We start from the raw sequence: 56,686 nt of genomic DNA on the forward strand, positions 1-56,686 counted from the left end.
AGGGCTCAGCCGGCCGCGACCACCCCCGGGGAACACGAACGCCGGGCCCGTCACGTGGCGGGCCCGGCGTCGAGGGGGGTGGCGGAGGATACGGGATTCGAACCCGTGAGGGTGTTACCCCAACACGATTTCCAATCGTGCGCCTTAGGCCGCTCGGCCAATCCTCCGCGGGAGAGAGTACAGGCCCGGGTCGTTCCGACCGCCAGGTGGAGGGGCCGCCCCCACCCCATGGGAGCGCCGATGCCGGACCGGTACATTGGGCACCGGACCCCGCGCGGCGTCCATCCTGTGAACTCCCCCAGGGCCGGAAGGCAGCAAGGGTAAGCGGGCTCTGGCGGGTGCGCGGGGTCCCCTTCTCTCTCCCCTCCCCGGCCGTGTGGAGGCGGGCCCACGCCGTCGGACCCCCCGCGTAGCCTCGGCGCCGTGGCGGGGACTTCTTCAGCAGCGGGGCCGGGCCGATGAGTCTGGCGCTCTACCGCAGGTACCGGCCGGGCACGTTCGCCGAGGTCGTCGGGCAGGAGCACGTCACCGAGCCGCTGCGCACGGCGCTGTCGGCCGGCCGCATCAACCACGCCTACCTCTTCTCCGGGCCGCGCGGCTGCGGGAAGACCTCGAGCGCGCGGATCATGGCGCGCTCGCTCAACTGCGAGCAGGGCCCCACACCCGACCCGTGCGGCGTCTGCGAGTCGTGCATCGCCCTGGCGCCGAACGGGCCCGGGTCGCTCGACGTCACCGAGATGGACGCCGCCAGCCACAACGGCGTGGACGACGCGCGGGAGCTGCGCGACCGCGCACACTTCGCGCCGGTCAGCTCGCGCTACCGCGTCTTCATCATCGACGAGGCCCACATGGTGACCACGGCGGCGTTCAACGCGCTGCTCAAGGTCGTCGAGGAGCCGCCCGAGCACCTCATCTTCGTCTTCGCGACCACCGAGCCGGACAAGGTGCTGCCGACCATCCGGTCGCGCACCCACCACTACCCGTTCCGGCTGCTGCCGCCCAGCACGCTGCGCGGCCTGCTCGAGCGGATCTGCGCCGAGGAGGGGGTGTCGGTCGAGCCGGCCGTCTACCCGCTGGTGGTGCGCGCGGGCGGCGGGTCGGCGCGTGACTCGCTCTCGGTGCTCGACCAGCTGCTCGCCGGCGCGGACCACCAGGGCGTCACGTACGCGCGGGCGGTCGGGCTGCTGGGGGTCACCGACGTCGCGATCCTCGACGACGTCGTCGACGCCCTCGGCGCGCAGGACGGCGCGGCGGTGTTCGGCGCGGTCGACCGGCTCGTCGAGGCGGGGCACGACCCCCGACGCTTCGCGGCCGATCTACTGCAGCGGCTGCGGGACCTCATCCTCGTGCAGGCGGTCCCCGACGCGGCCGAGAAGAACCTGGTCGACGTCCCCGCCGACGAGCTCGAGCGCATGGTCGACCAGGCCCAGCGGCTCGGCCCGGCCGCGCTGGCCCGCCACGCGGAGCTCGTGCACACCGCGCTGACCGAGATGCGCGGGGCCACCGCCCCGCGGCTGCTGCTCGAGCTGGTGTGCGCGCGGATGCTGCTGCCGGCCGCGTCGGCGTCCGACGCGGCCCTCGTGCAGCGCCTCGAGGGCGTCGAGCGGCGGTTGCAGGCGGGTGCGACGGCGGGTGCGGGCGGTCCGCTCGCGCCGGGCGCCGGCCCAGCCGTCCCCGAGGAGGGCGGCGAGCCCCGCTTCCGTCGGCCCTCGCAGCGGCGGGAGGACGACGGCGCGCCGGCGCCCGCCACCCGGAGCGGCGACGGCGAGCACGCCCCGCCCGCCGACGCCCCGCCCGCCGACGTCCAGCCCGCCGATGCCCTGGACGCCACCGTCCAGCCGCCCACCGACCGCCCGACCGCCACGGTGGAGGCGCCGCGCGCCCCGGAACGCCGGCCCCGCGAGGACGCGCCCGCGGCCCCGGAACGTCCCGCGCCGCCGCGGCCGGCCCCGGAGCCGGCCGCCCCCGCCGCGGCGGAGGAGCCGGCGCCCGCCGCGGCCGCGCCGGGTGCGATGGACGCGGCCGGGCTGCGCCGGGTGTGGTCGGAGGTCATGAACGCGGTGCGCGAGTCGAGCAAGCCCACGCACGCGCTCCTGCTCAACGCCACCGTGGCCGCCGTCGAGGGCACCACGGTCACCCTGGCCATGCCGACCCCGCCGCTGGCCAAGCAGCTCTCCCAGCCCAACCGCGCGGGCCACGTCACCACCGCGCTGGGCCGGGTGCTGTCGGGGGAGTGGGCGCTGCGGGCCGTCGACGCCGAGGGCCACCAGCCGGGCGGCGCCGGCCCCGCGGGCGACGGGCGCGGGCGGGGCGGCCCGGCTCCGGCGGCCCCGTCCCGGGCGCAGAGCCCGTCCCGGGGCTCGTCCCCGCAGGGGCAGCCGGCCGCCCAGGGAGCCGGTGCGCAGCGCGGGGCGCGGGAGCCGTCGGGGTCGTCCGAGCGGTCGGCGGACCCCGAGCCGGGCGCACCCGCGGGGCGTCCGCAGTTCCAGCGCCCGAGCGCCCGGCAGGCCGGGGGTGCGGAGCGGGCCGCCGGCGGACGTCCGCCGGAACCCCCCGCAGGCCGCGGGGCGCCGCGACCGGCGGCCGCGCCCGCCGACATCCCGCCGCCCCCGGAACCTCCCGACGAGGAGGAGGTCACCGAGGAGGACATGTACGCCGAGGCCCACGCCGACCCGGGCTCCGGCGAGGCCGTCACCCGTCGCGACCCGGACGACATCGTCATGGAGCTGCTCACCCAGCAGCTCGGCGCCCGGCGGGTCGACGGCGGCCGGTGATCACCAGCACCTGGGGCAGGTCCGGGGCGGCGTGATCCTGCGCCACGTGCCCCTCGGCGGACGGCGGGGTCAGCCGAGGACGCGGCCCAGGAAGTCGATGGCCCGCGGGTAGGCGTCGAGCCGGTTGGCGCGCTTCGCGAGGCCGTGGCCCTCGTCGTCGTAGACCACCAGCTCGACCTCGACGCCGTTGTCCCGCACCGCCGCGGCCACCTGCTCGGCCTCGGAGAGCGGGACCCGCGGGTCGTTGCGGCCGTGGATGACGAACAGCGGCGCCCGCACGTCGGAGATGCGGCTCAGCGGCGAGGCCGACTCGAGGAACTCCCGGTCGCGCTCGAGCGAGCCGTACTCCCGCTCCCGGTGGGCCCGCCGGTACGGCGAGGTGTTCTCCAGGAACGTCACCAGCGAGGAGATCCCGACGATGTCGACGCCCGCGGCCCAGCGCTCCGGCTGGAACGCGACCCCGGCGAGCACCATGTAGCCGCCGTACGACCCGCCCCACAGGGCCGAGCGCGCGGGGTCGAGCCCGAGCGCGGGCAGGTGGTCGTGGATCGCGGCGAGGTCGGCGACCGAGTCGAGCCGGCGCTCGACGTCGTCGAGGGAGTACCAGCGCTTCCCGTAGCCGACCGACCCGCGCACGTTCGGCACCAGCACGGTGTGCCCCTGCGCGGTGAGCGCCTGCACGATCGGGGAGAACGAGCGCACCGACTGGCCCTCGGGGCCGCCGTGGACGATGAGCACGGTGGAGCCCGTGGGCGCACGCCCTTCCCCCGTCGCTCCGCTCGCCCCGGAAGGGGCGTAGACGAAGCACGGCACCGTCTCGCCGTCCGGAGTGGGGACCCCGACGCTGGTCGGCGTCACCAGCTCGAGGCCCTCGAGGTCGCCGGCCGACGACGCTGCCGTGCCGGTGCGCCCGGTCGTGGCGTCGACGAGGACGACGTCGGCCGGGGTCGTCGGCGAGGTCCAGGTCAGGGCCAGGCCCTGCGAGTCCGCCGACCAGCGGGGCAGCGTGAGGAAGTCCCCCACCCCGACGCCCGGCGTCACCACGTCGACGCGGTGCTCCCCGGTGGCCGCGTCGTGGATCGCGAGCCGGGAGGCGCCGTCGTCGTCGGTGACGACGAGCAGCAGCCGGCCGTCGGGGGAGAGGCGGCCGGTGACGTCGTGGGCGTCGTCGGTGACGAGCCAGGTCAGCGCGCCGGTGTCCGGGTCGAGGCGGGCGAGCCCGGTGAGGTCCCGGCCGGAGTTCGTGGTGACCACCGCGGCCGACGAGTCGGGGAACCACTGCAGCCCGGCGTAGATCGCCGGCTCCTCGGCGGAGGTGACCTCGCGGGTCTCGGCCCCGGCGAGCAGCAGGACCTGTGAGCTCATCGCCGGGATCCCGGGGCGGGTCATCAGCGCCCGCGAGCCGTCCGGGGCGACCGCGGCGCCCCCGACCATCCCGCCGCCGTCGTAGAGCACCGTCTCCGCGCCCGTCGCGATCTCGCGCAGCACGAGGTCGAAGTCGACGCCGTTGCGCCGGTTGGTGGCGTAGACGATCCGGCCGTCCTCGAGGACCTCGGCGAGGGAGTGGATGTGCTCCGGGTCGCGCACGAGGGGCTCGAGGCCGTCCTCGCCGAGCGGGTCCCCCACCTCGTCGGGACGCAGCAGCGAGAGCTGGGCGCGCTCGTCGCCGCCGGAGTCGTGGGAGACGACGACGGTGCGCGGCGAGACGCCCTTGAGGTAGCGCCCGGAGCAGGCCCCGGGCAGCGCGGTGAGCGTGTGTCGCGTGCCGTCCGGGTGCAGTTCCACGAGCTGCACGGAGCCGGAGGTGTCGTCCCCGGCGAGGACGCGCCCGTCGGGCTCGACGTCGAACGCGCGCCAGGTACGGGCGGAGAGCAGGCGGTGGACGAGGTCGGCGGTGTCGCTCACGGACGCCACTCTGCCCCACGTCCCGGCATGCCAGCGAAGCGTCGTTGCTTTCATCCAGTGGCAGGAAAGGCCCGTCGTCGCCCGGGTCGGACGTCGACGTGCCGAGACGTCCTACCCTGGGGGCGTGCAGCCAGGACAGCCGGACATGCCCGACATGGGCGCCCTCCTCCAGCAGGCCCAGGCCATGCAGGAGCAGCTCATGACCGCCCAGGCCGAGCTCGCGGAGACGGAGGTGACCGGCCAGGCCGGCAACGGCCTCGTCACGGTCACCCAGACCGCCGCCGGCGAGGTCCGCGGCATCACGATCGACCCGAAGGTGGTCGATCCCGAGGACGTCGACACGCTCCAGGACCTCATCCTGGGCGCCCTGGCGGCCGCGGCCGACAACGCCGCGCAGCTGCAGGCCGAGAAGATGGGGCCGCTCGCGGGCGGGCTGGACATGGGGGGCCCGGGAGGCGGGCTCGGTGGCCCGCAGCTGGGGGCCTAGGTAGGGCCGGAGCGACGGGATAGGTGAGCGGTGTTCGAGGGCCCGGTCCAGGACCTGATCGACGAGCTCGGCCGGCTCCCCGGGATCGGCCCGAAGAGCGCCCAGCGCCTGGCCTTCCACCTCCTCGCCGCCGAGGAGGCCGACATCACGCGCCTGCAGGACGCGCTGGCCCGGGTGAAGGCCGGGGTCGTGTTCTGCGAGGTGTGCGGCAACGTCAGCGAGAAGCCCCGCTGCCGCATCTGCTCGGACGCGCGCCGCGACGCCACGCTGGTGTGCGTCGTCGAGGAGCCCAAGGACGTCATGGCGGTGGAGCGGACCCGCGAGTTCCGCGGCCGCTACCACGTGCTGGGCGGCGCGCTCGACCCGATGGGCGGGATCGGGCCCGACCAGCTCCGCGTCCGGGAACTGCTCCGCCGCATCGGCGGCCAGGCGACCGAGGGCGGCGAGCAGGAGCCCGAGATCGCCGAGGTCATCCTCGCGATGGACCCGAACACCGAGGGCGAGGCGACCGCGACCTACCTCGTCCGCCTGCTCCGCGACTTCCCCGGGCTCACCGTCACCAAGCTGGCCAGCGGCCTGCCCATGGGCGGGGACCTCGAGTTCGCCGATGAGCTGACCCTCGGCCGCGCCCTCGCCGGGCGGCGCGGCGCGCTGTGACCTGACGGTCCTGTGCGTGCGTTCCCGTGTCTGGACACGGGAACGCACGCACGAGCGCGTTAGCGCAAAGCCCGGTTCACCGCCGACACCACGGCCTTCAGCGACGCGGTGAGGATCGAGCCGTCGATGCCGATGCCCCACACCTCGCGGTCGGCGCCGGCCCCGTCCCCGACGGCGGCCTCGACGTAGGCCGCGGCGCGGGCGTCGTCGCCGGCGGACATGGCGTGCTCGGCGTAGTCGAGGACGCGGACGTCGTAGCCGACCGAGGCCAGCGCGTCGACGAAGGCGGCGATCGGGCCGTTGCCGACCCCGGTTACGTCGTGCAGCTCGCCCTCGACGCGCAGCGTGGCCTCGAGCTCGGCCTTGCCGTCGTCGTGGGTCGACACCCGCGAGCTGACCAGCTCCAGCGGCGTGCGCCGCATGAGGTACTCCTCGGCGAAGATGTCGTACATCTCCTTCGCCGAGACCTCACCGCCCTCGGTGTCGGTCTGCTCCTGGACCCGCCGCGAGAACTCGATCTGCAGGCGGCGCGGCAGCTCGAGCTGGTGCTCGGTCTTCATCAGGTAGGCGACGCCGCCCTTGCCGGACTGCGAGTTGACCCGGATGACGGCCTCGTAGGTCCGGCCGACGTCCTTCGGGTCGATCGGCAGGTACGGGACCTCCCAGGGGTGCTCCTCCACCGGGTGCCCGGCGTCGGAGGCCTCCTGCCGCATCGCCTCCAGGCCCTTGTTGATCGCGTCCTGGTGGGAGCCGGAGAACGCCGTGAACACCAGGTCGCCGCCCCACGGGTGGCGCTCGCCGACGGGCAGCTGGTTGCAGAACTCGACGGTGCGCCGGACCTCGTCGATGTCGGAGAAGTCGATCTGCGGGTCGATGCCCTGGCTGAACAGGTTCATGCCCAGGGTCACCAGGCAGACGTTGCCGGTCCGCTCGCCGTTGCCGAACAGGCAGCCCTCGACGCGGTCCGCGCCGGCCTGCACGCCCAGCTCCGCGGCGGCCACGCCGGTGCCGCGGTCGTTGTGGGGGTGCAGCGACAGGATGATCGAGTCGCGGCGGGCCAGGTTGCGGTGCATCCACTCGATGGAGTCCGCGTAGACGTTCGGCGTCGCCATCTCGACCGTCGCCGGGAGGTTGACGATCATCGGCTTGTCGGGGGTCGGCTCCCAGACGTCGCCGACGGCGTCGACGATCTCCTTGGCGTAGGAGAGCTCGGTGCCGGTGTAGGACTCCGGCGAGTACTGGAAGCGCCAGTCGGTGCCCGGACGCTTCTCCGCCTCCCTGCGCACCAGCGTCGCGGCGTCGACCGCGATCTTCGTGATCCCGTCGCGGTCGGAGCGGAACACCACCCGGCGCTGCAGGATCGACGTCGAGTTGTAGAGGTGGACGACCGCGGAGTGCGCGCCCTCCAGCGACTCGAACGTCCGCATGATCAGCTCGGGCCGGGCCTGCGTCAGGACCTGGATCCGGACGTCGGCCGGGACCGCGTCCTGCTCGATGATCTCGCGGACGAAGTCGTAGTCGGTCTGTGACGCGGCCGGGAACCCGACCTCGATCTCCTTGTAGCCCATGCGCACCAGCAGGTCGAACATGCGGCGCTTGCGGGCGGGCGACATCGGGTCGATCAGCGCCTGGTTGCCGTCGCGCAGGTCGACCGCGCCCCACAGCGGCGCCGTGGTGATGACCTTGTCGGGCCAGGTCCGGTCGGGTACCGAGACCTTCTCGACCACCTCGGCGAACGGCTTGTACCGGTGCATCGGCATCCGGCTCGGCCGCTGGGTGTTCCAGAACGGCTGGTCGGCCGGGATGTCGCCGTCGGGATGGACGACGGTGTGACGGATGTCGCCGATCGGACCGTCGGGCATCGGCGTGGACATGCTCATGGTTCGTGATCTCCGTGCGGCGGTGCAGGGATCCCGGGGCGTCGCACCCGGGGGCGACCGGCGAGCGCGCATCACCCGCGGCGGGGAGCCGGTCTCGGTCAGACCCCGCCGCGGCTGGGAAGGAGCAGCACGCGGACCATCACCGACCACGGTAGACCCATCCGGCGGGATGCGGGCAAGCGGCGTCCCGACGGCGGGCGCGTCGCCACCCGGGGGCGACACGCGGCCGCCGCTGGTCACGACCCACCTACCACCGGGTAGCCCGACGTGCCATGATCTGCGTCATGTCGCAGGACACGGACACCGGTCAGCAGCGTCGCTCCTCCACCGGCCAGGACATGCGGGCGCTCGCGAGCAAGTCCTTGACGCTCGCCGCCTCGGTGATCCGCATCCTGACGGTCATCTTCGCGGCGATCCTGGTCATCCACGTGGTGCTGACGGTGGCCTCGGCCAACCCGACCAACGGCATCACGACGTTCTTCGCGAGCGCGGCGAACAACCTGACGCTCGGGATCGGCGACCTCTTCCTGCCGGCCAACGAGTCGCTCAAGGTGATCCTCAACTACGGCCTCGCCGCCGTGGTCTGGTTGATCATCGGCGTGATCATCGCCCGCATCCTCAACGCGCTCGCCCCCTGACACGGGGGCCGGACCACATCTCCCGGACCACCCCGGGGCGCTCGGTTAGGGTTGAGGACCGGTTCGGCACGCCGCCGGACCGAGGTCCCGTGGAACCCCGAAGAGCCGGAGGTCGGTCGAGGTGGCGCTCGTCGTCCAGAAGTACGGCGGGTCGTCCGTCCAGTCCGCGGAGCGCATCAAGCGCGTGGCGGAACGGATCCTGCGCACCCGCAAGGACGGCAACGACGTCGTCGTGGTCGCCTCCGCGATGGGGGACACCACCGACGAGCTCACCGACCTCGCGATCCAGGTGCACCCCAGCCCGCCGCCGCGCGAGCTGGACATGCTCCTGACGTCGGGTGAGCGCATCTCCAACGCGCTGCTGGCGATGGCGATCAACGCCCTCGGGGGTCGGGCGCGGTCGTTCACCGGCTCCCAGGCCGGGATGATCACCACGGGCAAGCACGGCGACGCGCGGATCCTCGACGTCACGCCGGGCCGCATCCACGCCGCGCTCTCCGAGGACGGGATCGCGCTCGTCGCCGGCTTCCAGGGCGTGAGCGCGGACTCCCGCGAGATCACGACGCTCGGCCGCGGCGGCTCGGACACCACGGCGGTCGCCATGGCGGCCGCGATGAAGGCCGACATCTGCGAGATCTACACCGACGTCGACGGCGTCTACTCGGCCGACCCGCGCATCGTCGGAGACGCCAAGCTGCTCGAGACCATCACCTACGAGGAGATGCTCGAGATGGCGGCCTGCGGGGCGAAGGTGCTGCACCTGCGCGCGGTGGAGTACGCGCGCCGCGAGGGCGTGCCGCTGCGGGTCCGCTCGTCGTACACCGACCAACCCGGCACGACGATCGTCGGGTCCATCGAGGAGCTCAGCGTGGAACAGGCGGTCCTGACCGGGGTGGCCCACGACCGGTCCGAGGCCAAGGTGACCGTCGTCGGCGTCCCCGACCAGCCGGGGTTCGCGGCGCGCATCTTCCGCGCCGTCGCCGACGTCGACATCAACATCGACATGGTGCTGCAGAACATCTCGCACCTGAAGACCGGCAAGACCGACGTGACGTTCACGCTCCCGGTCAAGGACGGTCCGAAGGCGGTGGAGGCGCTCGCCGCCGTGCAGGCCGAGGTCGGCCACGAGGAGGTCGTCTACGACGAGCACGTCGGCAAGGTGACGCTCGTCGGTGCGGGGATGCGCAGCCACCCCGGGGTGACCGCGACGTTCTGCGAGTCGCTCGCCCAGGCCGGGGTGAACATCGAGATGATGAACACCTCGGAGATCCGCATCTCGGCCCTCATCCGCGACACCCAGCTCGACGACGCCGTGCGTGCGCTGCACGAGGCCTTCGACCTCGGCGGGGACACCGAGGCCGTCGTGCACGCCGGCACCGGTCGGTAAGGAGACCAGGCAGTGACCACCCTCGCCATCGTCGGCGCCACCGGTGCGGTCGGCTCCGTCATGATCGACATCATCAACGCCCGCGAGTCGGTGCCGTGGTCGGAGATCCGGCTCATCGCCTCGCCGCGCTCGGCCGGCCGCCGGCTGACGGTCCGGGGCCGGGAGATCGAGGTCGTCGCGCTGTCCGCCGAGGCCTTCAACGGCGTCGACATCGCGATGTTCGACGTGCCCGACGAGGTCAGCGCCACGTGGGCCCCCGTCGCCGCCGAGCACGGCGCGATCGCGGTCGACAACTCGGGCGCGTTCCGGATGGACCCCGAGGTGCCGCTCGTGGTGCCCGAGGTGAACGCCGAGGCCGCCCACACCCGACCCAAGGGCATCGTCTCCAACCCGAACTGCACGACGCTGTCGATGATGGCCGCGATCGGGGCGCTGCACCGGGCGTTCACCCTCACCGAGCTCGTCGTCGCCTCGTACCAGGCGGCGTCCGGGGCCGGCCAGGAGGGCATCGACCGGCTGCAGGCCGAGATGTCGGCCGTCGCGGGCAAGGGCGTCGGGCACCGGGCGGGCGACGTCCGCGAGGCGCTGGCCGCGGCCGGGCTCGGCACGGACTCGCCGTTCCCCGCCCCGCTGGCGCTCAACGTGGTGCCGTGGGCCGGGTCGTGGCGCGACGGCGGGTGGTCCTCGGAGGAGCTCAAGGTCCGCAACGAGTCCCGCAAGATCCTCGGGATCGACGACCTCAAGGTCTCGGCCACCTGCGTCCGGGTCCCGGTCGTGACCACCCACGCGCTCGCCGTCCACGCGACGTTCGACGCGCCGGTGGACGTCGAGACCGCTCGGCAGGTGTTCGCCGCGCAGCCCTCGATCGTGCTCGTCGACGAGCCGCGCGAGGGCCGCTTCCCGACCCCGGCCGACGTCGTCGGGGAGGACCCCACCTACGTGGGCCGCATCCGGCAGGCGCTGGACTTCCCGAACACGCTCGACTTCTTCGTGTGCGGCGACAACCTGCGCAAGGGCGCGGCGCTCAACACCTACGAGATCGCCGAGGAGCTCGTCCGGAGCCGCTGAGGGCGCCGGTCTCACCCAGGGCCGGTCGGCGACGGACCATCGCTGACACGGCCCCATGATCACCAGGGCGACGAGGTCGTGGACGCGGGCCGTCCAGGAGCTCGTCCGGTCGGTGATCATGAGCCGGGAGCGGCCCTTTTCTTGACTGGTTCCAATCTGGGTGGCAGCGTGATGTCGTCATGACGATCAGCAGCGAGCGCCCCGGCGGCGCCTCCGATGTCGCCCCGCGAGACCCGCGGCACGACATCGGGGACGTCGTGTCCGCGCTGCGCGCCGTGGGACTGCGGGTCACCGCGCCCCGCCGGGCGGTGCTCACGGCGCTCGCCGACCACCCCCACGCCACGGCCGACGCGGTGGCCACCGCCGTCCGCGGCGAGCTCGGGTCGGTGTCCACGCAGGCGGTCTACGACGTCCTCGCGGCGTGCGTCGACGCCGGTCTGGTGCGGCGCATCGAGCCGGCCGGGTCGGCGGCGCGGTACGAGACGCGGACGGGCGACAACCACCACCACGTGGTCTGCCGCTCCTGCGGACGCACGGCCGACGTCGACTGCGTGGTCGACGAGCGCCCGTGCCTGACGCCGTCCGACGACCACGGGTTCGTGATCGACGAGGCCGAGGTCGTGTTCTGGGGGCTCTGCCCCGCATGCCGGACCACCCCGAGCGGGTAACCGACCCGATCCACCGATCCGCCCTTCCACCACCAGGAGAGGTGACAGTGACTTCCGCGAACGACCAGGCGCGCTACGCCACCGACGACGCCGGCATCCCGGCGCCCAGCCACGAGTTCTCGGCCACCGTCGGCACCAACGGACCGCTGGTGCTGCAGGACCACTACCTCATCGAGCAGATGGCGAACTTCAACCGGGAGCGCATCCCGGAGCGCCAGCCGCACGCGAAGGGCAGTGGCGCGTTCCTGAAGTTCGAGACCACCCAGGACGTGACCGCCTACACCAAGGCCGCCGTGTTCCAGCCCGGCGAGGTCACCGAAGGCATCATCCGGTTCTCCACCGTGGCCGGTGAGCGGGGCAGCCCCGACACCTGGCGCGACCCGCGCGGCTTCGCGCTGAAGCTGTGGACCCGCGAGGGCAACTGGGACATGGTCGGCAACAACACGCCGGTCTTCTTCATCCGCGATCCCATGAAGTTCCAGAACTTCATCCGGTCGCAGAAGCGCCTCGCCCGCAACGGTCTGCGCGACCACGACATGCAGTGGGACTTCTGGACGCTCTCGCCCGAGTCGAAGCACCAGGTCACGTGGCTGATGGGCGACCGGGGCATCCCGAAGACCTGGCGCCACATGAACGGCTACTCCAGCCACACCTACATGTGGATCAACGCCCAGGGCGAGGAGTTCTGGGTGAAGTACCACTTCAAGTCCGACCAGGGCGTGGAGTGCCTCACCGAGGAGGAGGCCGGCCGCCTCGCCGGTGAGGACGCCGACTACCACCAGCGCGACCTGTACGAGGCCATCGAGCGGGGCGAGTTCCCGTCGTGGACCCTCCACGTGCAGATCATGCCGTTCGAGGACGCCAAGACCTACCGGTTCAACCCGTTCGACCTCACCAAGGTGTGGCCGCACAGCGACTACCCGCTCCACGAGGTCGGGAAGTTGACGCTGAACCGGAACCCGGAGGACTACCACACCGAGATCGAGCAGGTCGCGTTCGAGCCGAACAACCAGCCCCCGGGCCTGGGTCTCTCGCCCGACAAGATGCTGCTCGCCCGCGGGTTCTCGTACGCGGACGCCCACCGCGCCCGCCTCGGGGTCAACTACAAGCAGATCCCGGTGAACTCGCCGCAGGGCACGACGGCGCACCCGTACACCGTCGCGGGCGCGATGCGGGTCGTGAACGCGCCCGACCCCGTGTACGCGCCGAACACCAAGGGCGGGCCGCAGACCACGGAGACGATCCAGCCGCCGACATGGTACTCCGACGGCGAGATCCAGCGGGTCGCCTACGTGGCGCACCCCGAGGACTCCGACGAGGGCCAGGCCCGGACGATGATGCTCGAGGTCTGGGACGACGACGCGCGTGACCGCTTCGTCGAGAACGTCTCCGGCCACCTGTCGAAGGGTGTCGGCGACGACGTGCTCGAGCGCGCCTTCGAGTACTGGAAGTCCATCGACCAGGGCATGGGCGAGCGCGTCGAGGCGCGCGTCCGTGAGCTGACCGGCAAGGAGCAGAAGGTCCTCTCGCAGAGCTGACCCCACTGCCCGGCGCGGCCCGTCCCCGACCCCGGGGGCGGGCCGCGCCGTGTTTGTGGCCGGCCGCAGCGGGCACCCTAGACTGGAACCATTCCAGAACACGGTCGTGAAGGAGCTGAGCGCCATGGCCACCACGCCCATCACCAGCCCGCTCTCCGACGAGGCCCGCGACGCCGTGGGCAGGGTCCTGCAGGACAGCGTCGTCGACTTCGTCGACCTGTCGCTGACCGCCAAGCAGTGGCACTGGAACGTCGTCGGGAGCAACTTCCGCGAGGCGCACCTGCACCTCGACGAGCTGGTCGACCTCGCCCGGACGTTCACCGACGAGGCCGCCGAGCGGGCCGCCACCCTGGGGGTGTCGCCCGACGGTCGCGCCGAGACGGTCGCCAAGGACAGCGGACTGCCCACCACCGACGCGGGGTGGCGGACGGTCGAGGACGTCAACCGCGCCGTCGTCGAGACCCTCGCCGGGCTCATCGCGCGCATGCGCGAGCGCATCGCCGCCACCGAGACGCCCGACCCGGTCACCCAGGACCTGCTCATCGCCCAGACGGCGAAGCTCGAGGAGGCCCACTGGATGTGGCAGGCCAAGACGGCCTGACCGCGGGCCCGCCTCCGTTCTGACCGAAGGGCCCCGTCGCTCGATCTCCTCGAGCGACGGGGCCCTTCGCTCGTGTCCGGGGATTCCGGCGAGGGGTGCCCACCGCCGGCTCTACCGAGCGACGGTGCCCATCGCTCAGTACTTGGTGGGAGCTCCCTCGGCGAAGTAGTGGCCCTTGTCGAGGTCCTCGATGAGACCCGGGCCGGACGGCGACCAGCCCGTCAGCTCGCGGGTGATCGCGCTCGACGCCGGGCTGTCGAGCTGCACGAACCCGGCCAGGAACCCGAACTGCTCGCCGGCCTCGTCGGCGCCGACCTGCCGCACCGGGACGTCCAGGTTCCGACCGATCGCCGCCGCGATGTCGCGGACCGGCACCCCCTCGTCGTCGACGGCGTGCAGCACCGACCCGGCGGGCGCGACCTCGATCGCCAGCCGGAAGAGCCGGGCGGCGTCGGAGCGGTGCACGGCGGTCCACCGGGCCGAGCCGTCGCCGAGGTACCCGGCGACACCGCGGCGGCGGGCCCCGGCGATGAGCGTGGGGATGAACCCCGCGTCACCGTCGCCGTGCACGGTCGGGGAGAGTCGCACGACCGAGGAACGCACCCGCGGCGCGAGCCCGAGCACGACGTCGGTCGACGCCTGGCGCCCGGCGGCCATGCTGTCGGCGCTCGGGACGTCCCGCTCGGTGGCCGGCACCCCGTCCACCGCCAGGCCCAGGACCCCGCCCGCGATGGTCAGCGCGCCGCCGTCGGGCAGTCCCTCGCCCAGGGCGCGGACGGCCGCGACGTCGGATCCGACGGCGTCGGCGAAGCCGCCGCTGAACGCGATGTCGTGCTTGAAGGCGAGGTGGACGACGGCGTCGGAGGCGGCGGCCGTCGCGCGCAGGAGGTCGAGGTCGTCGAGCCCGCCCCGGACGGCGGTGGCCCCGGCGGCCTCGACGGCGGCCGCCGAGGCGTCGGACCGGGCGAGCCCGGTGACCTGGTGCCCGGCGTCGATCAGCTCGGGGACGACGGCGGAGCCGATCCAGCCCGACGCCCCGGTGACGAACACGCGCATGAGAAGTCCCTTCCGACGGAGCTCTCGTCGCCCGATGTCAGCGACTGACATGAGCGTAGCACTCGATGTCAGCGGCTGACATCACTAGAGTGGCGGCATGGGTCGCTGGGTGCCGGGTGCGCGCGGGCGCCTGCAGCGCGCGGCCTTCGAGCTGTTCGCCGAGCGCGGGTTCGAGCAGACGACCGTCGCCGAGATCGCGGCCCGGGCCGAGCTCACCGAGCGCACGTTCTTCCGGCACTTCACCGACAAGCGCGAGGTGCTCTTCGCCGGTCAGGACGAGCTGACCACCCGGATCGTGGCGGCGCTGGCCGCGGCGCCCGCCGAGCTCTCCGCGCTCGACGCGGCGGTGGTCGCCGTCGAGGCCAGCGCGGAGGTCCTCGGGCCCCGGCCCGACGGGCCCCGCGCCCGGCAGACGGTCATCGACGCCCATCCCGAGCTGCGGGAGCGCGAGCTCATCAAGATGGAGGGCCTGGTCGCGGCGATCGCCGAGGGGCTCGGGCGGCGGGGCGTGCCCGCGGCGGCGGCGTCACTCGCGGCCTCGAGCGCGGTCGCCGTCTTCCGGATGGGCTTCGAGCGCTGGATCGGCGACGACGGCGGCCGGGGCGTCGAGGAGCACATCCGCGAGGCGCTCGTCGAGCTCCGCGAGGTGGCCGGCGCCTCGTGAGCACAAGCGACGAAGTCGCACCTAGGTGAGCGCCCGGGCGAGGTGCGACCGGCTCGCCTGCTCCAGGTGCGTCAGGTCGCTCGCGATGCTGACCCAGGTGAACCCGGCCGCCAACCGCTGCGCCGCCACCTCCCCGCTCGGGCAGTGGATCCCGACGGCGACCCCTGCCGCGGCCCCCGCGGCGAGGACCCGCTCCAGCGCGGCGGCGAACGCGTCGTCCAGCGCCGGGTCCGACGGCGTGGTGCCGCCGAGACCGAGCCGCAGGTCGGACGGGCCGATGTAGAGCCCGTCCACGCCGGGCGTCGCCGCGATCTCCTCGACGTGCTCGAGCCCCTCGGCCGTCTCGATCATCGGCAGGCAGAGGACCGCGGCGTCGGCCTCGGCCGGCGTCGTCGGGAACCGGAGCTCGGCGCGGACCGGTCCGTGCGAGCGCCGGCCCGCCGGGGGGTAGCGGCACGCGGCGACGGCGGCCCGGGCCTCGTCGGCGGTGTTCACCATCGGGACGATCACGCCGGCCGCCCCGACGTCCAGCGCCTGCCCGATCCAGAACTGCCGGTTGTCCTGCACCCGCACGAGGCCGGGGCAGCCGCACGCGTCGAGCGCGGTCATCCCGGTGAGCAGCGCCCGGTAGTCGAGCAGGCCGTGCTGGGCGTCGAAGCACACGTAGTCGTAGGCCACGCCCTCCGGGTCGGCCCCGGCGATCCGTTCGACGGCCTGCGGGTTGTCCGAGAGCATCCAGTAGCCCACGGTGCGTCCGCCCCCGCGCAGCTTCTCCGCCAGCGACATCGTGGTCACCCCTTGCTCCCGATCGGCAGCGGCATCCCGAGCGCCCGCCGGACGAACGCGATCTCCGCGGCGGTGTGCCGCAGCGTCTCCGCGACGACCAGCGAGCCGTGCCCGGCGTCGTAGCGGACCATCGCGTACTCCTTGCCGCGCTCGGCGAGCCCGTCCAGGTAGTTGTCGATCTGCCGGATGGGGCAGCGCGGGTCGTTCTCGCCCGCCAGCACGAGGACCGGCGCGGACACCGCGTCGAGGTAGGTCAGCGGGGACGCGGTCCGGTAGCGCTCGGGGACGTCACCGGGCGAGCCGCCGAAGAGCGACCGGTCGAACGCCCGCAACGGCTCCATCTCGTCCTCGTAGGCGGCGACGTAGTCCGCGACCGGGACGCCGGCGCACCCCACCGCCCAGCGCTCGGGCTGCACCCCCAGCCCGAGCAGGGTCAGGTAGCCGCCCCACGACCAGCCCTCGAGCACGCACGCGTCCGGGTCCGCCAGCCCGGACTCCACCGCCCACGCGTGCACGACCACGACGTCCTCCAGCTCGGTGGTCCCCGGCCGGCCCTCGATCGCGTCGCGCCAGGCCGAGCCGTAGCCCGACGAGCCCCGGTAGTTCACGTGGACCACCGCGAACCCGGCGTCGAGCCACACCGCGCGCACCGCGGAGTAGCGGTCCTCGTCCGCCGCCTGCGGGCCGCCGTGGATCATGAAGAGGGTCGGGACGGGTCCGGTGGTCCCCTCCGGCCGGGCGTAGAGGGCGTGGACGTCGCCCCCGGGTCCGGGGACCCAGGCGTCGTCGAGGCGCACCGACGGCGCCGGCCGGTCACCGGGAGGCGTCAGCAGGACCTCGTCGGTCCCGTCCGGGCGCAGCACCCGCACCGACGACGGCTGCTCGGCCGACGACCAGCCGTACTCGATCGACCCGTCGGGCCGCACGTCCGCGCCCCCGACCGACCCGCGCGCCGTCGGGAGGTCGGAGAGCTCCCCGGTCGTCAGGTCGTAGCGGTGCAGCGAGGTGCGCCCGGCGCGGGTGTGCGCGACGAGCAGCGCGGAGGCGTCCGGGTAGAACCCCGCGGAGAGGTCGCCGGGCAGGTCGATCGCCAGCTCCGTCTCGACGCCGGCCACCGGGTCCCAGAGCAGCAGCTCGTCGCGGCCGCGACGCTCGTGCCCGACCAGCAGCCGGGTGTCGCCCTCCACCGGGGCGAACTCGATCGGGTCCAGGCCCTTGCCCTCGCCGTCGTACAGGTCGGCGACCGCCGAGCCGTCGTGCACCCGCAGCACCCGGATCGCGGGGTGACGGGAGTCGCCGTGCTCGGAGTGCGAGATCGCGAGCAGCGTCTCGTCGCGGGAGAGCCCGCCGATCCCGGCGTCCTCGGTGTGCTCGTAGACCGTGCGCAGCGCCGCGTCGCCGACCGCCACCGCGAGCGTGGACCCGTCGTCGGTGGACCAGCCGATCGCCGTCGTCGTGGGCCCGAGGTCGAGCCCGGCCGGGTAGCCGCGCTCCGCGCCCGACACGGCCTGCTCGGCCTTCTCCCCGCCTACGGCGAAGGGTTCCCGGACCCAGGTACCGAACTCGTCGCCGTCGGTGTCGTCGAACCACCAGATGTCGGTGCCGTCGACCGAGACCGTGGCGCCGCGGGTGCCCTGCGGCCGGTCGGTGACCTGCCGATGGCTGTCGGCGTCGCGGTCCCAGGCGTACACCTCCCACGTGCCGCTGGCGTTGGAGGAGTAGACGCTGCGGGCGGGGGCATCGCGCGCCCAGTCGGGCACCGAGATGCGGGCGGCGGTGAAGCGGCCGCGCCAGCGGGTCTCGGCCGCGGCGTCGGCGAACAGCGCCTCGGGGACGTCGACGGTGGGGTCGTTGCGCTGGGGGCTCTCGGTGACCACCCGACAGATCATGCCCGCCCGGCGGCGTCCCGGCCGTCGGCCGTCCCGGTCAGCGGGGTACGGCGGTCGTCCGCACCAGCTCGGTGACGGAGTCCACGACGGCCGGCCACGACGCCGTCGGCGGCAGCCCGTGGCCCATGTCCGGGACCTCGAGCAGTCGGGCGCCGGGGATCGCCGCGGCGAGCGCGCGGCCGTGCGCCGGGGGGAAGAACGGGTCGCGGGCACCGTGGACGACGAGGGTGGGGATCTCGGCGAGCGCGGCCAGGTCGGCCGGGCCGTCGTCGGGGTCGGTGAGCAGGTCGTGGTTCGCGGCGGCCGCGAGGTCGCGGCTGCGGGCGACCACCCGCCGGGCGATCGCCCGGATCCGGTCCTCGTCGAACGTCCCCGCGCCCGCGGCCAGCCGCTCGCCCGCGACGAGCGCGGCGACGGCGGCCTCGGGATCGGCGGGGTCCGGCTCCGGGAGGCCGGCGAGCGCCGCCCGGACCTCGGGCGACATCCGCGGCAGCGGGCCGGGAAGGGGACCGACGCCCGTCGTCGCGACCAGCGTCAATGACGCGACGCGCTCCGGGGACCGCAGCGCGAGGTGCTGGGCGATCCCGCCGCCCATCGACAGGCCCACGACGTGGGCGCGCCCGGCGCCGAGCGCGTCGACGACGGCGAGGGCGTCGGCCCGCAGGTCCGCCGCGGTGTAGCTGGGGGCGCCGACGGGCCAGTGCGTCGACCCGCCGGTGTCCCGCGCGTCGTAGCGCGCCACCCGCAGGCCCGTCCCGGCCAGGTGGTCGCAGAACTCGTCGTCCCACCAGTCGCGCGAACACCGGCTGCCGGCGATCAGCAGCACCGGAGGGTGGTCGTCGTGCCCCCGGGTCTCGACGGCGAGCGTGGTCCCGTCCGGGCGCACAACGTTGTCCGCGTGGGTCACGGCTCCTCCCGGCGAGTGATGGCACTTCGCAACCAGTAGGCGGACCGTAGAACGGTCCGGTGGTAAAGTGCAACCACCATGGAGCGCGCACCGAGGTCGGGCTGCCCGATCAACCAGGCGGTGGAGGCGTTCGGGGACCGCTGGAGCCTGCTCGTGCTCCGCGACATCGTCTTCGGCGGGCGCCGGCACTTCCGCGAGCTGCTCGCGGGCAGCCAGGAGGGCATCGCCTCGAACATCCTCGCCGACCGGCTGCGGACCCTCGTCGCGTCCGGCCTGCTCACGCGGGACGACCCGGGGCGCGGCCGGCGGGCGACCTACAGCCTGACCGAGGCGGCGATCCAGCTCGTCCCGGTGTTCGCCGCGCTGGGCTCCTGGGGGCTGCGCCACCGGCCGACCGACGAGCCGCTGCGGGTCCGCGCGGAGCTGCTCGAGGAGGGCGGCCCGGCGCTGTGGGCGTCGTTCATGGACGAGCTGCGTGCGGTGCACCTGGGGGCGCCCGCCCCGGAGGGCCCGTCGGCGACCGAGCGGCTGGCCGAGGCGTACGCCGCGGCGATGGCGAGGCAGACTGCGGCCTCGTGATCGAGTCGCACGCCCACGGAACCGTCACCGAGCTGCGGATCGCCCGCCACGACCGCCGGAACGCGCTGAACACCGCGCACTGCCGCGACCTGCACGCCGCCCTCGACGAGGCGGTCGCCGGCGGGACGCGCGCGGTGGTGCTCACCGGTGAGGGCAGCGCGTTCTGCTCCGGCGCCGACCTCGACACCGTCGGCGACGCCGGGTTCCTCGACGCCCTCTACGCGATGCTGCAGCGGGTCGTCGCCGTGCCGGTGCCGGTGATCGCCGCGGTGCACGGCGCCGCGATCGGCGCGGGCACCCAGCTCGCGATCGCCGCCGACCTGCGGGTGGCGGCCGAGCGCGCCGTCTTCGCGCTCCCGACGGCGGCCCTCGGGCTCGCCGTGGACCCGTGGACGGTGCGGCGGCTGGCCCTGCTCGCGGGCGGCGGCCCGGCCCGACGGATGTTGCTGGCCTGCGAGCGTCTCGACCACGCCGCGGCGCTCGCGCACGGGCTGGTGGACCGGACCGGCTCCCCCGAGGACGCGCTGGCCTGGGCGGCGGAGATCGCGGAGCTCGCCCCGCTCACGCTGGCCTACAACAAGCTCGCGGTGAACCGGCTGTTCGAGGACGCCCGCGATCCCGAGACCCTCGACGCGGTGGGCGGGGCGTTCGCGGCCTGCTGGGCGAGCGAGGACCTCGTCGAGGGGCGTCGGGCGCGGGAGGAGAAGCGGCCGGCGCGGTTCCGGGGTCGGTAGCCCTCAGTCCTCGCCGGGCCAGTGCGCGAGCGTGTCGAGGTAGAGCTGCCGGACGCTCTCCACGTGCTCGTCGAGGTCGGCGGGGTCCCACGCCGACACGTCGATCGGCGGCAGCACCGCGACCTGCACGACGCCGGGATGGATCACCATCGCGTTGCGGCTCATCAGCTCGCCGGTGTTGCGGAACACCAGGGGCACCACCGGGACGCCCGCCTGCATCGCGAGGTGGAAGGCGCCCTTCTTGAACCGCCCGGGGCTCGGCGTCGCCGACCGGGTGCCCTCGGGCGCGATGACGACCGAGGTCCCGGCCCGGAGCCGCTCGACGGCGGGCTCGAGGGCCTTGCGGGCCTGGGCGTTGTCGGCGCGGTCGATGAACGCCGTCTCCAGCAGCCGCATGAGCGGGCCGAACAGCGGGTTGGTCGCCAGCTCCTTCTTCGCCACCGGCGCGAAGTTGCCGCGCAGCAGCCCGCCGAGCACGAGCACGTCGAGCTGGCTCTGGTGGTTGAACAGGAACACCGCGGGCTGGGAGTCCCAGATGTGGTGCGCGCCGTGCACGTCGAGCTGCACGCCCGAGGCGAGCAGCGACAGGTCGCCGCCGAGCCCGATCCCCAGGTTGAGCCCCGCGCGCCGCGACCCGCCCAGCAGGCCGAGCCCCAGCCCCGTCACGAACCCGCCCATCATCCCGGCGTACGTGGCCGCGGTGCGGGCCACCTCGACGGGGCCGGTCCACGGCCGGCCCTCGAAGTCGACGACGGGCCAGCCGCGCTCGGCGGCCGCGCGCCGCAGCCCGCCCGACGGGTTGACCGCGGTCGGGCGGCCGACGGTGGCCAGGAACGGCACGTCCTCGTTGCCGTTCGAGTAGGCGAAGCTCGCGTCGAGGTCGACCTGGTGGGCCGCGGCGAAGTCCTTGACCGCCGCCGCCTTGCCCTCGCCGTAGGGGGTGCGCCCCTCCGGGTGGCCGGTGAGCCTGCCGTGCTCGTCGATCTCGAGCGAGGTGTAGAGCGTGTGCTCGACGCCGAGGGCCTCCGCGGCCGGCCCGACCTGGAAGATCGTCGCGGACGAGGCCAGCACCACCGTGTGCCCGCGCTCGAGGTGGGCGCGCACCAGCCGCCAGGCCTCCGGGTAGACCGAGGGCCCGATCTCGTCGCGGAAGAGCTGCCGGCCGAGCTTCTCCAGTTCCTCGGGGGTGCGCCCGGCCCAGGTGCGGCCGGTGATCTGGAGGAACTTCCGGAAGTCCTCCTCGGTCTCCAGCGACTGCGTCAGCCCCGTGACGAGGGTCCGCGCCGTCGTCGCCGGGTGGACGTCGAAGTGACGGAGGTGGTGGCGCATGAAGGCCGTCACCGAGTAGCCGGCGATCACGGTGCCGTCGTAGTCGAAGAACGCCCCGACCTGCGGCCCCTCCGGGCTGTTCGCGACGTCCTCGAGCAGTTGCGCGGCGACGCCGCCGGCCACGTCAGGGTCGGACACCGGTGCTCTCCTGTCGGTTGCGGGCGTCGGTCTCGTCGATGCGGACGACCCGCCCGACCACGGCGCGCACCTCGTCGGCGAACGCGCGGCGGCGCGCGGCCAGGTCGGCGTGCTCCGCCTCGACGCTCGTGCCGCGCGCGGCGGCGCCGCCGGTGTCGGGGACCTCCACGAGCCCTCTATTGCCCGCCAGACGCAGTGCCGATGCGAACAGCTCCCGACTCAGTGCCTCCGGGCCGTGCAACCGGCCCTGCAGCAGCAGCTGCTGCCCGACCGCGGAGCAGTCGTCGAACAGCTCGGACTCGACCACCGGCCGGGTCACGTCCCACGCCGCCAGCCGCTCCGCGAAGAGCCACTGGGCGTCCACGAACGAGCGCAGCACGCGGTGCGCGCAGAGGAACTTGCTCGCGAGCAGGATCTCCTTGGTGCGCGACACCGGCCGCCCGACCTCGGTCCAGTCCGGGTCGATCAGCGAGAGCTCCGCGGCCAGCTCGGCGCGGAAGGTCTCCTTGTCCGGGAAGAAGAACTCATACTTGAGCAGGTCCCGCAGCGCGAGCGCGTGGGTGAACCCGGCCGCCAGGGCGGCGCGGCCGTCGTCGTCGTCGTCGACCTCGAGGACCGAGAGCTCGACGATCGCGCGGTTGACGAAGTGGTGGATCGCCGAGTTCCGGTAGAAGGCCGCGACGATGTGGTGGCCCGGCTCCACCGAGAAGACCGGCTCGGTGCCCTCGGTGTAGGCGCTGACCACCTGCTGCTGGCGCAGCGAGAGCAGCGCCTCCGCGACACCGCCGTTGGTGCGCAGCGACTCGACGCCGGTGTGCGGGAGCTTCCGGGACTCGACGTAGTCGAGTACCGGCTCCACCACCCGGCGGACCTGCGAGAGCGTCAGCGCCCGGTCCCGGACGCCGAGGAGCGCCAGCGCGGCGAGCGCGATCGGGGTGACCGGGGTGACCCGGTTGATGCGCACGAAGACCTCGAAGGCGGTCTTCTGCAGGGCGAGACGGCGGGCCGACGCGTCGGTGGCGTCCCCGTCGACGTCGTCGGGGCTGCGCTCGAGGGCCGGGTCGCCCGCGCTGGAGAGCGCCTGGCGCAGCGAGAGCGGCTCCCCGAAGCTCACGTGCAGCTTCCCGACGGGACGACGCTGGGCACGGGCGTACCCGGCCAGCCAGCGCAGCCCCTCGGGCGTCTTGGCGGTGCCGGTCTGCTCCGCCGCCATCTGGTGCACTTCCTGCAGCTGGTCGTGCATGATCGACACCGGCACCAGGTACACGTCGGCGGCCCGGCGGGTCTCCACCGCGTGCGCGACGTCGGACAGCAGCCCGTACTTCGGCGGCCGCAGCTTCCCGGTCCGCGACCGGCCGCCCTCCATGTACCACTCGAGGTTGAAGCGCTTCGCGACGAGCCACGAGAAGTACTCGCGCACGACCGCCTTGTAGACCAGGTCCTTGCCGAAGCTGCGACGGATGAAGATGATCCCGCTGCGCCGCGCCAGGGCCTCCAGGCCCCAGATGCGCAGGTTGTTGCCGCCGAGGACGTGGTTGCGCGGGAAGTCGTTCTCCCGCAGCACCTCGGCCAGCACGAACGGGTCGGTGTAGGAGCGGTGCGAGGGCAGGAACACCAGGGCGTGCTCGGCGCCGAGCTCGCGCAGCGGCTCGAGGCCGCTGGTGTCGGCGTGCACCTCCCAGGCACGGTCGTGCATCGGGCGCAGCACGCCGGAGAACAGGTCGACCGCCGTCGGGTCCATCGCGGCGACCAGGCTCTGCAGGTCCTTCTCCGCCTCGGCGGCGATCTCCTCCTCTCCCCGGCCGGTCTCGACGGCGAGCCGGCGGACCTCGCGGGCGAAGTGGGCGCCGCCGACGATCTGGTCGCTGACCTCCCGCGGCACCTTCGAGCGGTTGCCCAGCACACCGCGCTCCGCCCGGTCGAGCGCCAGCGTGGCCTGCTGGGCGACGAAGCGGACGAAGTCCTCGGTGTGGGTGCCCATCCGCTCGCGGCGGTGGCGCAGCATCAGCTCGCGCACGGTGGCGGGGCGCCCGACGACGATGCGGTGCCGGGCCCCCTCGCTGTGTCCCTGGTCCGCCCGGCTCGCCCGGCGGGCCCGGGCGCGGTCGCGCAGGCGGGAGCGACGCGTGACCGCGTCGAGCAGGCGCAGCAACGGCTTCTCGGGCGCGGGACCCGCGGGTTCCCACACCAGCCGCAGCGGCACCAGGAGCGGGTTGTCGCCCCGGGTCAGCCGCGCGGCGAGCTGCTCGCCCTGGGCGGGCACCGTCTCCACCCGGCGGCCGTTGTCCGGGGCGGCCGTCGTGAGCCACCGGTCGATGAGCCGGCTCTCGAGCCCGCTGGGGGCGTCGACGAGGACGACGAGGGCCCGGTCACCGGGGTCGGGCAGGGACGCCACGTGCGGGGCCGGGCCGGGGATCCCGACGGGGCCCACGCCGGTCAGCCGGCCCGCCGCCGAGGGGTCCGGCGGCTCCGAGGGCGAGGCGGCGGAGACGGACGGGGACTCCACGGTGCACCTCCCGCACGACGTCCCGCGCGGTCCGGAGGGAGGCACGCGGGTGGGGTCACCCTACCCGGCGGTCACCGCTGCGGGTCGGGGTCGCGACGCGTGGTGATCCCGGTGACCGCGTCGCCCGACGGGTGCGCGGGTACGCATCCGACGACAACGGATCCCCATCAGTGGAGCGACGACGTGCGCGCAGTGCAGGTGCCGAAGGCCGGAGGCGACTTCGAGCTGGTCGAGCGTGATCCCCCCGAGCCCGGGGACGGCGAGGTCCGGGTGACGGTGCAGGCCTGCGGGGTCTGCCACTCGGACATGTTCGCCAAGGAGGGCGTGATGGGGGACGCGACGCCGTTCCCGATCATTCCGGGCCACGAGGTCGTCGGCGTCGTCGACGCGCTCGGGCCGAACGTCACCGCCGAGTACTCGCCGGGCGACCGGGTGGGCGTCGGCTGGTTCGGCGGTGCCTGTTACCACTGCGAGCCGTGCCGGCGCGGTGACTTCATCACCTGCGAGAACGGCCGCATCCCCGGCGTCACCTTCGACGGCGGGTACGCCGACGCCCTCGTCGTGCCGGCCGACGCGCTGGCCCGGGTGCCCGAGGAGCTCTCGGCCGAGGACGCGGCGCCGCTGCTCTGCGCCGGGGTGACGACGTTCCACGCGCTGCGCTCCAGCCCCGCCCGCCCGGGCGACCGGGTCGCCGTCCTGGGCATCGGCGGCCTGGGCCACCTGGCGATCCAGTTCGCGGCGCGGATGGGCTGCGAGGTCGTCGCGGTCTCCCGCGGCACCGAGAAGGCCGACCTGGCCAAGCAGCTCGGGGCCCACCACCACATCGACTCCGAGGCCACCGACCCGGGCGCCGCGCTCGCCGAGCTGGGCGGCGCGATCACCATCCTCGCGACCGCCACGAGCGGCGAGGCGATCTCCGCCCTCGTGCCGGGCCTCGCGCCCCGCGGTCAGCTCGTGGTGCTCGGTGCCGCCGAGACGCCGCTGACGATCGACGCCATGTCCCTGATCGGTCCGGCGGCCGGCGTCGCCGGGCACCCGTCGGGCACGTCGAAGGACTCCGAGGACACCCTGAACTTCTCCCGGATCACCGGCGTCCGTCCGATGATCGAGATGATGCCGCTGGAGAAGGCGGCCGAGGCCTACGAGAAGATGATGGCGAACGACGCGCGGTTCCGGATGGTCCTGACCACCGGGAACTGAGGCCCTCGGCGGCCCCGGGGGCTCGTCGGGCTCCCGGGGTCAGCCGAAGCGCTGCAGGGCGTGGGTGAAGGCCCAGTCGCCCTGGTCGATGCCGCTGCAGTCGTCCTGCTCCTCGTCGGCCCCGGCGCACCCGCCGTTGTCGCGCAGCAGCGACCACTCCCCGACGAAGCCGTAGCCGGCCCTCTCGGCCCCGGCGACCACCGCCTGCGCGTCGGCCACGGTCGTCGTGGCGTCGGTGTCGTTGCGGCCCACCATCAGCGTGACCCCGACGCGGGCGGCGACGTCGGCGGGCTCGCTGCCCGGCCACATCGCCTGGAGCGTGCGCGTGGAGGCGGCCGCGGCGCCGAGCATCGCCGCCGACCACGAGCCCCCCGCGGGGAAGTTCATGACCATGAGGTTGACCCGCGCGGCCACGCCGGCGTCGGACACCGCGCGCACCAGGTCCTTCGCGGTGCCGGTCATGCCGGTCGCGGCGTCCTGGACCTGGACGGTCAGCGTCACCCGCGTGCCGCGCTCGTGCTGCAGCAGCGCCAGCGCGTCGGCGATGCGCGACACCGACACCGCCCGTCCCGTGTCGGTCTCGACGTCGACGTCGAGATGGTCGGTCCCGACGGCGTCCAGCGCCTTGCCGTAGGCGGTCGCGAGGGACCGGGCATCGGGGCAGCGGGTCTCGAGGTAGGTCCCGACGGCGCCGCCGGACGACACCGTCGGCGTCCCCCCGCGGGCCTTCAGCGCCGCGACCGTGCGCCGCACCGCCGGGTCGTCCACCGGGGTCGTCCCGCCCCACGTCGGCGTGCAGGTGGCGCCCGCGAGCACGAAGGCGAGGACGACGTCGCGCTGCCCCGACTCCGCGGCGAGGGTGCCCAGGTCGGGCAGGGGCGGCGTCGTCAGGTCGACGTATGGGGCGACCCGCACCGTCGGCAGCGGTCCGTCCGGGGCGCGGGCCCCGGACCGGGCCGGCGTGGTCGTCGTCGTGTCCGGGGGCTCGGTGCTGGTCTGCGCGGCCGGCGCCGCGGTCGCGGCGGGCGCGCTCTGGGCGGCCGGTGTGGGGTCGCCCGGGTGCACCGGCGAGGGCAGCACCGAACAGGCGACCAGCAGGATCGTGAGCGCGACCCCGCCGAGGGCCGCGCGGAGCGCGACGCGCACTAGGCCTCGCTCACGTCGCGATCGTCTTCGGCTGCGCCTGCTGCGCCCCGGTGCCCGTGGTCGTGCCTCCCTGACCCGGGGTGCCGTTCGTGTTCGTGCCCGTCTTCGTGTCGTTCTTCGGGGTGGGCGTGGCGGGGGCGGCGGGCGCCGCGGGGGCGGCCGGGGCCGGGACGACCGGGGCGACCGGGGCGACCGGCGCGGGCACGACGACGGGGGCCGGCGGCGCCACCACCGGCGGGGCGACCTTCTTCGGGACGGCGCGCGGGGTGGTCTTCTTCGCGGCCGTGGCGGGGGTCTTCTTCTTCGTCGTGACCTCGGCCGGCTGCACGGTCGCCGGCGCGACGACGGGCGTGGGGGTGATCACGGGGCTCGCCGGGGCCAGCGAGGCCCCGGACGCGACCGGGACGGCGGTGGCGGGCCCGCTGGAGCCGGCGAGCGCGCCGGTGACCACGACGCCGACGTAGCCGGCGGCGAGGGCCGCGGCGGCCGCGGCGACGCCCTTGAACCGGCGCGCGCGCCGACCGCTGCCGTCGACGAACACCGGGCCGGAGCGGGACCGGCTGCCGGGCGAGCTGGGGATGAGGGTCGTGGTGGCGCGGGCGGCGATGTCGTCCGGGGCGCTGCGCCGCGCGGCGTCGTCCTCGTCGGCGGGGGCGACGACCGGAGCCGGCGCGACGGGGCCGGTCCGGGCGAGGGGAAGCGCCGCCGGCCCGACCCGGGCGGGCACGACGGGTCCGGGCGCGGTCCACGGGCGGGCGGTCGGCAGCGGGTGGGAGTGCTCCTCGCGCCGGGCCGGGACGGTGACGTCGGCCGGCACGTCGGCGATGCGGGGGAAGGGCGGCGGCGTCGCAGTGCGCGGCGACGGGATCACGACGTCCGTGCCCGGCGCGCCGTAGGTCCAGAGGGAGGCCGCGCGGGCCGACGACGAGGCGATGCTCGACGTCCGGGCGGCCGAGTCGACGGTCGCGTCGCGGAGCGTGACCCCGTCCGGTGTCCGGTGGTTTCCCATCTCGTCCTCGTCGTCCGTTTCTCGGTCCCGACGCCCGGATCGGGCATCACCCGTCCGATCCATCGCCGGACGGGGAGCGACCGTTACCGCCCGGTGATGTGGATTGCACCGCGCGGAGTGGGGGTGTGGTCGGAGTGGGCCGGAGCGGGTCCGGAGACGACGAAGGCCCCGGTCCGATCGGACCGGGGCCTCGTGGTCGGGGTGGCGGGATTCGAACCCACGGCCTCCTCGTCCCGAACGAGGCGCGCTACCAAGCTGCGCCACACCCCGAGCAGTCGAGCGACCTCGCTTGCTCTGTCGACGAGCCTACCTGGTGGTCCCGGCGGCACTGGACGGGGGCCGGGGGGTGGCGGAGGCGCCGGCCCCGGCGCCCACGCCCGCCGTCGTGACCTCCCGGGGCACCAGCTCGAGCAGGCTCGCCTCCGGGCGGCACCCGAAGCGGACCGGGGCGTACGGGGAGGTCCCGAGCCCGGCCGAGACGTGCAGCCGCATGTGGGAGCCCCACCGCGAGGCGCCCCGGGCCCGCGACCGGTCGACACCGCAGTTGGTGACGAGGGCGCCGTAGCCCGGGATGCGGAGCTGGCCGCCGTGGGTGTGGCCGGCCAGCACGAGGTCGTACCCGTCGGCCGCGAAGCCGTCGAGCACCCGCGGCTCGGGGGAGTGGGTCAGGCCCAGCCGCAGGGCGGGCGCGGTGTCGGGGCCGCCGGCCGAGCGGCCGCCGTCGTCGGGGGCGGCGTCGGGGTCGGCCGGACCGGCGATGCGGTCGTAGTCGTCGTGACCGATGTGCGGGTCGTCCACGCCCGCGACCGCGATCCGCTGGCCCGCGACCGTCAGCTCGAGCCGGGTGTGCGTGGCGTCGAGCCAGCCCCGTTCGACGAACGCCGCCCGCAGGTCCCGCCACGGCAGCTCGGGGCCGAGGATCCGGTGCTGCGGGCGGAACAGGTAGTTGGCCGGGTTCTTCGGCTTCGGGCCGTGGTAGTCGTTGCTGCCGAAGACGAACACGCCCGGACGGTCGAGCAGCCGCCCCAGCGCCTGCAGCACGACCGGCACGGCCCGCGGGTGGGAGAGGTTGTCGCCGGTGTCGACGACCAGGTCGGGCTCCAGCTCGGCCAGCCCGGCGACGAAGCGTTCCTCGGCGCGCTGCCCGGGCCGCAGGTGCAGATCCGAGACGTGCAGCACCCGCAGCGGGCGGGAGCCGGGGGAGAGCACCGGCAGCGTGACGCGGCGCAGCGCGAACCAGTGGCGCTCGACGACGGACGCGTAGCCCACCCCGAGCGCGCCGGCGGCGGCTCCCGTGACGGCCGCCCGCGTGAGACCGCGGGCGAGCCGGTGTGCGGTGCTGGGAGTGCCGTCCGCCACCGGCTGATCAGCCACCGGTACCTCCTGGTCCCACCGTCGCGGGTGCCGGAGCGGTCGCCGGGGTCGCCACGGCACCCGGTGGCGGGGGCGGCGCGGCGACCGTGCCGCTCGCGACCTGCAGGGTGACCACCTGGTCGGGCAGCGCGGACCCGCGCGGGGACTGCCCGACCACGGTACCGGCGGCGGCGCGGTTGTTCACGGTCGTCCGGGCGACCGCGAAGCCCGCGTCCTGCAGGCGTTCCTGCGCGTCGTCGGCCTGGCGCCCGACGACGTCCGGGATCTGCTCGTTCGTCCCGCCGGCGACGTAGCGCGGGTCGGTGGGGGGCAGCGGCTGCGCCGGGGTGGCCGCGAGCAGCGGCATCATCGTCTTGTACCAGGTCCGGGCCGGCGTCTTCCCACCGAAGATGTTGCCGCTGCCGCACGGGAACGGGGGCGAGTCCCCGCCGCCGTCGCAGAGCGGGCGCGGCGACGACGAGTCGTCGAAGGTGATCACGGCACCGGCGATGCCGGGCGTGAACCCGAGGAAGGCCGCGGACTTGTTCTGCTGGGTGGTGCCGGTCTTGGCCGCCAACGGGCGGTTCCAGCCGTTCTCGCCGGCCGCGGCCGCGGAGGTTCCGCCGGGCTGGTCGTCCTTGGACATCCCCGTCATCAGCGTGTCGGCCAGCGTGGGCGGCACGACCTGCTCGCAGGGCTGCTCGGTGAACGGGACGGCGTTCCCCGACGCGTCGGTGATGCCGAGGACCGGCGTCGGCGGGCACCACCGCCCGCGGGAGGCCAGCGTGGCGCCGACGTTGGAGAGCTCGAGGACGCTGGTGGGGGTGACGCCCAGGGTGAACGACCCCTGGTTCTGCTCCTTGGCGATCTCGGCGATCGACTTGCCGCCCGCGCCCTGCGGCTCGGCGAGCGAGCGCATGCCCAGCTTCACCGCCATGTCCACCACGGGGGCGACCCCGGTGTACTCCATGAGCTTGACGAAGCCGGTGTTCGGCGACTGCGCGAGCGCGTCGGTCATCGAGAGCACCGGGGCGTAGGACCCGGCGTTGCGGACGGGGAACGGGTTGCCCGAGCCGTCCCGGTAGATCGGCGACGCGTACCCGTCGGGCGGGATCTGCATCTGGTAGTCGATCCCGAGGCCCTTGTCGAGGGCGGTCGCGGCCGTGAAGACCTTGTAGACCGAGCCCGCGCCGAGGTTCACCGGCTCCCAGGGGAGCCCGTAGCTGGTCTCCAGGGCCGACCCGTCGACGCCGAACACCCGGTTCGACCCCATGGCGAGCACCTCGTGGCGGTCCGCGCCGGGCGACACCGCCGCCATGACGTCCGCGACGTTGCGCTGCCGCGCGGGGACCTCGTCGCGCAGGGCGGTGGACATCGCGGTCAGCGCGGTGCGGTCCAGGGTGGTGCGGATGGTGTAGCCGGCCCGGTCGAGCTGCTCGGCCGAGATGCCGGCCTGGCCCAGGTAGTCGACGACGTACTTGCAGAAGAACGCCGCGTCGCCCGCCCCGATGCAGCCGTTCGCGGGGGTGGCGAGGGGGGTGACGACGCCGAGGGGACTCGCCGCCGCCTCCTGCGCCTGGGCCTGGGTGATCATGCCCTGGACGGCCATCTGGTTGATGACCTCGTTGCGGCGGCCGGCCGCCGCCTGCGGGTGCGCCACCGGGTCGAACGCCGCGGTCGACTGCACCATCCCGGCGAGCAGCGCCGCCTGCGGGATCGTGAGGCGGTCCGGGGTGGTGTTGAAGTAGGTGCGGGACGCGGCCCCGACGCCGTACGAGTTGTTCCCGAGGAAGACGATGTTGAGGTAGCGCTGGAGGATCTCGTCCTTGGCCTCCTCCTTGGTGCGCCCGACGGCGAGCTCGCGCTCGAGCTGCAGGGCGACGCGGACCTCGCGCAGCTTGCGGGCGTAGGTCGCCTCGGTGGCCTTGAGCCGCTCGGACGGCGTCCGCGCGGTGACGTAGAGCTGGTAGTTCTTGATGTACTGCTGGGTCAGGGTGGAGGCGCCCTGCTGGGTGGAGCCGGCGCTCTGGTTCGTCACGAGCGCGCGCAGCGTCCCGGTCCAGTCCACGCCCTCGTGCTCGTAGAAGCGGCGGTCCTCGATCGCGACGATCGCCGCCTTCATCGTCGGCGCGATCTGGTCGGCCGGGGTCGGCTGGCGGTTCTGGTCGTACAGGTAGGCCAGCGGGGCGCCCGCCCGGTCGGTGACCGTGGTGACCAGCGGGAGCTGCCCCGCCGCCAGGTCGCTCGAGGTGGCGCTCACGGTGTCGCTCGCGTCGTTGCTCACCAGGCCGACCCCGCCGATCAGCGGGAACGACACCCCGGCCAGGAGCAGGCCCGCGACCAGGCACAGGCCCAGCAGCCGCGCGGCGGGGCCGAACCGCCGGCGACGGTCGTCGGTGCCGGTCGCGTCGCCGGTCCGGTCCGTTCCCCCAGTCATCGCCGTCAGGTTACTGGCCCGCCGTGAGGTTCATGCTCGTGTCGTCCCCATCGGCCGGATCGGACCGCCCGTCGCAGATCTCCAGATGACGGATCCGTTTCGGCTCTTTCTCGGTGGAACCGTCCGCTCCTAGAGTGCGTCGAACCCCGTGAACGGGCGGGACGCGCGGTCGAGCAGGGCCGGGCGTGCCGGGGGTCGCGCACCGGCGGGGCGGGCGCGGTCCCCGGGAGCCATGGGGCCACACGAGGGCGGGATGACGTGAACGACGATTCGGGACGGACGACGGCCACGCGGAACTGGCGTCGCGACGCGCGCTGCCGCGACGAGGACCCCGACACCCTCTTCGTCCAGGGGGCGCGGCAGCGGGACGTGCGCGAGGTCTGCAAGGCGTGCCCGGTGCGCACCGAGTGCCTGGCGCACGCGCTGGACAACCGCATCCGCTTCGGGGTGTGGGGCGGCATGACCGAGCGGGAGCGGCGGGCGCTGCTCAAGCGACGGCCGGACGTCGTGTCCTGGGCCGCGCTGCTCGAGGCCGCCCGCCGCGCGGCCCTGCGTCCCCAGCAGCCGACTGCGCCGGCGTCGGCTCCGGCTCCGCGCCGTCGGGCGTCGTCGGGCGAGCAGGGCCCCCCGGCGGGCGGGTCGGGCCCGCGTGGGGCGAACGACCGCCGCGTGGGCTGAGCGCGCCGCGTCGGGCCGGATCACGGGTGGATCTGCGCGCGGCGCCCACACCTGGCCGGTGACGGCGCTGTATCGCGGCGGAACCTGCGCGCGGCGCACACACCTGGCCGGAGACGGCGCTGGGTCGCGGCGGAACCTGCGCGCGGCGCACACACTCGGCCGGTGACGGCGCTAGGCCGTCGCGGAACCTGCGCGCGGCGCACACACTCGGCCGGAGACGGCGCTGGGTCGCGGCAGAACCTGCGCGCGGCGCACACACCTGGCCGGAGACGGCGCTGTATCGCGGCGGAACCTGCGCGCGGCGCACACACTCGGCTGGAGACGGCGCTGGGTCGCGGCGGAACCTGCGCGCGGCGCACACACTCGACCGGAGACGGCGCTGGGTCGCGGCGGAACTCGCGCGCGGCGCACACACCTGGCCGGTGACGGCGCTGGGCCGTCGCGGAACCTGCGCGCGGCGCACACGGCCGCGTTCGGGGCGCGCCCGAGGTCGGGGAGTGCCTGCGCCGGCGGATGATCCGGTCGGTGGGTGGTCGCCGCGCGGGCGAGGCGTGCGTGGTGCCTGCTCCGTGCGGGGACCGGTGACGGCCTCCGGAAGATCAGGGAGTGCGTGCACGGCGGTCGGAGATCCGGACGCAGTGTGGCGACTCCCTCGTGCTGGCGCGGGCGGAACGTCCGGCGGCTGCCCGCGCGGCTGAGGCGCTGACGACACGGCGGGTGCCGGCCACGGATGTGCGTCGGCCCGGTCGCGCGGCCGGCCGGGTCGGGGTGACTCCTCGTCACGGGGACCGGTGGCTCCCGCGGCGGAGGCGCCGACGACGGCACGGCGGGTGCGGGCCGAGGGTGTGCGTCGCCCCGGTCGCGTCGCTGGTCAGGTCGGGGTGCTGGTCGCCACGGGGACGGTGGTGGCTGTCCTGCCGAAGATCAGGGAGTGCCTGCACGCCGGATGGAGATCCGGACGGCGCGTGGTGACTCACTCGGCCGGCGCCGGCGGTCGGTCGGTCGACGCCGGAGTCGGCGCTCCCCCACAGCGGGCCGCCGACGAGGGTGGGTTCGCCGAGATCGTGTGCGGCGCGCGTCGGTCCGCACTGACCCCGACCCGCGACAGCCTCGGGTGTGTGCGTCGTGCGTCGGTGTGGGCAGGGCCGTCGGCCTACTCGGCGGGACTGTGTGCGGCGCGCGTCGGTGTGGACGGACCCAGACCCCGAACCGGCCCGAGAGTGTGCGCCACGCGCAGGTCGGCGCCGGCCCCTCAGGACGCCAGGAGCTCGCCGATCGCCCGGAGCCCGTCGAGGTCGTGGACGTCGGTGGCCATGGCCGGGACGTCGACGATGGGCACGTTCGGGTGCGCCCGCGTGAAGCGGGCCAGCACGCGGCGCTCCCGCTCCGCGGTCTCCACGCGGTCGGCGTGCAGCCGCAGCACGGCCGCCGTCGTCGCGTCCCCCCGCGCGGCCTCGAGGGTCTCGGCGCCCTCGCGGGCCCGCGCGCCGGAGAGCGTCGCGTGCACCGGGTGGGTCCGGTTGAGCACCATGCCGGCCAGCGGCATCTTCTCGCTGCCCAGCCGCTCGACGAAGTACGACGCTTCCCGGAGCGCGTCCGGCTCGGGCGAGGCCACGACGACGAAGGCCGTGCCCGGCGCGCGCAGCAGCTGGTAGGTGGCGTTGGCCCGCTCCTGGAAGCCGCCGAACAGCGTGTCGAAGGCCTGTACGAACGCCGAGGCGTCGGCCAGCATCTGCCCGCCGAGGATCGTCGACACGGCCTTGGCGAACAGGTTGAACGTCGAGCCGACCAGCTTGCGCAGCGCCGAGCCGCCGGCCCGGGCGGGTGCCGAGAGCAGGCGGATCATCCGCCCGTCGAGGAACGACGAGAGCCGCTGCGGCGCGTCGAGGAAGTCGAGCGCGGAGCGCGACGGCGGCGTGTCGACGATGATCAGGTCCCACCGGCCGGTGGCCGCGAGCTGCCCGAGCTTCTCCATCGCCATGTACTCCTGCGTCCCGGAGAAGGACGTGGAGATCGTCTGGTAGAAGGGGTTGTCGAAGATCGCCTGGGCGCGGTCGGGGGTGGTGTGCCCCGAGACCATCTCGTCGAAGGTCCGGCGCATGTCCAGCATCATCGCCTGCAGCTCGCCGCCCGAGCCGGTGACGGCGCCGGGCACCGCCCGCGGCTCGTTGTCGAGCTCCTCGAGGCCCATCGACTGGGCGAGCCGGCGCGCGGGGTCGATCGTCAGCACGACCACCTTCCGGCCGCGGGCCGCCGCGCGCAGGGCGAGGGCGGCCGCCGTCGTCGTCTTCCCGACCCCGCCGGAGCCGCAGCAGACGATCGTGCGGGTGGCGCGGTCGTCGACGAGCGCGTCGAGGTCGAGGTGCTGGGGGCGGCGGACGCGGCCGGCCGGCGCGGAGGCCGTCGGGTCAGCGGCCACGGCGCACCCCCTGCTCGCGGAGCAGCTCGGCGAGCTCGTAGAGCCCGCCGAGGTCGACGCCGTCGGCGAGCTCGGGCAGCTCCAGCTGCGGCATCCCGGCCTGGTCGAGCCGGGAGCGCACGCCCGCCTCGACCGCGAGCCGGTCGGTGTGCTCGCCGACCTCGGCGAGCAGCCCGTCCATCTCCTCGTCCTTGAGGAACAGGCCGGCGGCCTCGAGCCCGGCCCGCAGCCCGCCCTCGTCCACCACCTCGCGGTCCACCGGCAGCCGGGCGGGCCGCACCCGGTTCACCATCACCGCACCCGGCGGCAGGTGGGTGGCGGCGAGCTCATCCACGGTGTCCAGCGTCTCCTGCACCGGCAGGTCCTCCAACTGGCTCACGACGTGCACGACGGTCTGCGGCGAGTGCAGCAGCGCGACGACGCCCTCGCTCTGCGTCCGGATCGGCCCGGTGCGGGCGAGCGTGCCCATGGCCTTGGTGACGTCGAGGAACTTCACGACGCGGCCCGTGGGCGGCGCGTCGAGCACCACGGCGTCGTAGAGGGGCTGCCGCGACCCGGATCGCCGGGAGCCGCCGCGGTCGTCGCCGACGGTGCGGCCGACGCACTCCTTGACCTTCCCGGTGAGCAGCACGTCGCGCAGCCCGGGGGCGAGCGTCGTCGCGAACTCGACGGCGCCCATGCGGCGCAGCGTCCGGCCGGCGAGCCCGAGGTTGTAGAACATCTCGAGGTACTCGAGCAGGGCCTCCTCGGCATCGACGGCGAGGCCGCGCACCTCGCCGCCGTCGGGCGCCACCGCGATCCGCTGCTCCGCGTAGGGCAGCGGCGGGGTGTCGAAGAGCTGGGCGATGCCCTGGCGGCCCTCGACCTCGACGAGCAGCGTGCGGCCGCCGTCGGCGGCGAGGGCCAGGGCGAGGGCCGCGGCGAGGGTCGACTTCCCGGTGCCGCCCTTGCCGGTCACGACGTGGAGGCGGGCCGAGGCGAGGGACTCCGGCCAGCGTTCGACACCGGCCTCGTCGAGGACACCGACACCGCCCGCCCGGCGCTGGTTGCTCACGGCGACCAGGGTAGGACCGCCGGCACGAGCCCGTCGGCCCCGCCCGGAGGGGCTCGGTCACATCGGGGCTCCGCCGGGGTGACGGTGCGTGCGCGGCGCGTCGCCGCTGGTGCGGGGGGTACGCGCTGGTCCGGGCCGCGACGGAGGGGCCGGGAACGGACATCTACCCTCGGACGCCATGAGTGCCCAGACCTGGGAGTACGCGACGGTCCCGCTGCTGACCCACGCGACGAAGCAGATCCTCGACCAGTGGGGCGCGGACGGCTGGGAGCTCGTCACCGTCCTGCCCGGGCCGACGGGTGAGCAGCACGTCGCGTACCTCAAGCGGCCCCTGCAGTGACGACGCCGGCCGGGCCCCGGGCGCGGCTCGCGGAGCTCGGCGTCGAGCTGCCGCCGGTCGCGCCGCCGAAGGGCATCTACGTGCCGGCGAAGAAGGTCGGCACCCAGGTGTGGACCTCCGGCCAGCTCCCGCTCGTCGGCGGGGAGCTGCCGGCGACCGGGCTGGTCGGCGCGGAGGTCTCGGTCGACGACGCGAAGGCCTACGCCCGCATCGCCGCCCTCAACGCGCTGGCCGCGATCGACGCGGTCGTCGGGCTGGACGCGGTGGCGTCGGTGGCCAAGGTCGTGGGCTTCGTGGCCTCGGCGCCCGGGTTCGGCGGCCAGCCCCAGGTGGTGAACGGCGCGTCCGAGCTCATGGGCGAGGTCTTCGGCTCGTCGGGCGAACACGCCCGCTCGGCGATCGGGGTGGCGGCGCTGCCGCTGGGCGCCCCGGTCGAGGTTGAGGTCGTCGTCGACCTGGCGTGAGCTTCGAGCAGGCCGCGGGAGGACGACGCCCGGGGCGGAGGGAGACCGACGTGGCGAGCACGGGTGCCGGCCTCGAGGGGGCAGGGATCGACGGGGCGGCCGGGGACGACCGGACCGGCGGGCCCCGCGACGCCGCCGACGCGCGGGCCGGCGGCGTGGAGCGCGCCTGCCACGACCTCCTCGTCGCCCTCGCGGGCCGCCTGCCCGACCGCCCGCTGTGGCGGCTGCGCGACTGGCTGGCCGCCGACGCCGTCGTCGCCCTGCGGACCGCGGTGCCGCGCACGCTGCTGCGCCACCGGGTCGGCGTGACCGAGTCCGAGCGGGCCCTGCTGCGCGAGGCCGTCGCCGGGTGGCACGGGCCGGCCCGGCTGGTCGACGCGGTGCTGCACGCCGACACCGCGCCCGAGCCCGCCGCGACGTTCACCGAGCCCGGTCGCAGCGGCTGGGACGCCGCCGACCTGGTGCTGCGGGCACTGCTCCCGACCGTCGGCGAGGTCGGGGAGGTGCGCCGCGCCTGGCGGACGGGCGGCCCCGGCGAGCCGGGCGACGCGGTGCGCGTCGTCCTCGTCAGCGCCGCCGGGGACCTGCCGGCCCTGACCGGCGCGGTGCAGCGGGCGCTGCGGGCCCACGGCGGCCCCGTGCCCGGCGTCGAGGTGATCGGCGCGGGCACCCTGACCACCTCCTACCACCGCGCCGCCCTCACGGCCTCGGACGTCCTGTGGCGCGCCGGGGCGCCGGCCTCGGTGTCGGCGCCCGGCCCGGAGCGGGGTCCGGGGCTGCCCGGCCCGCGATCGGGCGGCGCGGCGCCGGCGGAGCTGGTGCGCCATGGCTGAGCCCGGATCCCCGCAGCCCGACGGGCCCCGTCCGCCCGCTCCCCGGCCCCGCGGCGAGCGCGGTCGCGACCCGGTGGCGCTGGCCGCGTGGCGTCGGGTGGCCGAGCAGCGTCGTCGCGCGGGCGACCGGACGGGCTCCGCGTCCCCGGTCCCCGAGACCCCGGGGGTCGAGCTCCCGGGGATCGAGCTCCCGGGCGTCGACCTGCCCGTGGTCGAGGCGCCGCGTGCCGAGTCCCCGGAGGCCGAGGTGCCCGCGGCCGAGGTGCCGGTGGTCGACGTGCCCGCCGTCGAGGCGCCGGCGCCCGAGGGTGCTGCGGTCGAGGGCCCGCTCCCCGGGACGACCGGCACGGGCCGGGTGCCGCCGGTGCGCGCCGCCGGCGACGACGCGGCCGCGTCCCCCGGCGAGCCGGCCGTCCCCGAGAGGTCGGTCCCTCCGACCCCCGCACCGGAGCGTCCCGCGACCGGCGACGGCCCGCCGGGGCGCCTGCACGACGTCCTGCTCGGCCTCGCCGGGCGGCTCGACGACGACGCGCTCACCTCGGTCCGCGAGATGGTCGCCGCCGAGGACGACGCCGAGGCCGCGGAGCTGCTGGGCGGCTGCCTGCTCGCCGGCGGGGTCGGGCTCACGGGGGAGGAACGCGGCGTCCTGCGGCCGTGGTTCACCGCAGCCCGTGTCGACCCGGAGCTGCTGGGTCTGCTGCCCACCGACACCGGCGCGCTCGACCGCTCGGTGCACCGCTTCGTCGCCACGGCCCACGACCGCGCGCCGGGGCTCCCCCTCGCGCGGGCGGCCCGCCGGTTGCCGGGCGTGGTGGCGGTGCGGGAGAGCTGGCGCGTCACCCCCGCGGGCTCCGCGCCCGGGCCCGTACCGCACCGCGTGGTCCTGGTGGAGACCGAGGGCCCGGACGACTGCGAACCCGTCGTGCACCACCTCGCGCACGCGGCCCGCGCTCTCGACGACACGTCGGTCGAGGTGTTCGCCGGCGGTGCGTCCCTGCCCGCCTACCACCGCGATGCGCTCGCGTCGGCGCGCCCGCTCGTCGCCGACGAGCCGGCCGCGCACCCCGCCGGTGGCCGTTCCGGCGCGTCGAGACTCGCGCCGCAGCCCTCCTCCGACCCCGACGACGGCGAGACCTGGCGCACCGTCGCCGACGCGGGGACCGCACGCACCGTGCCGGCGCCCGCGCCCGCGCCCTCACCTCCGGCCCCGGAGCCCGAGCCGGCCGGGCCGGTCGAGGCCCAGGAGGTCGCGGAGGTCGCGGAGGTCGCCGCCGAGCCCGACGCCCCGGAACCCGCGCCCGCCGTCGGGACGACGACCGCCCCGCCCCCCGCGGTCCCGGACGTGCCGGAGGAGACCTCGATCGACGAGGACCTCACCTCGACCGCCCGGCGGATCGCCGCGCTGTGGGCCGAGCCCTCCCCCGAGGACTTCTCGGCGCCGCTCCCCGCCGCGGAGTCGCTCGAGCCCACCCGTCTGGAGCCCGAGGGCGCCGACGCGGACGCCGACCCCGACCCCTACCCCGACGACGACGACGAGGAGCCGAGCGGGCGGCACGGACGGCCCTCGACGAACGGCTCCGGGACGACGTCGTTCCGCGCGCCGCGGTCGCGGGCCCGGACGAACGGCCACCCCCTCCCCGCCGACCCCGACGACGTCGCACCGGAGCCCGCCCCCGGGGTCCCCGACCAGGACGACGCACAGGTCCTGCGCGCGCGCCACAGCCGCGCCCACGACACCAACGGGCACGACGCCGGGGCGCCGCGCTTCGGCCACGACGCGCGCTTCGGGGCCGGGCCCGGTCCGGCGTGGCCCGGCGGCCCCGTCGCGGACGACCCCGGACCGGGGCCCGACACGCTCTTCGCCTCGCCGGTCGAGGTCGGGCAGGACCCGGTGACGTTCGGGACGAACGGCCACCGGCACGGCCCGGACGCCGGACCCCCCGGCGACGAGGCCGTCACGCTCGGGACCAACGGCCACCGTCACGACCCGGTGGTGCCCGCCCCCGACGACGAGCCCGCCACCGGCCCCGTCGCGTGGTCGGGTCCCGCGGCCCCGCCGCCCGCCGGACCCCGTGTGGTCGGGCCGCCGCCCGTCGGGGGTCCCCCGGCGCCGGGACCGGCCGTGGCGCCCGGGCCCGGTGCTCCCGGACCGACCGGACCGACCGGACCGACCGGACCGACCGGACCGACCGGACCGACCGGACCGGGCCCGCGTCGCCCCGCCGGACCGGGGGGACCGGCCGGGCCGGGTGGACCGGGCGAGGACGTCGCGCCGCCGTGGGCGGCCGCCGACCCCGCCGGGTGGGCGTCCGAGGCACCGGGCTGGTCCCCGGCGGCCGACGGTGCGTCCGGCCGGCCCCCCGAGCAGCCGGACACCACGGCGGCGTGGTCGCCGGACTTCGACGACTCCGTCGCCCAGCTCTCCGACCGCGAGCGCGAGCTGCTCGCCCGCCTGCACGAGGAGCTCGCCCAGCGGGAGCGCGCCGAGGGCGCCGATCCGTTCGCCGGCCCGCCGCGACCGGCTCCCGGCCCGCAGCCGCCGCCTGCCCCGGGTCCGCACCCGCCCCGCCGGGGTCCCCACGGGGTCAACGGGCACGGGCTGCCGCCGGAGCGACCGGACGACGCGGGCTGATCGCGCGCCGTAGGGTCCGGTCGTGACCGACCCGTCGACGATCCCGCACCCGGCCTACGAGACGCTCCGACCCGTCACCGCGGCGGCCGGGGTGGTGCTCGCGGAGAACCCGTCGGGGATGACCCTCGACGGCACCAACAGCTGGGTGCTGCGCGCGCCCGGGCAGCGCGGGTGCGTCGTCGTCGACCCGGGGCCCGACGAGGCCCGCCACCTGGACCGGTTGGTCGAGCACGGCCCCGTCGAGCTGATCCTGCTCACCCACCACCACCTCGACCACAGCGAGGCGGCCCGCAGGTTCTCGGACCGCACCGGGGCGCCGGTGCGGGCGCTCGACCCGCGGCTCTGCCTCGGCGCGGAGGGTCTCGGTCCCGACGAGGCCGTCGGCGCGGCCGGGCTCGACATCCGGGTCGTGGCGACGCCCGGGCACACGACCGACTCGCTGTGCTTCCTGGTCGACGGCGACGGCAGCGTCCTCACCGGGGACACCGTCCTCGGGCGGGGCACGACCGTGCTCGGCGACCACCACGGCGCCCTCGGGGAGTACCTCGCGTCGCTGGACCGGCTCGCCGCGCTCCCGGCCGGGACGACGCTCCTCCCGGGGCACGGACCGGACCTCGCCGACGCCCCGCAGATCGCCCGCGACTACCTCGCGCACCGCGAGCAGCGGCTGGAGCAGGTGCGGGAGGCGCTGCGCCGGCTCGGCGGCTCGGCGACGCCGCGGCAGGTCGTCGAGATCGTCTACTCCGACGTCGACGAGTCGCTCTGGCCGGCGGCGGACATCTCCGTCGCGGCCCAGCTCGACCACCTGCGCGACCACGGCTGACCCCGCCGCGTACGGCCGACCCCGGTCTGCGGCCAGCTCCCGCCTAGCGCAAGCAATGGCGCATCTCTGCCATCTGACGCCAGAACGGCGCCACTCGCTCACCGCGGGGCTGAGCCGCACGGTGCGCGAACGGCGCCGTCCTCGCGCTCAACGCCAGGAATGCGCCATTGCTGTCCCGGGAGGGGAGGTCCGACGAGCGAGGACCCCTACCGCGCGCGGCGCGCCAGGCGGTCCGGCTCGAGGATGAGGACGCTCTTGCCCTCGAGGCGCAACCAGCCGCGGGCCGCGAAGTCGGCCAGGGCCTTGTTCACGGTCTCGCGGGAGGCGCCGACGAGCTGGGCGATCTCCTCCTGCGTGAGGTCGTGGGTCACCCGCAGCAGCCCGGCCTCCTGCGACCCGAAGCGCTGCGCGAGCTGCAGCAGCGCCTTCGCCACCCGCCCGGGGACGTCGGTGAAGATGAGGTCGGCCAGCAGGTTGTTCGTCCGGCGCAGCCGGCGGGCGACCACGCGGAGCAGCTGCTCGGCGATCTCCGGACGCTGGGAGATCCACTCCTTGAGCGCCGTGCGGTCCATCGAGTAGGCGCGCACGTCGGTCACGCAGGTCGCCGTCGACGTGCGGGGACCCGGGTCGAAGATCGACAGCTCACCGAACATGTCGGACGGACCGAAGATCGACAGCAGGTTCTCGCGACCGTCCGGAGATCGGCGCCCGATCTTCACCTTGCCGCTCTGCACGATGAACAGCCGGTCGCCCGGCTCGCCCTCGTTGAAGATGACGGTGCCACGGGGGAACTCGACCCGGTCGAGAGACTCCGTCAACACTTCGACCGCGGCCGGATCCACGCCTTGGAAGATCCCCGCGCGGGCCAGTACCTCGTCCACCGTCCGCTCCTCGCCGACTCGTCCGACCCCGCCCGTCGCGGGACCCTCCGGCCCCGGCCCGTGCTGTGTCACCGGTCACGTCTTGCTCAAGTCTAGTCGTGTACAACGCCAAGATCACGCCGCACGCCGCCGTCGCGACCCCGGATCTATCTCGCATGGACGCCGTCCGCGACTCGCATCCCCCGTTCGGACGAGGGTACGCGGACGGAATGACGCCGCTGGGTGTGCGTCACACCCCCGTCGTGCTCCGGGGGGCCGTCGTCGACCCGCGACCACGCTTCGACCCACCGTGACGCTTGCCGAGGTTGCGCAGCCGGAACATCTGGAGGGCCCCGCCGATGCCCTGGCGGAACAAGGCCTTCACCTCGTCGGGGCGGGCGCGTTCGAGGAAGTCCTCGACCTCGTCCTCACGGACGGTGCCCGCACGCAGCCTCGTCTCCAGGCGCTCCATGCCCAGGGCGAAGACCATGATGAGCAGGGGGATGAGGACGGCGATCCAGGCGGTCATGGTGGACGTCATGCTCTCGCACGCGCGGGGGCGGACGAGCACCGGGGTCGTCCCGGCGTGTCGGGCCGTTCACTACCCTGGTCGGATGACCTCGGGGGCTCCCACCACGCGGACGCGGACGTCCGACGCCGCGGCGGTGAAGCCGGGCGAGACCCGGCTCGGCCTCGTGCGGCGGGCCCGTCGCATGCACCGCGCGCTCGCCGCCGCCCACCCCGACGCGCACTGCGAGCTCGACTTCACCACCCCGCTCGAGCTGCTCGTCGCCACGGTGCTCTCGGCCCAGACCACCGACGTCACCGTCAACCGTGTGACGCCCGCGCTGTTCGCCCGCTACCCCGACGCGGCCGCGTACGCCGGCGCCGACCGGGTCGAGATGGAGGAGATCCTCCGGCCGACGGGCTTCTACCGCGCGAAGACCAACTCGGTGATCTCCCTCGGGCAGGCGCTGGTGGAGAAGTTCGACGGCGAGGTCCCGGGCCGCCTCGCCGACCTGGTCACGCTGCCCGGCGTCGGGCGCAAGACCGCCAACGTCGTGCTCGGGAACGCCTTCGACGTCCCCGGCATCACCGTCGACACCCACTTCGGCCGGCTCACCCGCCGGTGGGCGTGGACCGACTCGGAGGACCCGGTGGAGGTGGAGAAGCAGGTCGGCACGCTCATCGAGCGCAAGGACTGGACGATGCTCTCCCACCGTGTGATCTTCCACGGCCGGCGCGTCTGCCACGCCAAGAAGCCGGCGTGCGGGGCCTGCTCGCTCGCGAAGGACTGCCCCTCGGCCGGGATCGGCGAGACCGACCCGCAGAAGGCCGCCAAGCTCGTGAAGGGCCCGGAGGCCGACCACCTCCTGGCCCTCGTCGGTCTCGAGCGGTGACGCGCACCGAGGTCGGATCGACCCTGCTCGTGGTGGTCCTGGTCGTCATCGGGGTCATCGCCCTGTGGCCGCGGGAGTCCGACGGCGGCGGCACCCCGCAGCCCGTGCCCTCCGCCGCGCCCACGGCACGCAGCGATCCGGCCGAGCTCGCCGACGCCCGCGCCCGGGCGGGCCTGCAGCCGTGCCCCGCCCCCACCCCCGGCGCCGCGACCGCCCCGGCCCCGCTCGCCGGGCTGCAGCTCGACTGCCTCGGCGCCCCCGGCCGCGTCGACCTGGCCACGGCGCTGCCCGGCCGGACCACGCTGGTCAACCTGTGGGCCTCGTGGTGCGGGCCGTGCCGCGAGGAGATCCCCGCGATCACCGCCTACGCCGCCGAGCCCGGGGCCGCGTCCGTGCTCGGGGTCGACGTCGCCGACGACCCCGCCGACGCGCTCGCGCTCCTCGGCCAGCTCGGGGCGCACTACCCCTCGGTGTCCGACCCGGGGCAGACCGTCGCGCGCCGGCTCGGGGCCGCGCCGGTGCTCCCGGCGAGCGTCGTGGTCCGTCCCGACGGGACCGTGGTCCCGCTGCCCGCGCAGGTCTTCGCCTCGCCCGCCCAGGTCCGCAGCGCCGTCGACGGCGCGCTCGCGAAGGCGGCCGGGTGAGCTCGCTGCTGCGCCCGGAGGAGGCGCCGGCGTGGCTCGTGCCGCTGGTCGAGGGGTGCGCCCGGGCCACGGAGGACGACGTGCCCCTACGTCGCCGGCCCTCGGACCGGCCGGCCCGCGAGGCCGCGGTGCTGCTGCTCTTCGGCGAGACGGCCGACGCCGGGCCCGACGTGCTGCTCACCGAGCGCGCCTCCGAGCTGCGCGCCCACGCCGGCCAGGCGGCGTTCCCGGGCGGCGGGATGGAGCCCGTCGACGGCGAGGGGCTCGACGCCCGGGTGCGCGCCGCCCTGCGCGAGACGCAGGAGGAGACCGGGGCCGACCCGGCCGGCGTCGTGCCCCTGACGACGCTGCCGGCCCTGACGATCCCGGTGACCGGGTTCGCGGTCACCCCGGTGGTGGCGCACTGGGACCGCCCGAGCCCGGTGCACGTCGTCGACCCGGGGGAGACGGCCGCCGTCGAGCGCGTGCCGCTCGCCGAGCTCACCGACCCGGCGCGCCGGTTCACCGTCACCTCCCCCAGCGGCTACCTCGGGCCCGCCTTCGCGGTGCGCGGCCTGCTGGTCTGGGGGTTCACCGCACTCGTCCTGTCCTGGGTTCTCGACCTCGGAGGGTGGACCATCCCCTGGGACACCGCGGACGTCCGCGACCTCGACGAGGCGTGGGCCCGCCGTCGTGACGAGCTCACGGCCCACCGTGCTGACAACGAGGCGGCTCGCCGCCGTGAGGGAGACGCGATCCGATGAGCTGGGTGGACATCGTCGTCGTGCTGCTCGCGATCGCCGCGGCCATCTCCGGCTGGCGGCACGGGCTCGCGGTGGCCGCCCTGTCCTTCCTGGGCGTCATCGGCGGCGCCCTGCTGGGGCTCAAGCTCGCCCCGCTGGTCGTCGGGCTCTTCCAGGGCGACACCAGCCGCGTCGTCGTCAGCGTGCTCATCGTCATCGCGCTCGTGGCGCTGGGCGAGACGCTCGGGGTCTACCTCGGGCGGGCGCTGCGCGACCGGATGCGCCTCAACGCGGTCCGCACCGTCGACTCCACGTTCGGCGCCGTCCTGCAGGCGATCACCGCGCTCGTCGTCGCGTGGCTGATCGCGCTGCCGCTCGCGACCTCGTCGAACGTCGCGCTGTCCTCGGCGCTCAAGAACTCCGCGGTGCTCCAGACCGTCGACGCCGTGATGCCCACGCCGATCCGCGCGCTGCCGAACGAGCTGCGGTCGATGTTCGACGCGTCCGGCTTCCCGGACGTGCTCTCGCCGTTCTCGTCCACGCCGGTGGCCGAGGTGCCCGCGCCCAACCCGGAGCTCGTGCGGGACCCGGTCGTCCAGCGGGCCAAGGCCAGCGTGCTGAAGGTCCGCGGGCGGGCCCCGTCCTGCTCCCGGGCGCTGGAGGGCACCGGCTTCGTCATCGGCGACCAGCGGGTGATGACGAACGCCCACGTCGTCGCCGGGACCAGCGAGGTCTCGGTGGAGGTGCCGCAGTCCGGCGGCGGCTCGCAGACCGAGTCGGCCCGCGTCGTGTACTACGACGAGCAGGTCGACGTCGCGATCCTCGCGGTGCCCGACCTCGACGCGCGGGCGCTGCCGTTCAACTTCTCCGGCGCGAACACCGGGGACAACGCCGTTGCGCTCGGCTACCCGCTCGACGGCCCGTTCACCTCGTCGGCCGCGAAGATCCGGCAGCGCATCCAGCTGCGCGGGCCCGACATCTACGACTCCTCAACGGTGACCCGCGACGTCTACACCATCCGGGGGCAGGTCCGGTCGGGGAACTCGGGCGGCCCGCTGGTCAACCCGCAGGGCCAGGTGATCGGCGTGGTGTTCGGGGCCGCGGTCGACCAGGGCGACACCGGCTTCGTGCTCACCGCCGACCAGGTGCGCGCGGCGCTGAACGCCGCGCCGAACGCCACGAGCCGGGTGTCGACGGGTAGCTGCGCTGCCTAGGTGCGCTCCGCGCTGGTGAGCACCAAGTGTCGCTATACCGACGTTTTCTGCTCACAGGCTCCGGAGGAGCACCTGGCTGACGTGGCGCGGGACCTCCTGGTGCGGGAAGTGGCCCGCGCCGGGCACCGTCAGGAACTCGTGGTCGGGGGCCCAGCGGGCCGAGGCGCGGGCCACGTCGGCGGGGACCCACGGGTCGGCGTCGCCGTGCAGCGTCGTCACCGGGACCTCGACGGGCCGGTCGATCGCCTGCGCGAACCGCCGGCCGTCGGGGCGGCCCTGGGAGCGGACCGCCCAGCGGAAGTACTCCAGCGCGCAGTGCGACGTGCGCGGGGTCAGGATCGCCGCCGCGTGCTGCGCGGCGACCCGCCCGAACTCGGGGGCGTCCGCCCAGTCCGGCCCGGAGCCGGCGGCGAGCAGCTCCCCGGCCCGCGAGCCGCCGTCACGACGCAGCGACCGCTCGGGCAGCCGCGGGAGCTGGAAGAAGGCCACGTCCCGCAGCGCCGCCGCGTGCCGCCAGGGCCGGCGACGGACCGCGTGGCGCAGCGCCAGCGGGTGCGGGGTCCCGACGACGACGAGGCGGGACACCACGCGCGGGTGCAGCGCGGCCACCGTCCACGCGACCGCTCCACCCCACCCGGCGCCGACGAGCGTGGCGCGGCGGGCGCCGAGGGCGCGCACGAGCCCGGCCACGTCGCCGGCGAGGGTCCACAGGTCAAAGCCGCGGGGCGGCCGGTCGGAGCCGCAGTAGCCCCGCAGGTCGGCGGCCACCACGTGGTGGCCGGCCGCCCCCAGCGCGGTGAGCTGGTGGCGCCAGGACCACCAGAACTCCGGGAAGCCGTGCAGCAGCAGCACCGGGTCGGTGCCGCTCGGGCCGGGCCCGCACTCGGCGACGTGGAGCCGGATGCCGTTGGCGGACACCGCGCGGTGCCGCCACGGCCCCGGCAGCGCCGCCGGGTCGTCCTCGCCGAGCTGGCTCAGGAGGTCGAGGGCGGGGCGTCGGAGCGGCCGCGGCGCAGTGCCTCGACCGACTCGCGCGCCGTCTCGATCGTCCGCTCCGGCGCCTTGATCTTGCGGACCTTGAGGTAGCCGAGGAACCCGGCGATGCCCGCGACGACGAGCATGATGCCGAAGGTCACCGCGTAGCCGGCCCACTGCTGGCTCGGCCAGATGAGGTTGAAGGCCTCGGCGACGGCGAAGAAGAAGTAGAAGAGGCTGAACAGCGCGACGACCGCCGCCAGCACGAAGAAGATGCTGCCCTGCACCCCCTTCTTGACCTCGGCCGTGACCTCCTGCTTGGCGAGCTCGACCTCCGCACGCACCAGCGTGGAGACGTGCGTGGTCACCTCCTTGACCAACGTCCCGACGGACGCCTCGCCGGTGGCGCGCACCGGTTCGGCGTTCAGCGGGATCGAGGGCACCACGGGGGGTCCTCCGGATGACGACGGCGAGGTCACGGGCCCTCCTGGCGGGTCGGGTCGAGAGCGGGCACATCGTGCCACGGCCGTCCGACGGCGGTGCCGTGACACGTGCGCACGGGCCGTGTCTTCCCGATCAAGCCGAAGTCCAGTCCTCCGATCCGGACTCTCACTCCGCGGGCGAGCGGCGCAGCGCCTTGCGCTCAGAGCGACGACGCTTGTCCTCCATCCGACGTAGCCGGGCACCCCGGCTGGGTCGGCGGGCCTGACGGGCCGGTGGATCGGGGAGGAGGGCGTCGCGCAGCAGCGCCGCGAGCCGCCGTCGCGCGGCCTCGCGATTGCGCCGCTGCGAGCGGGACTCCGACGCCGTGACGCTCGCCCGCGTCCCGCCGACGAGGTGCGGCACGCGCGCCAGCAGGCGGGCGCGGGCGTCGTCGGGGATGCCGGGTGCCTCGGCGAGGTCGACGACGAGCTCGACCCGCGAGTCGGCGGTGTTGACGCCCTGCCCGCCCGGCCCGGACGAGCGGGAGAACCGCCACGTCAGGGCGCCCGCGGGCAGCACGACGTCGTCGGAGACCCAGAGGTCGCCGGCAGCGTCGTCGGTGTCCATGTCTCCAGTCTCCCTAGGCTGTCGAGCGGGTTCCGGTGACGTCAGCGGTGTGGCACCGCTGACATTGGACGTCAGGTTCTCCACTCTCACGGCCCGCGAACCGCCTGGGACGATGGACCCATGACCGCCGCGACCACCGATCCGCTCGCGCCGCTGCTCGACCTGCCCGGCGTGGCCGAGGGCGCCGAGTCGATCCGCCGGCACGTCGAGGCCGTCCACGGCCACCGGACCAACCGCCGCGGCTGGCCCACCACCGCCGCGGAGGCGACCGTGCGCGCGGCCCGCGCCTCGGCCGCGCTCGACGGCGGCAGCGCCGACCTCCCCGAGGACGGTCCGGTCACCGACCCGGTGCTCGCGGGCTCGCTGCGGGTCGCCGAGGCGCTCGGTGGCCTGCTCCCGACGTGGCGACGCGCCCCGCTGCAGGCGCTCGCACGGCTGCACGTCCTCGCCGCCACCGACCGGGCCCCCGAGTCCGACCTCGGCCGTCCCCGTCCCGGCGCCTGGGTCTCCGCGCGGCTCGACGCGCTCGCGGGCCTCGTCGTCGGCGGGACCTCGGTGCCCGGCCCGGTGCTCGTCGGCGTCGTCCACGGCGAGCTGCTGGCGCTCTCGCCGTTCCTCGTCGCCAACGGCGTCGTCGCCCGCGCTGCGGCCCGCCTGACCGCGATCTCCACGGGGCTCGACCCCAAGGGCCTCGTCGTCCCGGAGGTCGGGCACCTGCGGGCCGGCACCGAGTACCGCGAGGCCGCCCAGGCGTTCGCGTCCGGCACCCACGAGGGCCTCGCGCGGTGGTTCGCCCACGGCGTGACCGCCTGGCGGACCGGCGCGAAGGAGGCCACCGGCATCGCCGACGCCGCGGGCTGAGGCCGTTCGGCCCCCCTCTCCGTCCCCAACGGCACTCCTGGCCCGGTCCGTCCCCAGGCGTCGTGCTCGAGGTTCCCGTCCGTACGGGCCCGGGCGCGACGCTGCCGCTCGTGGACGGACGACGGGTGACGGTGTGGTGCGACGACGAGGACCTGCTCGACGAGGTGGTCCGGGTCGCCGCGGCGGCGGGCTGCGAGCTGGAACGCGTGCCCGACGCGGCCGCGCTCCGGCGGCGGTGGCCGGGCGCGGCGATGGTGCTGCTCGACGAGGCCGCGGCGCGGGCGGTCGCGGGGGTGCGGCTGGGGCGGCGCGACGGGGTGGTGGTGCTGTGCCGGGGCGAGCCGCCGGGCACCGTCTGGGAACGGGCGGTCGCGGTCGGCGCCGAGCACGTGGTGTCCCTGCCCGAGGGGGAGGAGTGGCTGGTGTCGGCACTGTCCGACACCGTCGAGGAGGACGCCGCCGGGGACGGCCGGGTCGTCTCGGTGATCGGCGGGCGCGGCGGGGCCGGCGCGTCGGTTCTCGCCGCGGCGGTGGCGGTGCGGGCCCACGACGACGGGTCGCGGGTGCTGCTCGTCGACTGCGACCCGCTCGGCGGCGGGCTCGACCTCGTGGTCGGGGCCGAGCAGGCCGACGGCCTGCGCTGGCCGGGCCTCGCGCTGGGCGGGGGACGGGTGGCCGCGTCGTCGCTGCACGAGGCGCTGCCCGCCGCCGAGCACGGCGAGCCGGCGCTGACGGTGCTGTCCTGCGACCGGCACGGCCCCGGGCCGGCGCCGGAGGCGGCGCGCGCCGTGGTGGAGGCGGGCCGCCGCGCGGGTGACACCGTGGTCTGCGACCTGCCCCGCCACCTCACCGACGCCGCCGCGGCGGTGCTCGACGCGTCCGACCTCGCCGTGCTCGTGGTGCCCGCCGAGGTCCGCGCGACGGCGGCCGCCTCGCGGGTGGCCCGGCAGCTCGGGGAACGGGGGGCGACGGTGGCCGTGGTGGTGCGGGGCCCGTCGCCCGGCGGGCTGGTGGGGGACGACGTGGCCGAGGCACTCGGCCTCGAGGTGCTGGTCTCGATCGACGCCGAGCCGGGCCTCGCGGCGGCGCTCGACCGCGGCACGGTCCCCGGGGTGCGGCGCGGACCCCTCGCGCGGGCGGCGGCGGCCGTGCTGGAGGCGGTCGAGGTGCGCCGGGGAGGGCGACCCGCGGCGGCGTGACCCGCCATGTCGGCCCGGCCCACCGGTGGCGGTGGGCCGGGCCGTCGGCGTGCCGGGGTGCTGGTCCGGGTGCTGGGTCCGGCCGGGTGCTGATCCGTCCGGGTACCGCCGGTCCACAGCCGGCAGCGCGGGCCGGGTTGTCCACAGGCCGGTCGTCCGGGACTCGGGGTTCGGGGCGCGGCTCGGGCAGCGTCGTCGCCGTCGGGACGGAGGTGGTGGCGATGACGGCGGGGACCGAGGTCGGGGACCTCGTGGAGCGGGTGCGCGCTCGGCTGGCCGGGGCCGGCGGGGAGGCGGGGGTGGCCGAGCTCGCCGCGGCGGTGCGGGCGGAGGCCCGCGGGGTGGTCGGGGACGCCGACGTGCTCGCCGCGGTGCGCGCGCTGCAGCGGGAGTTCGTGGGAGCCGGTCCGTTGGAGCCGTTGCTGCGGGACCCGGCCACCTCGGACGTGCTCGTCACCGGCCCGGACGCGGTCTGGGTGGACCGGGGCGCGGGGTTGGAGCGCACCGGGGTGGTGTTCGCCGACGAGGACGCGGTCCGGCGGCTGGCGCAACGTCTCGCGGCGGCGGCCGGCCGGCGCCTGGACGACGCCAGCCCCTACGTCGACGCCCGGCTGCCGGGCAGCGGGGTGCGGCTGCACGCGGTCCTGCCGCCGGTGGCCGCGGACGGCACGTGCGTCTCGTTGCGGGTCCTGCGGCCGGCGCGGCACGACCTCGACGCCCTGGAGGCGGGCGGCACGGTCGACGCCACCGGCCGGGCGCTGCTCGAGGCGGTGGTCGCGGCGCGGCTGGCGTTCCTCGTGGTGGGAGGCACCGGCTCGGGGAAGACGACGGTGCTCTCGGCGCTGCTCGCGCGGGTGCCGGCCGCGGAACGGATCGTCGTGGTCGAGGACGCCGAGGAGCTGCGGCCGGCCCACCCGCACGTGGTCCGGCTGGTCTCGCGGCCCGCGAACGTCGAGGGCGCGGGCACCGTGCTGCTGCGCGACCTCGTCCGCCAGGCGCTGCGGATGCGGCCCGACCGCCTCGTGGTCGGCGAGGTCCGCGGCGCCGAGGTCTGCGAGCTGCTCGCGGCGCTGAACACCGGGCACGACGGCGGCGCCGGCACCGTCCACGCCAACTCCCCGCGCGAGGTGCCGGCGCGCCTGGAGGCCCTGGCGGCGCTCGGCGGGATGACGCCGGCCGCGCTGCGCAGCCAGGTCGCGGCGGCGATCCAGGTGGTCCTGCACGTGCGGCGCCGCTCCGACGGCGGGCGGGTGCTCGAGGGCGTCGGGGTGGTGCGGCGCGGTGACGCGGAGGGGCTGGTCGTGGTCCCCGCGTGGGCCCGCGACGGCGGGTGGGCGGCCGGCCGGGCGGACCTGGGGGCGATGCTCGCCGAGCGGGGTGTCGGCACTCCGTGGCCGGGATCGTCGTCCGGGGCGCCCTCCTTGCGGGCCGGGGTGGCCTCGCTGCGGCCGGTGGGGACGTGAGCGCCGCCGGCGCGGCCGCGGCGTTGCTCTGCCTGGCGGGGGCGGCCGTCGTGTGGCCGGCGGCGGGCGCCCCGGCGCGGGTGCGTGCGTGGGGTCCGCCGTCGGCCGTCAGGACGCGGGTGGCGGCGCGGGTCCCGGTCGCCGTGCCGGCGGTGGCCGGGCTCCTCCTCGTCGCGCTGGTGGCGGGTCCCGGCGGGGCCGCGGCCGCCGTCGTCCTCGGGGCGGTGCTGCTGCGCGCCCGGCGGGCCCGACGGCAGGAGCGGGACCGCGACGAGACGACCGCCGGGCTCGCCGAGGGGTTCGCCGCTTTCGCGGCGGAGCTGCGGGCGGGGCACCCGCCGGCCTCCGCGGCCGCCGCGGCGGGCCGCGACGCCGGGAGCGCCGCCCGTCGGGCCCTCGCCCGGGTCGAGGCGACCGCCCGGCTCGGCGGCGACGTCCCGGCCGCGCTGCGCGAGCAGGCGGCTGCCGACCCCTTGGCCGGTCCGCACCTGGTCCGGCTCGCGGACGCCTGGTCGCTCGCCGACCGTCACGGCATCGGCCTCGCGGGGCTCGCCGAGGCGGTCGCCGAGGACCTCCGCGCCCGGACCCGGTTCGCCGGCCGGCTCGCCGCCCAGCTCGCCGGGCCGCGGACGACGGCGGCCGTGCTCGCCGCGCTGCCGGGCATCGGCCTGGTCCTCGGGCAGCTCGTCGGCGCCCACCCGTTCGGCGTGCTCACCGGCACCGGCGTCGGCCAGGCCCTCCTCGTGGTCGGAGCCGTCCTGGTCGCCGCCGGGCTGGAGTGGAGCCGGCGGCTGACGGCGGGGGTCGTGCGATGACCGGGCTGTCCGCTGCGCTCGTCGCGCTCGCGTGCGCGGCGCTGATCGCGCCCGGCCCGATCAGCGCCCGGTCGCGGGTGCGCCGGCTGCGCTCGCCGGGCCCGGCCACGACGACGTCGAGGCCGCGGCGCCGTGACCGGCCGCGGCGGGACCCCTGGCAGGAGGCGGGCGCCTGGGACGAGCTCGCCTCCTGCCTGCGGGCCGGTCTCTCGCTCGACCGCGCCGTGCGGGCGGTCGCGACGTCCCTCCCCGGACCGGTGGCCGATGCCCTCACCGGCGTGGCCGACCTGCTCGCGCTCGGCGCGGACCCGGCCGACGCCTGGGAGCCCGCGCTCGAGGAGCCCGCGACCGCACGGCTCGCCCGCGCCGCCCGCCGCTCGGCGCGCAGCGGGGCCGCGGTCGCGGACGTCGCGACCACGGTGGCCGCCGACGTCCGCGCCGAGGCCGCCGAGGCGGTGTCCGCCCGTGCCGAGCGGGCGGGCGTGCTCGTCGCGGGCCCGCTCGGGCTCTGCTTCCTGCCCGCCTTCCTGGCGCTCGGGATCGCGCCGGTCGTCATCGGCCTCGCCACACCGCTGCTGGAGCGCACATGACCACCGCCGCCGACCCCGGGGGCGGGACGAGAGGAGACGACGATGGAGAACCCGACGGCGATCGTGGCCCTGCTGGTGGCCCGGCTCGCGGCCCTGGCCCGCGACGACGAGGGGATGTCGACGGTCGAGTACGCGATCGGGCTGATCGCCGCGGCCGCGTTCGCGGGCCTGCTCTTCGTGATCATCAACGCGCCGGCGGTGATGGGGGCGTTGACCGGCCTGATCCAGCGCTCGCTGACCCCGGCCGGCGGCTGACCCGGTCGGTCGGCCCGTGGGGCGACCGCGGCATGGTCACCGTGGAGGCCGCGATCGCGATCGGCAGCCTGGTGGCCGTGCTCGCGGTCGTGCTGGCCGCCGTCGGCGCGGTGGTGGCCGAGATCCGGTGCGTGGACGCCGCGGGCGAGGCGGCCCGGCGGGCCTCCCGCGACGACACGGCCGGCGCCGAGGCCCTGGCCCGGGAGCTCCCGTCCGGCACCGAGGTGCGGGTCGAGCCGGACGGGGACCTGGTCCACGTCGTGGTCCGGGTCCCGCCGCTCGGAGGGGCGCTCCCGGGGCTGCGGCTCGCGGCGGAGGCGGTGGCGGCCCGGGAGCCCGCCGTCGCCGCCCCGACCGGCGACCCGGCCGATACCGCCCCCGACGCGGCCCCCGACCCTGCTCCCGGCCCGGGCTCTGCGCCCGCCCCCGACCCCGAGGAGCCGGTCCCGTGAGGGGCCGCTGGCCGCGCCCGCGCGACGACCGGGGGTTCGCGACGGTGGTGGCCGCCGGGGTGATCGGAGTCGTCGGGATCCTGCTGGGGGCACTGCTCGTGCTCGGCGCGGTCGTCGCCACCCGGCACCGCGCGGCAAACGCGGCGGACCTGGCCGCCCTCGCCGGGGCGGCCGAGTCCGCGCGGGGCCGCGAGCCCGCCTGCGGTCGGGCCCGGGAGGTCGCCGAGCGGAACGGCGCGGTCCTCGTCCGCTGCACCTGGCTGGGGTGGGATCTCCAGGTCGACGTGGCGCGGAGCTGCGGATGTCTGCCCGTCGGCGGCACGACCACGGTCCGCTCGCGGGCGGGTCCTGTGGTGGAGATCATGGCGCGAATCGGCGAAGCGGCGGTCACCGATCGTGACCCGACCGTGTCCTCACCGGACGAGCGGCCCCGGCCTCCCGGCGAGCGGCGACACGGTTGGTGCAGCCGGGACGAGAGGTACCCCAGATGCCTCTCGGAGGCGCGTTCGCCCGCTCGACGGTGCCGAGCGTGGCGCTCGGCGTTCCACCCCGGCCGATGGGCGACGACGGGTGGAAATCACGCGGCGACCCGCCGTTACTAGGGAAGGAACACCGCACGGGGTGGACCAGTACCGGGAGGACCCGCATGCAGTGGTGGGACAGCTACCGCGCCGTCTACGGCACCGAGCTCCGCGCCGAGGCCATGGTGCTCGCCGATCACGGGTGGGCGGTGGTCCCGGGCACGTTCCCCCAGGGCGACGTCTGGACGGGCTGCTCCGACGCCCCCCAGGCCGGCCCCGCCCCGGTCCTGGAGGACTGGGCCGCGGCGGCGACGACGGACGTCGGGCAGATCGCCGAGTGGTGGTCGGGCCTGCCGTACTCGATCCTGCTGCCCACGGGGCTGACCTTCGACGTCATCGAGGTGCCCGCGAGCGTCGGCCGTCGGGCGGCCGCGGCGCTGCGGGCGGTCGGGGTGCCGGTGCCGATCGCCGCCACGCCGACCGGTGAGTGGCTGTTCCCGGTGCTGCCGGGCGAGCCGCTGCGCCCGGACCTCGCCGGCCGTCCCGGCATGACCCTCCACGGCCGCGGCAGCTACCTCGCCGCGCCGCCCTCGACGTTCCCCCAGGGCTCCATCCACTGGCGGGTGCGCCCGGCGGCGTGCGGCTGGCGGCTCCCCGACCCGTACAGCGTCCAGGACGCCATGGCGGAGGCCGTCCGCGAGCGTCCGCAGCGCGGCCTCGGCGGGAGCTCGACCTACCGGCTGGCGACGGTCGCCACCGGTATCCGGTCCTGACGGACCACCACGACCCCGGGTGAACCCCGGGACCCACCACAACAGAAAACGGACTCGGGTCGGCCAGGACCGCCGACGACGACCCGTCGCCGAGCGCGCGCAGCCCCGCCGCAGCTCCGACGGACGCCGCCGGTCCCGGCCCACCCCGCGGCGGTGGGCGCGAACGCCCCCGTGAACACCCCGGAGCGCGCGAGCGCGCCCACCGCCGCCCGAGACAGCGCCGCAGGGCGGGTCGAGTGCCCTCCCCGCCCTGCGGCGTGACAGACCTCCCCGCGGGCCGGGAGCCCCGAACCCCGGCCCGCGGCGGAACCCAGCCAGCCCGGCCCCGGCGAGGGGCACTGGACGCATGATCAGCGACGGGTAGGGCTGCCTGGTGTGCCCTTGGCCGGCCGGCACCGCCGACGATCCCGGGCCGGGGCCAGCGAGGGGCACTGGGCGCATGATCAGCGCGGGCAGGGCTGCGTGGTGTGCCCCTGGCCGGGCCGGCACCGCCGACGATTCCCAGCCGGCCGATCAGCCCGGCAGCCGCGCCAGCACCGCGGTGAGCACCGCGACCGCGCCGGCCTTGTCCAGCGGGTCGTTCCCGTTGCCGCACTTGGGCGACTGCACGCACGACGGGCACCCCGACGGGCACTCGCAGCCCGCGATCGCGTCCCGCGTCGCCGCCAGCCACGTCCGCATCGCCTCGTGCCCCCGGTCGGCGAAGCCCGCGCCGCCGGGGTGCCCGTCGTGGACGAACACCGTCGGCCGGCCGGTGTCGGGGTGCAGGGCCGTGGAGACGCCGCCGATGTCCCAGCGGTCACAGGTCGCGACGAGCGGCATCAGCCCGATCGCGGCGTGCTCCGCGGCGTGCAGCGAGCCCGGCACCCGCGCGGGCACGATCCCGACGCCGTCGAGCAGGGTCTCCGAGAGCGTGTACCAGACCGCGCGGGTCGCCAACGTCCGCGCCGGGAGATCCAGCGGGACCTGCTCGACCACCTGCCCGGACGGCATCCGTCGCAGGTAGCCGACGACCTGCTCGGTCACCTCGACCGTGCCCAGGCAGACCTGCAGCTCCGGGCCGTCGACCGTGGCCGCCCCGAACGACTCGCACTGCTCGGTCTCGACCACCTCGATGTCGGTGACCGAGCGGGACTGCGTCGTCCACTCCGGCTCCTCCGCGTGGACGTGGGCGAGGCCCTCGTCGAGGTCGAGCGAGTCGACGACGTAGCTCTCGCCCTGGTGCAGGTGCACCGCCCCCTCGTGGACGGTGGACGGGGCCGCGCCCGGGTCGACGGTGCCGAGCATCCGCCCGGTGCCCGATTCCACGATCACCACCTGGTCGCCGCCGGACCCGCGGATGTCCACCCCGCCGTGGGGCCGCTCGGTGGGCAGCGCCCAGAACCAGCCGCCGCGGCGACGCCGGACGAGGCCCTCGGCGGTCAGGTCGTCGAGGGCCCGCCGCGCGACCTCCCCGCCGAACACGTCGTCCACGTCCGACGCGGTGAGCGGCAGCTCCGCCGCCGCGCACGCCAGGTGCGGCCCCAGCACGTAGGGGTTGGTCGGGTCGAGCACCGTCCGCTCCAGCGGCGCGCCGAGGACGGCCTCCGGGTGGTGCACGAGGTAGGTGTCCAGCGGGTCGTCCCGGGCGACGAGCAGCACCAGCGCGTCGTCCCCCGAGCGCCCGGCCCGGCCGGCCTGCTGCCAGAACGACGCCCGCGTCCCGGGGAAGCCGGCGACCACCACCGCGTCGAGCCCGGCGACGTCGATCCCCAGCTCCAGCGCGTTCGTCGTCGCGACCCCGCGCAGCGCGCCGCTCATCAGCGCCGCCTCGAGCTCCCGGCGCTCCTCGGGGAGGAACCCGGCGCGGTAGGCGGCCACGCGGCGGGCGAGCTCCGGGTCGACCTCCGCGAGCACCCGCCGCGCACCCAGGGCCGTCAGCTCGGCCCCGCGGCGCGAGCGCACGAACGCCAGCGAGCGGGCGCCCTCGACGACGAGGTCGGCCAGGATCCGCGACGTCTCGGCCCCGGCGGAGCGCCGCACCGGAGCGCCGTTCTCCCCGGTGATCTCCTCGAGCAGCGGCGGCTCCCACAGCCCGACCGCGCGGCTGCCGCGGGGCGACGCGTCCTCGGTGACCTCGACGACGTCGAGGCCGGTCAGGACCGACGCGGACGCGCCCGGCTCCGACATCGTCGCCGAGGCGAGCACGAAGGTGGGACGGGCGCCGTAGCGCGCACAGATCCGTCGCAACCGGCGCAGCAGCAGCGCCACGTGCGAGCCGAACACGCCCCGGTAGGCGTGCGCCTCGTCGACCACGACGTAGCGCAGCCGCCG

General features: G+C 75.6%; 52 protein-coding genes, 2 tRNA genes, 1 other RNA gene and 1 pseudogene (2 of these 56 only partly in view). 34 read left to right on the plus strand and 22 right to left on the minus strand.

Going from position 1 to position 56,686, the window contains the following annotated elements:
- On the plus strand, positions 1-2 hold a 2-nt sliver of the coding sequence (locus tag HH311_RS20475) for a hypothetical protein (RefSeq protein WP_169185546.1). It extends 508 nt beyond the left edge of the window; a 2-nt sliver of its 510-nt coding sequence is all that appears in the window; the start codon falls outside the window, past its left edge; its stop codon straddles the left edge of the window (only 2 of its three bases are visible, at positions 1-2).
- A gap of 77 nt (positions 3-79) precedes the next feature.
- Here HH311_RS20475 and HH311_RS20480 read toward each other — a convergent pair.
- Positions 80-167, minus strand: a tRNA-Ser gene (locus tag HH311_RS20480).
- A gap of 95 nt (positions 168-262) precedes the next feature.
- Between HH311_RS20480 and ffs the strand changes: the two genes are divergently transcribed.
- Both ffs and HH311_RS20490 read left to right on the plus strand, forming a co-directional pair.
- Positions 263-357: signal recognition particle sRNA small type (gene ffs, locus HH311_RS20485), an RNA gene on the plus strand.
- Between the two features lie 101 nt (positions 358-458).
- On the plus strand, positions 459-2,774 hold the full coding sequence (locus HH311_RS20490; protein WP_169185547.1) for a DNA polymerase III subunit gamma and tau: 2,316 nt from the start codon (positions 459-461) through the stop codon (positions 2,772-2,774).
- Between the two features lie 69 nt (positions 2,775-2,843).
- Here HH311_RS20490 and HH311_RS20495 read toward each other — a convergent pair whose 3' ends face one another.
- The gene (locus HH311_RS20495; protein ID WP_312030276.1) at positions 2,844-4,679 is read right to left on the minus strand and encodes a S9 family peptidase; all 1,836 of its coding nucleotides are present in this window, start codon (positions 4,677-4,679) and stop codon (positions 2,844-2,846) included.
- 145 nt (positions 4,680-4,824) lie between these two features.
- Here HH311_RS20495 and HH311_RS20500 point away from each other — a divergent pair, with 145 nt between their 5' ends.
- Both HH311_RS20500 and recR read left to right on the plus strand, forming a co-directional pair.
- Positions 4,825-5,166 (plus strand): YbaB/EbfC family nucleoid-associated protein, encoded by a 342-nt coding sequence (locus HH311_RS20500; RefSeq protein WP_169185656.1) that lies wholly within the window; start codon positions 4,825-4,827, stop codon positions 5,164-5,166.
- A gap of 30 nt (positions 5,167-5,196) precedes the next feature.
- The gene (gene recR, locus HH311_RS20505) at positions 5,197-5,823 is read left to right on the plus strand and encodes a recombination mediator RecR (protein WP_169185549.1); all 627 of its coding nucleotides are present in this window, start codon (positions 5,197-5,199) and stop codon (positions 5,821-5,823) included.
- 59 nt (positions 5,824-5,882) lie between these two features.
- Here the strand turns inward: recR and leuA are convergent, their stop codons facing one another.
- Positions 5,883-7,685, minus strand: coding sequence for a 2-isopropylmalate synthase (gene leuA, locus HH311_RS20510; RefSeq protein ID WP_169185657.1), 1,803 nt, complete (start codon positions 7,683-7,685; stop codon positions 5,883-5,885).
- Positions 7,686-7,987: 302 nt separating this feature from the next.
- Between leuA and HH311_RS20515 the strand changes: the two genes are divergently transcribed.
- The 6 genes from HH311_RS20515 (at position 7,988) to HH311_RS20540 (ending at position 13,603) form a co-directional block, all read left to right on the plus strand.
- Positions 7,988-8,341, plus strand: a complete 354-nt coding sequence (locus tag HH311_RS20515; RefSeq protein WP_169185550.1) for a hypothetical protein — start codon at positions 7,988-7,990, stop codon at positions 8,339-8,341.
- A 121-nt stretch (positions 8,342-8,462) separates the two neighbouring features.
- Positions 8,463-9,728, plus strand: coding sequence for an aspartate kinase (locus tag HH311_RS20520; RefSeq protein WP_169185551.1), 1,266 nt, complete (start codon positions 8,463-8,465; stop codon positions 9,726-9,728).
- 12 nt (positions 9,729-9,740) lie between these two features.
- Positions 9,741-10,796 (plus strand): aspartate-semialdehyde dehydrogenase, encoded by a 1,056-nt coding sequence (locus HH311_RS20525; RefSeq protein ID WP_169185552.1) that lies wholly within the window; start codon positions 9,741-9,743, stop codon positions 10,794-10,796.
- Positions 10,797-10,975: 179 nt separating this feature from the next.
- Positions 10,976-11,464 carry a Fur family transcriptional regulator gene (locus HH311_RS20530; protein ID WP_169185553.1) on the plus strand — a complete coding sequence of 163 codons (489 nt, stop codon included), beginning with the start codon at positions 10,976-10,978 and terminating at the stop codon, positions 11,462-11,464.
- 41 nt (positions 11,465-11,505) lie between these two features.
- Positions 11,506-13,002 carry a catalase gene (locus HH311_RS20535; RefSeq protein ID WP_312030277.1) on the plus strand — a complete coding sequence of 499 codons (1,497 nt, stop codon included), beginning with the start codon at positions 11,506-11,508 and terminating at the stop codon, positions 13,000-13,002.
- A gap of 124 nt (positions 13,003-13,126) precedes the next feature.
- Positions 13,127-13,603 carry a Dps family protein gene (locus tag HH311_RS20540; RefSeq protein ID WP_169185554.1) on the plus strand — a complete coding sequence of 159 codons (477 nt, stop codon included), beginning with the start codon at positions 13,127-13,129 and terminating at the stop codon, positions 13,601-13,603.
- Positions 13,604-13,738: 135 nt separating this feature from the next.
- On the opposite strand, the gene HH311_RS20545 is transcribed toward HH311_RS20540, so the two are convergent.
- A complete protein-coding gene (locus HH311_RS20545; protein ID WP_169185555.1) occupies positions 13,739-14,659 on the minus strand; it encodes an SDR family oxidoreductase in 921 nt (306 codons plus the stop codon).
- A gap of 97 nt (positions 14,660-14,756) precedes the next feature.
- Here HH311_RS20545 and HH311_RS20550 point away from each other — a divergent pair, with 97 nt between their 5' ends.
- Positions 14,757-15,323: a TetR/AcrR family transcriptional regulator gene (locus HH311_RS20550; protein WP_169185556.1), complete on the plus strand. Its 567-nt coding sequence runs from the start codon at positions 14,757-14,759 to the stop codon at positions 15,321-15,323.
- Between the two features lie 21 nt (positions 15,324-15,344).
- Here HH311_RS20550 and HH311_RS20555 read toward each other — a convergent pair whose 3' ends face one another.
- The 3 genes from HH311_RS20555 to HH311_RS20565 are packed head-to-tail and all read right to left on the minus strand — an operon-like array spanning position 15,345 to position 18,905.
- Positions 15,345-16,109, minus strand: coding sequence for an HpcH/HpaI aldolase/citrate lyase family protein (locus HH311_RS20555; protein WP_169185659.1), 765 nt, complete (start codon positions 16,107-16,109; stop codon positions 15,345-15,347).
- 5 nt (positions 16,110-16,114) lie between these two features.
- A complete protein-coding gene (locus HH311_RS20560) occupies positions 16,115-17,986 on the minus strand; it encodes a prolyl oligopeptidase family serine peptidase (protein ID WP_312030278.1) in 1,872 nt (623 codons plus the stop codon).
- A gap of 49 nt (positions 17,987-18,035) precedes the next feature.
- Positions 18,036-18,905, minus strand: coding sequence for an alpha/beta fold hydrolase (locus HH311_RS20565; RefSeq protein ID WP_169185558.1), 870 nt, complete (start codon positions 18,903-18,905; stop codon positions 18,036-18,038).
- 78 nt (positions 18,906-18,983) lie between these two features.
- On the opposite strand from HH311_RS20565, the gene HH311_RS20570 reads away from it, so the two are divergent.
- Both HH311_RS20570 and HH311_RS20575 read left to right on the plus strand, forming a co-directional pair.
- Complete coding sequence (locus HH311_RS20570; RefSeq protein WP_169185559.1) at positions 18,984-19,484, plus strand: helix-turn-helix domain-containing protein; 501 nt, start codon at positions 18,984-18,986, stop codon at positions 19,482-19,484.
- Positions 19,481-20,218 (plus strand): enoyl-CoA hydratase, encoded by a 738-nt coding sequence (locus tag HH311_RS20575; RefSeq protein ID WP_169185560.1) that lies wholly within the window; start codon positions 19,481-19,483, stop codon positions 20,216-20,218. Before HH311_RS20570 ends, HH311_RS20575 begins: the two co-directional genes overlap by 4 nt.
- Positions 20,219-20,221: 3 nt before the next feature.
- Here the strand turns inward: HH311_RS20575 and HH311_RS20580 are convergent, their stop codons facing one another.
- Both HH311_RS20580 and HH311_RS20585 read right to left on the minus strand, forming a co-directional pair.
- Positions 20,222-21,685: an HAD-IB family hydrolase gene (locus tag HH311_RS20580; protein WP_312030279.1), complete on the minus strand. Its 1,464-nt coding sequence runs from the start codon at positions 21,683-21,685 to the stop codon at positions 20,222-20,224.
- Positions 21,672-24,191: a glycerol-3-phosphate 1-O-acyltransferase gene (locus tag HH311_RS20585; RefSeq protein ID WP_211190560.1), complete on the minus strand. Its 2,520-nt coding sequence runs from the start codon at positions 24,189-24,191 to the stop codon at positions 21,672-21,674. Before HH311_RS20585 ends, HH311_RS20580 begins: the two co-directional genes overlap by 14 nt.
- A gap of 183 nt (positions 24,192-24,374) precedes the next feature.
- Here HH311_RS20585 and HH311_RS20590 point away from each other — a divergent pair, with 183 nt between their 5' ends.
- Positions 24,375-25,391 (plus strand): alcohol dehydrogenase, encoded by a 1,017-nt coding sequence (locus HH311_RS20590; protein WP_312030280.1) that lies wholly within the window; start codon positions 24,375-24,377, stop codon positions 25,389-25,391.
- 39 nt (positions 25,392-25,430) lie between these two features.
- Here HH311_RS20590 and HH311_RS20595 read toward each other — a convergent pair whose 3' ends face one another.
- From HH311_RS20595 to HH311_RS20615, 5 genes are all read right to left on the minus strand, one after another.
- Positions 25,431-26,537, minus strand: a complete 1,107-nt coding sequence (locus HH311_RS20595) for a hypothetical protein (RefSeq protein ID WP_169185561.1) — start codon at positions 26,535-26,537, stop codon at positions 25,431-25,433.
- 10 nt (positions 26,538-26,547) lie between these two features.
- Entirely contained in the window at positions 26,548-27,546 is a 999-nt protein-coding gene (locus HH311_RS20600) for a hypothetical protein (protein ID WP_169185562.1), read from the minus strand.
- Positions 27,547-27,739: 193 nt separating this feature from the next.
- Positions 27,740-27,816: transfer RNA gene (locus HH311_RS20605), tRNA-Pro, on the minus strand.
- Positions 27,817-27,852: 36 nt separating this feature from the next.
- A complete protein-coding gene (locus tag HH311_RS20610) occupies positions 27,853-28,920 on the minus strand; it encodes a metallophosphoesterase (RefSeq protein ID WP_396027455.1) in 1,068 nt (355 codons plus the stop codon).
- Entirely contained in the window at positions 28,913-31,336 is a 2,424-nt protein-coding gene (locus HH311_RS20615) for a penicillin-binding protein (RefSeq protein ID WP_169185563.1), read from the minus strand. The genes HH311_RS20610 and HH311_RS20615 overlap by 8 nt, the downstream gene beginning before the upstream one ends.
- 258 nt (positions 31,337-31,594) lie before the next feature.
- On the opposite strand from HH311_RS20615, the pseudogene HH311_RS31995 reads away from it, so the two are divergent.
- Positions 31,595-31,882 (plus strand): annotated as a pseudogene (locus HH311_RS31995) (WhiB family transcriptional regulator); the annotation flags it as partial.
- A 1,384-nt stretch (positions 31,883-33,266) separates the two neighbouring features.
- Here the strand turns inward: HH311_RS31995 and HH311_RS20625 are convergent.
- Entirely contained in the window at positions 33,267-34,433 is a 1,167-nt protein-coding gene (locus HH311_RS20625; protein WP_169185565.1) for an ArsA family ATPase, read from the minus strand.
- The gene (locus HH311_RS20630) at positions 34,423-35,487 is read right to left on the minus strand and encodes an ArsA-related P-loop ATPase (RefSeq protein WP_312030281.1); all 1,065 of its coding nucleotides are present in this window, start codon (positions 35,485-35,487) and stop codon (positions 34,423-34,425) included. The genes HH311_RS20625 and HH311_RS20630 overlap by 11 nt, the downstream gene beginning before the upstream one ends.
- 178 nt (positions 35,488-35,665) lie before the next feature.
- Here HH311_RS20630 and HH311_RS20635 point away from each other — a divergent pair, with 178 nt between their 5' ends.
- The 5 genes from HH311_RS20635 to HH311_RS20655 are packed head-to-tail and all read left to right on the plus strand — an operon-like array spanning position 35,666 to position 40,579.
- Positions 35,666-35,827 (plus strand): DUF4177 domain-containing protein, encoded by a 162-nt coding sequence (locus tag HH311_RS20635; RefSeq protein WP_169185566.1) that lies wholly within the window; start codon positions 35,666-35,668, stop codon positions 35,825-35,827.
- Positions 35,824-36,291, plus strand: coding sequence for a RidA family protein (locus HH311_RS20640; protein WP_169185567.1), 468 nt, complete (start codon positions 35,824-35,826; stop codon positions 36,289-36,291). Before HH311_RS20635 ends, HH311_RS20640 begins: the two co-directional genes overlap by 4 nt.
- Positions 36,292-36,341: 50 nt before the next feature.
- Positions 36,342-37,124, plus strand: coding sequence for a hypothetical protein (locus HH311_RS20645; RefSeq protein ID WP_169185568.1), 783 nt, complete (start codon positions 36,342-36,344; stop codon positions 37,122-37,124).
- The gene (locus tag HH311_RS20650; RefSeq protein ID WP_169185499.1) at positions 37,117-39,756 is read left to right on the plus strand and encodes a hypothetical protein; all 2,640 of its coding nucleotides are present in this window, start codon (positions 37,117-37,119) and stop codon (positions 39,754-39,756) included. The genes HH311_RS20645 and HH311_RS20650 overlap by 8 nt, the downstream gene beginning before the upstream one ends.
- A 40-nt stretch (positions 39,757-39,796) precedes the next feature.
- Entirely contained in the window at positions 39,797-40,579 is a 783-nt protein-coding gene (locus HH311_RS20655) for an MBL fold metallo-hydrolase (protein ID WP_169185664.1), read from the plus strand.
- Positions 40,580-40,785: 206 nt separating this feature from the next.
- Here the strand turns inward: HH311_RS20655 and HH311_RS20660 are convergent, their stop codons facing one another.
- Positions 40,786-41,460, minus strand: coding sequence for a Crp/Fnr family transcriptional regulator (locus tag HH311_RS20660; protein ID WP_169185569.1), 675 nt, complete (start codon positions 41,458-41,460; stop codon positions 40,786-40,788).
- A 229-nt stretch (positions 41,461-41,689) separates the two neighbouring features.
- Positions 41,690-41,968, minus strand: coding sequence for a hypothetical protein (locus HH311_RS20665; RefSeq protein ID WP_169185570.1), 279 nt, complete (start codon positions 41,966-41,968; stop codon positions 41,690-41,692).
- 85 nt (positions 41,969-42,053) lie between these two features.
- Here HH311_RS20665 and nth point away from each other — a divergent pair, with 85 nt between their 5' ends.
- The 4 genes from nth to HH311_RS20685 are packed head-to-tail and all read left to right on the plus strand — an operon-like array spanning position 42,054 to position 45,419.
- On the plus strand, positions 42,054-42,839 hold the full coding sequence (gene nth / locus HH311_RS20670) for an endonuclease III (protein WP_211190561.1): 786 nt from the start codon (positions 42,054-42,056) through the stop codon (positions 42,837-42,839).
- Positions 42,836-43,483, plus strand: a complete 648-nt coding sequence (locus tag HH311_RS20675; protein ID WP_312030282.1) for a TlpA disulfide reductase family protein — start codon at positions 42,836-42,838, stop codon at positions 43,481-43,483. Before nth ends, HH311_RS20675 begins: the two co-directional genes overlap by 4 nt.
- A complete protein-coding gene (locus HH311_RS20680; RefSeq protein WP_169185571.1) occupies positions 43,480-44,226 on the plus strand; it encodes a CoA pyrophosphatase in 747 nt (248 codons plus the stop codon). The genes HH311_RS20675 and HH311_RS20680 overlap by 4 nt, the downstream gene beginning before the upstream one ends.
- Entirely contained in the window at positions 44,223-45,419 is a 1,197-nt protein-coding gene (locus HH311_RS20685; protein WP_169185572.1) for a MarP family serine protease, read from the plus strand. The genes HH311_RS20680 and HH311_RS20685 overlap by 4 nt, the downstream gene beginning before the upstream one ends.
- Before the next feature lie 51 nt (positions 45,420-45,470).
- On the opposite strand, the gene HH311_RS31045 is transcribed toward HH311_RS20685, so the two are convergent.
- From HH311_RS31045 to arfB, 3 genes are all read right to left on the minus strand, one after another.
- Positions 45,471-46,337 carry an alpha/beta hydrolase gene (locus HH311_RS31045; protein WP_312030283.1) on the minus strand — a complete coding sequence of 289 codons (867 nt, stop codon included), beginning with the start codon at positions 46,335-46,337 and terminating at the stop codon, positions 45,471-45,473.
- Between the two features lie 56 nt (positions 46,338-46,393).
- Positions 46,394-46,840 carry a phage holin family protein gene (locus HH311_RS31050; protein ID WP_312030284.1) on the minus strand — a complete coding sequence of 149 codons (447 nt, stop codon included), beginning with the start codon at positions 46,838-46,840 and terminating at the stop codon, positions 46,394-46,396.
- A 163-nt stretch (positions 46,841-47,003) separates the two neighbouring features.
- Positions 47,004-47,444 carry an alternative ribosome rescue aminoacyl-tRNA hydrolase ArfB gene (gene arfB / locus HH311_RS20695; protein ID WP_169185574.1) on the minus strand — a complete coding sequence of 147 codons (441 nt, stop codon included), beginning with the start codon at positions 47,442-47,444 and terminating at the stop codon, positions 47,004-47,006.
- A gap of 120 nt (positions 47,445-47,564) precedes the next feature.
- Between arfB and HH311_RS20700 the strand changes: the two genes are divergently transcribed.
- The 9 genes from HH311_RS20700 to HH311_RS20740 all read left to right on the plus strand — a co-directional run bounded on the left by HH311_RS20700 (position 47,565) and on the right by HH311_RS20740 (position 54,373).
- Positions 47,565-48,305: an oxidoreductase gene (locus HH311_RS20700; protein ID WP_169185575.1), complete on the plus strand. Its 741-nt coding sequence runs from the start codon at positions 47,565-47,567 to the stop codon at positions 48,303-48,305.
- 110 nt (positions 48,306-48,415) lie between these two features.
- On the plus strand, positions 48,416-49,504 hold the full coding sequence (ssd, locus tag HH311_RS20705) for a septum site-determining protein Ssd (protein ID WP_312030285.1): 1,089 nt from the start codon (positions 48,416-48,418) through the stop codon (positions 49,502-49,504).
- Positions 49,505-49,725: 221 nt separating this feature from the next.
- Positions 49,726-50,967, plus strand: a complete 1,242-nt coding sequence (locus tag HH311_RS20710; protein ID WP_169185576.1) for a TadA family conjugal transfer-associated ATPase — start codon at positions 49,726-49,728, stop codon at positions 50,965-50,967.
- Positions 50,964-51,782 (plus strand): type II secretion system F family protein, encoded by an 819-nt coding sequence (locus HH311_RS20715; RefSeq protein WP_169185577.1) that lies wholly within the window; start codon positions 50,964-50,966, stop codon positions 51,780-51,782. Before HH311_RS20710 ends, HH311_RS20715 begins: the two co-directional genes overlap by 4 nt.
- Positions 51,779-52,372, plus strand: coding sequence for a type II secretion system F family protein (locus tag HH311_RS20720; RefSeq protein ID WP_211190562.1), 594 nt, complete (start codon positions 51,779-51,781; stop codon positions 52,370-52,372). The genes HH311_RS20715 and HH311_RS20720 overlap by 4 nt, the downstream gene beginning before the upstream one ends.
- A gap of 42 nt (positions 52,373-52,414) precedes the next feature.
- On the plus strand, positions 52,415-52,627 hold the full coding sequence (locus tag HH311_RS20725) for a DUF4244 domain-containing protein (RefSeq protein WP_169185578.1): 213 nt from the start codon (positions 52,415-52,417) through the stop codon (positions 52,625-52,627).
- A 32-nt stretch (positions 52,628-52,659) separates the two neighbouring features.
- Entirely contained in the window at positions 52,660-53,079 is a 420-nt protein-coding gene (locus HH311_RS20730; RefSeq protein WP_211190563.1) for a TadE family type IV pilus minor pilin, read from the plus strand.
- Positions 53,076-53,681: an Rv3654c family TadE-like protein gene (locus HH311_RS33760; protein ID WP_169185579.1), complete on the plus strand. Its 606-nt coding sequence runs from the start codon at positions 53,076-53,078 to the stop codon at positions 53,679-53,681. Before HH311_RS20730 ends, HH311_RS33760 begins: the two co-directional genes overlap by 4 nt.
- Positions 53,682-53,725: 44 nt before the next feature.
- Positions 53,726-54,373, plus strand: a complete 648-nt coding sequence (locus tag HH311_RS20740) for a bifunctional DNA primase/polymerase (RefSeq protein ID WP_169185580.1) — start codon at positions 53,726-53,728, stop codon at positions 54,371-54,373.
- Positions 54,374-54,886: 513 nt separating this feature from the next.
- Here HH311_RS20740 and HH311_RS20745 read toward each other — a convergent pair.
- Positions 54,887-56,686, minus strand: partial view of a DEAD/DEAH box helicase gene (locus HH311_RS20745; RefSeq protein WP_169185669.1) — the 3' portion only. The gene runs 549 nt beyond the window's last position; only the last 1,800 of its 2,349 coding nucleotides appear in the window; its start codon lies beyond the right edge, outside the window; its stop codon occupies positions 54,887-54,889.

This window comes from Actinomycetospora sp. TBRC 11914 (assembly GCF_012933465.1).
GTDB lineage: Bacteria > Actinomycetota > Actinomycetes > Mycobacteriales > Pseudonocardiaceae > Actinomycetospora.

Excerpts from the sequence above, each read along its gene's own strand:
- HH311_RS20490 (WP_169185547.1), top strand. The coding sequence starts at position 459 with ATGAGTCTGGCGCTCTACCGCAGGTACCGGCCGGGCACGTTCGCCGAG.
- HH311_RS20500 (WP_169185656.1), top strand. The coding sequence starts at position 4,825 with ATGCCCGACATGGGCGCCCTCCTCCAGCAGGCCCAGGCCATGCAGGAG.
- leuA (WP_169185657.1), bottom strand. The coding sequence starts at position 7,685 with ATGCCCGACGGTCCGATCGGCGACATCCGTCACACCGTCGTCCATCCC.
- HH311_RS20515 (WP_169185550.1), top strand. The coding sequence starts at position 7,988 with ATGTCGCAGGACACGGACACCGGTCAGCAGCGTCGCTCCTCCACCGGC.
- HH311_RS20530 (WP_169185553.1), top strand. The coding sequence starts at position 10,976 with ATGACGATCAGCAGCGAGCGCCCCGGCGGCGCCTCCGATGTCGCCCCG.
- HH311_RS20540 (WP_169185554.1), top strand. The coding sequence starts at position 13,127 with ATGGCCACCACGCCCATCACCAGCCCGCTCTCCGACGAGGCCCGCGAC.
- HH311_RS20545 (WP_169185555.1), bottom strand. The coding sequence starts at position 14,659 with ATGCGCGTGTTCGTCACCGGGGCGTCGGGCTGGATCGGCTCCGCCGTC.
- HH311_RS20550 (WP_169185556.1), top strand. The coding sequence starts at position 14,757 with ATGGGTCGCTGGGTGCCGGGTGCGCGCGGGCGCCTGCAGCGCGCGGCC.
- HH311_RS20555 (WP_169185659.1), bottom strand. The coding sequence starts at position 16,109 with ATGTCGCTGGCGGAGAAGCTGCGCGGGGGCGGACGCACCGTGGGCTAC.
- HH311_RS20570 (WP_169185559.1), top strand. The coding sequence starts at position 18,984 with ATGGAGCGCGCACCGAGGTCGGGCTGCCCGATCAACCAGGCGGTGGAG.
- HH311_RS20600 (WP_169185562.1), bottom strand. The coding sequence starts at position 27,546 with ATGGGAAACCACCGGACACCGGACGGGGTCACGCTCCGCGACGCGACC.
- HH311_RS20615 (WP_169185563.1), bottom strand. The coding sequence starts at position 31,336 with ATGACTGGGGGAACGGACCGGACCGGCGACGCGACCGGCACCGACGAC.
- HH311_RS20635 (WP_169185566.1), top strand. The coding sequence starts at position 35,666 with ATGAGTGCCCAGACCTGGGAGTACGCGACGGTCCCGCTGCTGACCCAC.
- HH311_RS20650 (WP_169185499.1), top strand. The coding sequence starts at position 37,117 with ATGGCTGAGCCCGGATCCCCGCAGCCCGACGGGCCCCGTCCGCCCGCT.
- HH311_RS20665 (WP_169185570.1), bottom strand. The coding sequence starts at position 41,968 with ATGACCGCCTGGATCGCCGTCCTCATCCCCCTGCTCATCATGGTCTTC.
- nth (WP_211190561.1), top strand. The coding sequence starts at position 42,054 with ATGACCTCGGGGGCTCCCACCACGCGGACGCGGACGTCCGACGCCGCG.
- HH311_RS20685 (WP_169185572.1), top strand. The coding sequence starts at position 44,223 with ATGAGCTGGGTGGACATCGTCGTCGTGCTGCTCGCGATCGCCGCGGCC.
- arfB (WP_169185574.1), bottom strand. The coding sequence starts at position 47,444 with ATGGACACCGACGACGCTGCCGGCGACCTCTGGGTCTCCGACGACGTC.
- HH311_RS20700 (WP_169185575.1), top strand. The coding sequence starts at position 47,565 with ATGACCGCCGCGACCACCGATCCGCTCGCGCCGCTGCTCGACCTGCCC.
- HH311_RS20710 (WP_169185576.1), top strand. The coding sequence starts at position 49,726 with ATGACGGCGGGGACCGAGGTCGGGGACCTCGTGGAGCGGGTGCGCGCT.
- HH311_RS20720 (WP_211190562.1), top strand. The coding sequence starts at position 51,779 with ATGACCGGGCTGTCCGCTGCGCTCGTCGCGCTCGCGTGCGCGGCGCTG.
- HH311_RS20725 (WP_169185578.1), top strand. The coding sequence starts at position 52,415 with ATGGAGAACCCGACGGCGATCGTGGCCCTGCTGGTGGCCCGGCTCGCG.
- HH311_RS20730 (WP_211190563.1), top strand. The coding sequence starts at position 52,660 with ATGGTCACCGTGGAGGCCGCGATCGCGATCGGCAGCCTGGTGGCCGTG.
- HH311_RS20740 (WP_169185580.1), top strand. The coding sequence starts at position 53,726 with ATGCAGTGGTGGGACAGCTACCGCGCCGTCTACGGCACCGAGCTCCGC.